The following is a 53296-nucleotide window of genomic DNA, read 5'->3' as shown; positions in this document are numbered from 1 at the left end:
GTTGTCTGACGGTGCTTCCATGACCCTGGTCATGAGCCTTGAGAAAGCGTTGGAGCTGGGCCTCAAGCCCAAGGCCTACTTCCGGGGTTTCACCGTTGCTGGATGTCAGCCTGATGAAATGGGTATCGGCCCGGTCTACTCGGTACCCAAGCTGCTCGAAGCCCGCGGTCTGAAGGTCGAGGACATTGATCTGTGGGAACTGAATGAAGCCTTTGCCTCACAGTGCCTGTATGCGCGTGATTATCTGGGTATCGACAACGAGAAGTACAACGTCAACGGTGGTTCAATCTCCATTGGTCACCCCTTCGGCATGACCGGTTCGCGTCAGGTCGGTCACCTGGTTCGTGAGCTCCAGCGTCGTAACCTGCGTTACGGTATCGTTACCATGTGCGTCGGCGGTGGCATGGGCGCTACCGGCCTGTTTGAAGTGTACAAGTAAGCCCCAAGGCCAGGCTCCGACTGCCCATGCAAGGGTAGCCGGTCAGAAGGGATGCAGCGTTACAGCGCTGCGTCCCTTTTTTTTGCCTGCGATCCGGTGCCCGATACCAGCGGCCAGGGGCTTGTGGCACAATGCGCCTTTGCATAACAGGGCTGAATCGGAACATGTGCAGGTCGCATGGCGATGGTGGGGCAAGGCATGGCAGTTGAGCTGCGAAGGGTAGCCTTCGTGCTGTGGCCAGGCACCCATCCGTCTGCCGTAATGCCGGCTCTGGCGGTATTGCGCTCAGCCAACAGAATGGCCGAAGCCGAACTGTATAGCGTTGAGTGCTTCACGCTGGACGATCAGCCGCTGATCAGTGACGAGGGCTGGCAACTGCCAGCCCGTCCCTGGAGCTGCGAGCATGCCACCCACGACCGTCTCTGGCTCGTGGCAGACGGCGTGGCCTTGCCCTCATCCTTGCCCGTTGGCCTGGCAAATCAATGTCGCAACCTGATTCGCGCGGGCCAGGTGATAGGTGCTCTGGAAGGGGGGGTTTATCCCCTGGCCATGAGCGGACTGCTGGATGATTGTCGCTGCGCGGTGCATTGGCGAATGATCGATGACTTTCGTGAACGTTTTCCGGCGGTTCTAGCTGGTAGCGAGCTTTTCGTCCAGGACCGCGGGCGGATGAGTAGCAGTGGGGGCCAGGCTACCCAAGACCTGTTTCTGGCCCTCCTGGCTGAAGAGCGCGACCCAGACCTTGCTGCTATGGTAGCTGAGGAGCTGGTGGTAGAGCGCCTGCGCGATGGTAGTGAGCGTCAGCGAGTCCCTTTGCGTAATCGCCTTGGCAGTACACATCCGAAGTTGACCCAGGCGGTGATCCTCATGGAGTCGAACATCGAAGAGCCTTTGACCACCGATGAAATTGCCCGACATGTGTGCGTGTCACGTAGGCAGCTTGAGCGTATTTTCAAGCAGTATCTCAATAGCGTACCGTCACAGTACTATCTTGAATTACGGCTCAACCGCGCCCGACAATTATTATTGCAGACCAGTAAATCGATTATCCAGATCGGACTGTCCTGCGGCTTCTCGTCGGGGCCACACTTTTCCAGCGCGTACCGTAATTGTTTCGGGATAACGCCGCGTGAGGATCGTAACCAGCGACGTGCGCAGCAGGCAATGGATGTGGCATCCAGGGCCTGAAGGGTAGTCAGGTGCAGGGTATAACAAGCAAAGCAGATCAGGATAATGGCCCTGAGGGGCAGAGGAGAGCAGTCGGATGTCAGATGTAATGCAGGTAGGCCGGGCGGATTTCGACCGGGTCATGGTCCCCAACTACGCTCCTATCGATATGATCCCGGTGCGCGGTGAGGGTTCGCGCCTGTGGGACCAGCAGGGTCGCGAGTATGTCGACCTGGCCGGGGGTATCGCTGTGAATGTACTGGGCCACGCCCATCCGCAACTGATCGACGCGCTCACCGAGCAAGCCGGCAAGCTCTGGCATGTGTCCAATGTGCTGACCAACGAGCCTGCGCTGCGTCTGGCCAGCAAACTGGTCGATGCCACCTTTGCAGACAAGGTGTTTTTCGCCAATTCCGGCGCCGAAGCCAACGAGGCCGCTTTCAAGCTGGCCCGGCGCTGGGCCCATGAAACCGTCGGCCCCGACAAGCATGAGATCATTGCCTGTACCAACAGTTTTCACGGACGCACTTTGTTTACCGTCAGTGTTGGCGGTCAGCCCAAGTACTCGCAGGGCTTCGGTCCGGCACTGGAGGGCATCAGTCACGTGCCCTACAACGACCTTGCTGCACTGGAGCGGCAGATATCATCACGTACCTGCGCGGTGGTTATCGAGCCGATTCAGGGTGAAGGCGGGGTAATACCCGCAGCGCCGGGGTATCTGCAGGCTGTCCGGGAACTATGTGATCGGCATGGCGCGTTGCTGATCTTCGACGAGGTGCAGAGCGGCATGGGGCGTACCGGCAAACTATATGCCTATATGCACAGTGATGTGACGCCGGACATTCTCACCAGCGCCAAGAGCCTGGGGGGCGGCTTCCCGATTGCTGCAATGCTGACCACCGACGCCATTGCTGCGCACTTTGCGGTCGGCACCCATGGCAGTACCTACGGTGGCAACCCCCTGGGGTGCGCGGTGGCCGAACGGGTGCTGGACATTATTAATACCGAGCAGGTTCTGGCCGGTGTTGATGCTCGTCACCGGCTGCTGGTCGACGGCATCATGACGGTAAACCGGGAGTTTTCCGTTTTTTCCCAGGTGCGCGGCCAGGGTTTGCTGCTGGGTGCGGTATTGGCCGATGCATGGCGCGGTCAGGCCAGGCAGATCCAGGAAGCCGCACAGCGGGAAGGGCTGCTGGTATTGCAAGCCGGCCCTGATGTGATGCGCATGGCCCCCAGCCTGGTTATCAGTGAAGCTGATATCACTGAAGCCATGCAGCGCCTGCACAAGGCCCTTGGCCACCTGGCTGAATAACCGCGGAGAGCGCCATGCTGGTTCAACGCCTGAGCAGAGTCTCGGATCTTCCCGAAATTCGCCGTCTGGCCGCATCCAGTCCGGCAGGCGTCACTGCGCTGCCGGATGATGAGGTTTTACTTGCGGAGATTCTCGAGGCGTCCGAGGCATCCATGACCGAGGAGATCAGCTTCAGTGGGGAGGAGCGCTATTTCTTTGTTATCGAGGATACGCTCAGTGGCGCACTGGCAGGCTGCAGTAGCGTGGTGGCCTCAGCGGGCTTCAGCGAACCTTTTTATGCCTTTCGCAACGAAATGTTTGTGCACGCTTCCAGGCAGCTCGGGCTGCATAACCGCATGCATGTGCTGTCGCTGTGTCATGACCTGACGGGGCACAGCCTGCTTTCCGGCTTTCATCTGGAGTCGGCTTTTCAGCATGCCGACGCAGTGACCCTGAATGCGCGGGGTCGGCTTCTGTTCATGGCCAGCCACCCCCAGCGTTTCGCTGAATCGACTTCGGTGGAAATCGTCGGTGTAAGCGATGAGCAGGGTAACGCCCCTTTCTGGGACGCGGTTGGGCGGCATTTTTTCGCGGTCACCTATAGTGAGGCCGAGCGTATCGGAAGTAGTCGCGGGCGCAGTTGTCTGGCCGAGCTGATGCCCGGTTATCCGATTTATGTCCCTATGCTTTCCGACGAGGCCCAGGAAGTAATAGGTCAGGTGCATCCGTCGGCCGAGCGTGTGTTTGATCTGCTGATGCAGGAAGGTTTCGAGACTGATAATTACGTGGATATATTCGATGGTGGACCGGTAGTGCATGCGCGGACCCGTGAATTGCATACGGTGCGCAATAGCCTAGTGGTTCCTGTGGAAGTGGGGCAGATGGCCACAAGTGGTGAAAGCTGGCTGGTTGCCAATGAGCGGATCAGCGATTTCCGAGCCTGCGTGATGCCGCTGGCTGTCCTGCCAGGCCAGCCGGTAGTGCTCGATCAGCGTATGGCAGATTTGCTGGGTGTGGTAACCGGGGATACATTGCGACTGGCGAGGGAGGTCTGACATGCTCGTACGTGCAGCCCGGGTCACTGATATTGGTAGTCTTCTGGAGCTCGCTGTCAACGCGGGGGCCGGACTGACAACGCTACCTGCGAGCGAAGAGCGTCTGTTGCGCCGCCTGCAGAATGTGGAGCAGAGTTTCCTTGGGCGGGTAGAGCGAGCCGACAGCGATTACCTTTTTGTGCTGGAAAATGAAATCGGTCAGGTAGTAGGCACCAGTGGGATGCTGGGCTCGGCGGGTATGCGCGAGCCGTGGTACAGCTACCGGATGGGGCTGACGGTGGCAGCCAGTCGCGAGTTGGATGTGTATCGTCAGCAACCGACCCTTTTTCTGGTCAACGATCTGACCGGTGCGACTGCATTGTGCTCACTGTATTTGCCGGAGCAGTATCGCCAAAGCGATATAGCGAGGCTGATTTCAAAAGCACGCTTCCTGTTCATGGCCGAGTTCATTGGCTCTTTCTCTCCCCGCGTCATTGTGGAAATGCGTGGGCGTTCCGACCGCGACGGCCGCTCCCCCTTCTGGGATAGTCTTGGCCAGCACTTTTTTCGCATGGATTTCGCGCGCGCGGACTATCTCACCGGTATGGGCAACAAGGCGTTCATTGCCGAAATGATGCCCAAGTTTCCCCTGTATGCCTGTTTTCTGAGCGAAGCGGCTCGAGAGGCGATTGGAAAGGTACATCCCGACTCCGAGGCCGGGTTGGCGATTGTTCAGGAAGAGGGTCTCAGCTACCAGGGTTACATCGATATATTTGATGGCGGCGCAACACTGGAGGCGCCGCTTGCCCAGGTCCGATCGGTCAGTGAGAGCCGGGTGCTGGTGCTGGCTATCGGCACGCCGGGGGATGATGCCGAGCCCTTTCTCATTCACAATCGCAGTCGCTACGATTGCCGCATGATCAGCGCCCCGGCGCGCATGGCTGCGGGGACTCTAGTGGTTTCCCGTGATAGCGCGGAAAGTCTCGGTCTGCGTTCTGGAAAGCCAGTCAGGGCGGTATCGCTGTGCGGCAACGAATCCAGAGTTCAGCCTTACGCCAGGTGACACAACGGCTTACATGAGTCTTCTTGGTCCGCTGCCGCCAGGTTCCTATACTCCGCTCTCTACCCACGCATCATGGAGCATTCCCCATGCGCCGCTTTGCCTCTACCTCGGTGCTATTGATCTGTGTCTTTGCCAGTCAGTCGGTCCTGGCTGATTGCGCCGCCATTCTGCAGCATGAAATGCCGGCATTGCGCTCCAAGGATACCGTCGACCTGTGCGAACGCTTCGCCGGCAAGCCCTTGTTGATTGTCAATACAGCCAGTTTTTGCGGCTTTACTCCACAGTTCAAGGGGCTGGAAGCCCTTTATCAACGTTACCGCGGGCAGGGCCTGGAAATTCTCGGTGTGCCCTCCAACGATTTCCGGCAAGAGGCTGCGGAGATCGAAAAGGTAGCCGATGTCTGCTACGTCAATTATGGCGTGACCTTTGCCATGACAGATCCCCAGACGATAACCGGTGCCGATGCCCACCCGTTGTACCGTCAGTTGACCGATGCCACCGGCCAGCCTCCAGGTTGGAATTTTCACAAGTACCTGATCGACAGGGACGGGCGGGTAGTCGGTGATTTTGCCAGCCAGGTGGCGCCCGATGCCCCCGCGCTCGTCAAGGCCATTGAATTGGCACTCTGACCCGCACTCTCTTTGTCATAATCGGCTTGAGGCATGATGCATGTGGGCGCCTGATGCTTATATAATGCGCGCCAGACCACGCCTGCGCCCGGAGCTCAGGCTGCACCCGATTCTGGTAGGGAATTTATGAAAAGCGCAGAGATTCGAGAAGCATTCCTCCAATTTTTCGAACATAAGGGCCACACACGTGTGGCGTCCAGTTCGTTGATACCGGAGAACGATCCGACCCTGCTATTCACCAACGCGGGGATGAACCAGTTCAAGGACTGTTTTCTGGGTCTGGAGACCCGCGCCTACACCCGCGCTGCCAGCAGCCAGAAATGCGTGCGCGCCGGCGGTAAACACAACGATCTGGAAAACGTTGGCTATACAGCTCGGCACCACACCTTTTTCGAGATGCTGGGCAACTTCAGCTTCGGGGACTATTTCAAGCGCGATGCGATTCTCTACGCTTGGGAATTCCTGACTTCGGACAAATGGCTGAACCTGCCCAAGGATAAGCTCTGGGTCACGGTGTACGCCACGGACGACGAAGCCTATGACATCTGGACCAGGGAAGTTGGCGTACCCGAAGCGCACATGGTGCGCATTGGTGACAACAAGGGCGCACCCTATGCTTCGGACAATTTCTGGGCGATGGGCGATACCGGTCCATGCGGTCCGTGCAGCGAAATATTCTACGATCATGGACCTGATATATGGGGCGGCCCCCCGGGTAGCCCCGAAGAGGACGGTGACCGCTACATTGAGATCTGGAACAACGTCTTCATGCAGTTCAATCGTACGGTAGAGGGCGAAATGCAGCCTCTACCTGCTCCCAGTGTCGATACCGGCATGGGCCTGGAGCGGATCAGTGCGGTAATGCAGCATGTGCACGCAAACTATGAAATAGATCTGTTCCAGAACCTGCTGCAGGCTTCGGCCAAGGCGATCGGCTGCGAGCATGACGATGCGGCGTCGCTGAAAGTGGTGGCTGACCATATCCGCTCTTGCAGCTTTCTGATCGCCGATGGCGTGGTGCCGTCCAACGAAGGCCGCGGTTATGTATTGCGCCGTATCATTCGCCGGGCCTGCCGACACGGCAACAAATTGGGCGCTCAGGGCGTGTTTTTCCACAAGATCGTTACGGCATTGGTCGCCGAGATGGGAGAAGCCTTTCCGGAGCTTAAAGCCCGTCAAGCGCACGTCGAGCGGATTCTCAAGACCGAGGAAGAGCAATTTGCCAAGACCCTCGAGCAGGGTCTGAAGATTCTCGAACAGGATCTGGCCAGTTTGAAGGGCACCGAGATCCCGGGTGACGTGGTCTTCAAGCTGTATGACACCTACGGTTTTCCGATGGATCTGACCGGAGACATTGCTCGCGAGCGTGGACTGACGCTGGATGAGGCAGGATTTGAAAGTGCTATGCAGGCCCAGCGTGAACGCGCCCGCTCTGCCAGTCAGTTCGGGATGGATTACAACAGCCTGGTCAAGATTGACCTGGAAACCGAGTTTCAGGGTTACGAAGGTACTCAGGGCGCGGGCGAGGTAGTTGCATTATTCCGTGAGGGGCAGGAGGTCGAGTGGCTGCGCGATGGTGAAAAAGGCGTGGTCATACTCGATACGACACCCTTCTATGCCGAGTCTGGCGGGCAAGTGGGGGATACCGGATATTTCGAGATAACCACAAGCGGCCTGCGTTTCGATGTGCGTGACACCACCAAGAATGGTGCGGCGCATCTGCATCATGGTGTCGTGGCCAGTGGTGAATTGCGCAAGGGTGACCAGGTAAAAGCGGTGGTTGACGGTGATATTCGCCAGGCGACCAAGCTTAATCACTCGGCTACCCATCTTCTGCACGCGGCGCTGCGTCAGGTGCTCGGGGACCATGTCCAGCAGAAGGGCTCCCTGGTTGACAGTCAAAGGTTGCGGTTTGATTTCAGTCACTTCGAGTCGATTAGTGCGCAGCAGCTGCGCGAGCTGGAAGACATGGTCAATGAGCAGATTCGCCTCAACACGGCTGTTGCGATCGAGGTGACCGATATTGAAACCGCAAAGAACAAGGGTGCAATGGCCCTGTTTGGTGAAAAGTACGGCGATCGGGTTCGCGTGCTGACTATGGGTGATGGCTTCTCGGTTGAGCTCTGTGGTGGTACCCATGTTAGCCGCACAGGTGATATCGGCCTGCTGAAAATCACCAGCGAAACCGGTATTGCTGCGGGCGTGCGGCGTATCGAGGCAGTGACGGGAGCAGGCGCGCTAGAGTTGACTCGCGAAGCTGACGACCAGTTGCGGCAAATCGGTCAGGCAGTCAAGGGTGGCCGGGAAAACCTGCTGGACAAGGTTGCGTCACTGGTGGAGCGAAGCCGACAGCTGGAGAAGGACGTAGAGCAGCTCAAGGCCAAGTTGACCAGTGCCGCAGGTAGTGACATGGCGTCCGAAGCTAAGGAAGTTGGCGGAATGCCAGTTCTGGTCAAACGGGTAGACGGTCAGGATGGCAAAGCGCTGCTGGGGCTGGTGGATCAGCTGAAAAACAAGCTTGGATCGGCCGTAGTGCTGCTGGCAGGTGAGTTCGATGGCAAGGTCGTGCTGGTTGCCGGTGTCACCAAGGATCTTGTTGGCCGCGTAAAGGCCGGTGATCTGATCCGCAATGCTGCTGCCGTGGTTGGCGGCAAGGGCGGAGGGCGTCCGGATATGGCTCAGGGTGGTGGTGTTGACGTGGCTGCGATCGACAGGGCGCTAACCGATGCTGCCAGTTGGCTGGGCGAGCAGTAGAGGCAGGTCAAACAAGGATCAGTTGCCTGAGGGTGGCTGACGAACCGTCGGGAAACCGATATTCACAGGGGGCTGGTGCAAACATAATGGCACTTATTGTCCAGAAGTTTGGTGGTACCTCGGTTGGCAGTGTCGAGCGCATTTGCCAGGTAGCCGAGAAGATCAAAGGGTTCAGATCTCGGGGTGTGGACCTGGTCGTCGTTGTGTCTGCAATGAGTGGCGAAACCAATAGGCTGATCGATCTGGCTAGGCAGGTTCAGAGTGAACCTGATCCGCGCGAAATGGACGTCATCCTGTCCACCGGTGAACAAGTCACCATTGGTCTGTTGGCCATGGCTCTCAAGGCGATCAATGTACCGGCAGTTTCCTACACCGGATCACAGGTTCGCATAGTGACTGACAATGCGCACAACAAGGCGCGTATTCAGCATATTGACGATGCCAATATCCGCGGTGAGCTCGCTGCGGGCAAAGTGGTTATCGTGGCTGGCTTTCAGGGCGTTGACGAGCAGGGCAACATCACCACCCTGGGGCGTGGCGGCTCGGACACAACTGGGGTGGCTCTTGCAGCTGCGCTCAAGGCAGATGAGTGCCAGATCTATACCGACGTGGATGGCGTCTATACTACAGACCCGCGGGTCGTGGAGAGTGCCAGGCGTCTCGAGCGCATCACATTTGAAGAGATGCTCGAAATGGCCAGCCTTGGCTCCAAGGTATTGCAGATAAGATCGGTGGAATTCGCCGGCAAATACAATGTGCCGTTGCGCGTTCTGCATAGTTTCAAGGAGGGTCCCGGGACCCTGATCACGTTCGAGGATGATGCTTCAATGGAACAACCCGTCATTTCCGGTATTGCCTTTAACCGCGACGAAGCCAAGCTGACTATTCGGGGCGTGCCGGATGTACCGGGCGTGGCCTTCAAGATACTCGGCCCGATCAGCGCTGCTAATATAGAAGTGGATATGATCGTGCAGAACGTTTCGAGCGATAACACCACCGATTTTACCTTCACCGTGCATCGCAACGATTTGCGCAAGGCTGAAGAGATCTTGCGTCAGGTAGCCGATAACCTGGGTGCGCGGGAAGTTGGGGGTGACAACAAGATTGCCAAGGTCTCGATTGTCGGTGTGGGTATGCGCTCACATGCGGGTGTGGCGAGCCAGATGTTTGAGGCCTTGTCCAATGACAGTATCAATATCCAGATGATATCCACCTCCGAAATCAAGATTTCGGTGGTGATTGACGAAAAGTATCTCGAGCTGGCGGTGCGCAGTCTGCACAGTGCCTTTGGCCTTGATGCCGATTCGGCTACCGAAGATCATCTGTAAAGGTTTGCGGTTGCGCGGTGAGCGTAATCGCGGGGGCGTGGTTTCTGGCTGTCGCGTCCCATCTGTCCTTCAGTTGCTGAGGTATGCGTCACAACGTCAAGGCGAACGAGTTGTTCTCTTGCGTTGTCATACGGTTACCGCAGCGGCAGGGTGACAGGCAACATGCCGGTTTTTTGCAGACTGCTGTGTCCTGATCATGAGCAAGGAGAAATGGAATGCTTATTTTGACTCGAAGGGTTGGTGAGACCCTGATGGTAGGTGATGAAGTCACTGTAACCGTACTGGGCGTAAAGGGTAATCAGGTACGAATTGGGGTTAATGCCCCCAAGGAAGTGGCCGTGCACCGCGAAGAAATCTATCAGCGCATCCAGAAAGAAAAGGATGACGAACCAAATAGTTAATTTCATTGAGTTTTTGTTTGCATTAAAGGCAGCGCGCAGTTACTATTTTGCGCGTGTTACGGAGAGGTGGCCGAGTGGCTGAAGGCGCTCCCCTGCTAAGGGAGTATACCTGTTAAAGGGTATCGCGGGTTCGAATCCCGCCCTCTCCGCCACTTATGTGGTATAGGGTTGGTCATACGTTAGTTTCTGAATCAGAAGGGAAAAAAGCGTTTGACAGCGAAAAAACAGTCCCTATAATACGCCCCACAATGCACTCGTAGCTCAGCTGGATAGAGTACTCGGCTACGAACCGAGCGGTCGGAGGTTCGAATCCTCCCGAGTGCACCAATTAAGAAACCCACTGGTTATCCGGTGGGTTTTTTTTTGCCTGAAATGAAAGCCTGCTAGGCTTTCAGTGCTTCTGGATGTTGGTCCCGGCTTGTTCGCTGATGAGCCTCCTGCTCGGTTGTTGTTGTTCGCCCACTGTGTCTTTCAGGGAAGTCACGCCATGCCTGTTCCCAATAGAAAATCCCCCGAAAGTCTCACGGATCGTCTGGATCAGGTGACGACTCTGCTGCGCAAGCATCGTCTGGTCGAGAACCTGGTGCATAAGCAGGAGGGCGCGCACCAGGATCTGGTTGAGCAGTTGGTGCACAAGCAGAATACGGTCGAGCTGCAGCGCAAGCTCGATGAGCTGCACCCGGCGGACGCCGCTTTCATACTTGAATCCTTGCCCCTTGAGGAGCGTCTGGCTGTCTGGCAGCTGGTCAGGTCAGATCGTGACGGCGAAATTCTTCTGGAGGTGTCAGACGCCGTTCGGGAGGCGTTGATCGCCGATATGGACGATCACGAGATCATAGCGGCCGCTACCAATCTGGACGCCGACGAGCTGGCGGATCTTGCCCCTGATCTACCCAGGGATGTGGTTCGCGAATTGATGGACACGCTGGACGCTCAGCAGCGTGAGAGACTCAAATCGGCCCTGTCGTTTGATGGCGATCAGGTTGGCGCCCTGATGGATTTCGATATGGTGACCATTCGTGATGATGTCACGCTGGAAGTCGTCAGTCGGTATCTGCGACGTTTCGAGACTCTGCCGGATCATACTGACAAGCTGTTTGTGGTCGACCTGGAAGGCGTGCTCAAGGGCGTGCTCTCGGTCAAGAAGCTGCTGGTGACGTCGGATGATCAGCTAGTAGCGGACGTAATGACCACCGACCCGGTTATTTTTGATCCCCATGATGATGCAGGGGAGGCTGTTCAGGCCTTCGAGCGCTACAACCTGGTGTCTGCGCCGGTGGTAGACCACAAGGGCAAGTTACAGGGTCGTCTGACCATTGAGCAGATGCTCGACTACATACGCGAGGAAAATGAGACCGATGCGTTGAATGCGGCTGGTCTGGTAGAGGAAGAGGATATTTTTGCCTCGGTATGGAAGTCGGTTCGCAATCGCTGGGCCTGGCTCGCAGTGAATTTGTGCACCGCACTTGTCGCCTCTCGGGTCATAGGCCTGTTCGAGAATTCGATAGAGCAACTGGTAGCCCTGGCGGCGCTGATGCCAATCGTCGCCGGAGTTGGGGGGAACTCCGGGAACCAGACCATCACCTTAATAGTCAGAGGGGTCGCAACTGGTCAGGTACAGCTGTCCCACGGTGAGCGGCTCTTGCGCAAGGAAGCGGGGGTGGCGCTGATCAACGGTCTGGTCTGGGGTGCCGTTCTGGGGGTAATCGCCTGGTTGCTGTATTTCAACATAGCTTTATCAGTAGTGCTGATGTCGGCAATGGTGCTGAACATGATGTTGGCAGCATTTATGGGTGTAGTGATTCCGTTGCTACGTGTGCGCATGGGAGGCGACCCGGCTCTGGGCTCAAGTGTCCTGATTACAGCGATCACTGATAGCGGTGGGTTTTTCATTTTTCTGGGGCTGGCCACTGTGTTTCTGCTGTAGTTCGATGTCGCCTGGTTTGCCAAAAATGTCACATCAGGCTACATTAGCCCGGTTTTGCGAGCAGAACGGATAGTTTGTTGCTAGCAGATTATCCATTCTGTACGGCTTGCGGTGTGACAACCCGGCCACTCGTGCCGAAGGGCGTCCCTGATGCACCGTACATAATGATGCAGGAGAGAAAATGAACTCGTCCGAACTGGTAATGGAAGGCTTGGAATTGATGCTGCTGGGCATGGGCTCGGTTTTCATATTCCTCATACTTCTTGTGGCGGTAACCACCGCCATGTCAGCAATTCTTACCCGCTTCTTTCCTGAAGCGTTGCCCGTGGCCAAGCCGCCGAAGAGAGCCCGTCCGGCTGCCGGCGCCGCGGTCGATCCCGAGGTTGTCGCAGTGATCGGGGCAGCAATCAAGCAACATCGCAGCCGTCGCGGCTGACACACCCATTTTGCGCGTTTTTCTACTTAAAACTACAAAGGCCATAACACTATGACCGATACCAAGCAGCAGCCCTTGGGCATAACGGATGTCATTCTGCGAGACGCCCATCAATCCATTCTGGCAACGCGCATGCGTCTTGATGACATGCTCCCGATCGCCGGCAAGCTAGACCAGGTTGGTTTCTGGTCGGTGGAGTCCTGGGGCGGTGCCACCTTTGATGCCTGTATCCGCTACCTGGGCGAAGATCCATGGGAGCGCATCCGCGAACTGAAAAAAGCCATGCCCAACACGCGCCAGCAGATGTTGTTGCGTGGTCAGAATCTGCTGGGCTACCGTCACTATGCCGATGACGTGGTCGAAAAGTTCGTTGAGCGAGCTGCAGTCAATGGTGTTGATGTCTTCCGCGTATTTGATGCGATGAATGATCCGCGCAACCTGGAAACTGCATTGAAAGCTGTGAAAGCTCAGGGCAAGCATGCTCAGGGCACGATTTCCTACACCACGAGCCCGGTTCATACCCTCGAGATGTGGGTGGATCTGGCCAAGAAAATCGAGGACATGGGCGCCGACTCCATCGCGATCAAGGATATGGCCGGTATTCTCAACCCGTACGTCGGCTTTGATCTGGTCTCGCGCCTGAAAGAAACCTTGAGCATTCCGGTGCACATGCAGTGCCACGCAACAGCTGGCCTTTCTACAGCAGCGATCCTCAAGGCAGCTGAAGCAGGTATCGACAACGTCGATACTGCCATCTCTTCCCTGTCCATGACCTACGGTCACTCGCCGACCGAGTCTGTGGTAGCGATTTTCCAGAATACGCCGCGTGATACCGGTCTCGACCTGCTGCTGCTGGAAGAATGTGCAGCCTACTTCCGTGAAGTACGTAAGAAGTACGCCAAGTTCGAGGGTAATCTCAAGGGCGTTGACTCGCGGATCCTGGTCGCACAGGTTCCCGGTGGCATGCTTACCAATATGGAAGGCCAGCTCAAGGAGCAGGGCGCCGGCGACAAGTTCGACGAAGTGCTGGCCGAAATCCCCCGCGTGCGCGAGGACCTGGGCTTTATCCCGCTGGTTACGCCCACGTCCCAGATTGTTGGCACCCAGGCGGTAATCAACGTACTGACCGGTGAGCGCTACAAGTCGATCACCAAGGAGACTGCGGGCATTCTCAAGGGCGAGTACGGCTCTGCGCCGGCACCGTTCAACAAGGAACTGCAGGCCCGTGTTCTTGATGGCGCCGAGCCGGTTACCTGTCGCCCGGCTGATCTGCTCGAACCCGAGATGGACAAGTTGACTGCTGAGCTCAAGGGCATCGCCCAGGAGAAGGGCATCAAGCTGGCCAGTGACGAGATCGATGACGTACTGACCTACGCCCTGTTCCCCCAGATCGGCCTCAAGTTCCTCGAGAACCGCGGTAATCCCGATGCCTTTGAGCCCGTGCCTACCGGCAAGGAAACCGTAGCGGCGAAGCCGGGTGAGCCCGAGGTATACACCGTCACTGTCAACGGCAAGGATTATGTCGTGCAGGTGGCAGATGGTGGCGACATTACTGGTATCAAGCCGATTGGTGGCGGGGATGCTTCAGCCTCTTCCGCACCGGCGCCGGCAGCCGGTGGCGGTGATCCACAGAAGGCGCCTCTGGCGGGTAATATCTTCAAGGTGCTGGTGGATGCCGGTGATCATGTGGAGGAGGGTGATGTGGTCATGATCCTCGAAGCCATGAAGATGGAGACCGAAGTGCAGGCCTTCAAGGCAGGCACCGTCGGCGATATCAACGTCAAGGTCGGTGATGCTGTGAGCGTCGGCGATACCTTGTTGACCATCGGCTGAGGAGAATTGAATGGATAATCTTCTTCAGCTCTGGGAAAGCACGGGTATCTTCAAACTGGAGTTTGGTCAGGTCGTCATGATTCTGGTCTGCCTGGGAATGATCTACCTGGCTATCCGCAAGGGCTTCGAACCGCTTCTGCTGATCCCCATCGGTTTCGGTGGCATTCTGGTCAACCTGCCCGTTGCGGCCATGGGCGATCCGGGTGGCCTGCTCTACATGATCTATGAAGTGGGCTTGCCTACCACGATCTTTCCGCTGTTGATCTTCATGGGCGTCGGGGCAATGACCGACTTTGGCCCCATGTTGGCAAATCCGCGGACTCTGCTGCTGGGTGCCGCTGCGCAGTTCGGTATTTTCGGTACCCTGTTGGGCGCCTTGGCATTGACTGCATGGGGTATCCCCGGTTTCGAGTTCTCACTCAAGGAAGCGGCGTCTATTGCGATCATTGGCGGGGCGGACGGTCCGACCTCGATCTTTGTTACCTCTCAGTTGGCCCCACAGTTGTTGGGTCCGATTGCAGTAGCGGCCTACGCCTACATGGCTCTGGTTCCGATGATTCAGCCGCCGATCATGCGTGCGCTGACCAACGAGAAAGAGCGGGCGATTGTGATGACGCAGCTGCGGGTCGTCAGCAAGGCCGAGAAGATCATCTTCCCGATCCTGCTGCTGCTGTTGGTTGCTCTGCTATTGCCCTCTGCTGCACCTCTGGTAGGCATGCTCTGCTTTGGCAACCTGATGCGTGAAAGCGGTGTGGTAGAGCGTTTGGCTGATACCACTCGCAATGCCTTGATCAACATAGTGACGCTGGGTCTGGGTCTGGCAGTTGGCTCCAAGCTGTCTGCTGATTCCTTCCTGCAGTTGACCACACTGGGCATTCTGGTGCTGGGTATGGCGGCGTTCTGTGTTGGTACGGCGTCGGGTGTACTGATGGCCAAACTGATGAATGCGGTCAGCAAACAGGCGATCAACCCGTTGATCGGTTCTGCCGGTGTATCTGCGGTGCCAATGGCTGCCCGGGTATCCAACAAGGTAGGTCTGGAGGCCAATCCGCAGAACTTCCTGCTGATGCACGCCATGGGCCCCAACGTGGCTGGTGTTATCGGTTCGGCGGTTGCTGCGGGTATTCTGCTCACCTTCGTCGGTTGATAAGGCAAAGCAAGCGCCCATAAAAAAACCGCTCTCTGTCGAGAGCGGTTTTTTTTGGTCTGTACTCTGATCCGCTGTCAAAAGCCCGATTGTATCTTCGGCAGCTTTGACGCGGGGATCAGGATGCCTGTTCTTCGCCAGGGAGCAGTGCCAGAAGGGCGTTCTGCTGACGCCGGCTCATTTCCCTGAAGCGCAGGAGCAGATCCCGCTCTGGATGACTCAGGTTATCGAGCTGGGTGTCATTGAGCATCTGTCTAATGGGCTGTTCGGGCAGAGTAGGCAGGTCGAGCAAACTGTGTTCGAGCCTGGCGATAATCTCGGAGTTCATGCTCCGGTGATGCTGCCGTGCGACCTCGGCGATATGTTCACGCATACCATCAGGTAAGCGAACAACAAATTTGTCGGCAGTGCGGCTGGTGTAATGTTGAGCTGCTGTTTTCATATGGGGCAACATTAATCGTCTGGGAGAATGAGCACTACTGGCGTAACCGCTGCGCCAGCCTGTCGAAGCCAGTATAGCGCGAATACGGCGCGTATGAGGTGCTGCTGAATTTACCACTCTATTTTCAAACTACTTTATACCCGCTTTCGACTGCTGCTGTCAGCCTATGCCAAAAAAATGCCTCTATTTTGTGACGTATTTCCGACAGATGGCTTTTTGCAAGTGCGGGCGGTGCTTTCGCGTCGCTGGCCAAGCCCCTGATAGATCAGGTAATATGCGCCGCGACTGGACTTTGATATTGTCACGTGTCCCGTCTAGCAACAATAACGCCCTTCAGTGCGCTTGTAGCTCAGCTGGATAGAGCGACCGCCTCCTAAGCGGTAGGTCCCCGGTTCGAATCCGGGCTCGCGCACCATACAAAACAAAGGCTTGCGAGGGTTCAACCCGGCAAGCCTTTTGTGTTTCTGGAATCTGGTCCCTGTTTTGGTCCCTGTTTCGCTCAGGCTGCTTTCTGGTCCTCGTTCTGGTCCCTGGTCTGTTCGGCCGGTGGCTTATATGTTCCAGTTGTGACCTGGCGCACACTGCCCAGCGGCCAGCGCGGTGAGCTGGGACCGATGTAGACCGCCGGCGGGTACCGCTTCTTCTTGATCCCCTCATACCAGGTCGACCGCGACACGCGCACCAGGGCGAGCACCTCGTCGACGCAGATCACAGAGCTGTCTGGCAGCTGGTCGAGGTAGCGATAGTCTGTCTTGTCGGCTCTCATGAGGCCCTCCGGTGCATTTGCTGCCTGATCTGTGAGCATCTCTGCTGCTTGCGGTGCTTGTGGGTGTTGCGGCGCTGGCCGCAGATGTCGCAAGTCACCTGAATGTAGGTGACGCCGGTCTGGTCTATCGGGCGGGGCTTGCCTGACTGGGTCATGCTGCACCTCCGAACATATCGGCCGTCCGCTCGCAGCGCTGGGGCGCTTCCTCTTCGGGCTCCAGTTCGTCAAGGTCATCGTCGTACAGGTCGTAGTTGAGCTCATCAAACCAGGCATCCATACAGGGTATGCAGCAGTAGTAGCTGCCCCAGTGGCTGCCATCCACGAATGCGCTTTCATGGCGCGCCATCTCTCCCGGCTGGATCTCGTGTTCTGGCTCTGGTCCGCCCATGCTCAGGTGGCACACGTGGGGCTTGCGGACTCTGACCAGCTTCACCTTCCTGCAGCGGATATCCACATCCATATCGCCTTCGAAGGGATCCCAGGTTAGGTACAGATCGGGTTCGTATTTCATGCCGTCTCCCTCTGAAAGCTCAGCGCTGGCAAAGGTGCAGATCCATTGACGGGCGTGTGCAATTGGACGCTCTCACCATCTTGCGCGCCGATCGCGGCCGCCATTGCCGCAAGCTTGTTGCCCTTGGTGGCGGATTTGGACTGGCGAGCTTCCTTGATTTCCTTCTTGTGGATCTCCTCCATGAATCGGGTATGCTTCTGGTCGTCCTCTTCCCGGAGAGGGGCGGCAAACTCGCGCACCTTTGCCTGTACAGCAGATACCCAGCCCTCACAGTACCCCTGCGAGAGCTTCTTTTTCTGTGCCGGGGTATAGGCGTTTGATACGCGCTCCTCGAGGAACCGCTTCCGTGCCTGCTTTATCTGACGCATCAGGACTGCCGCAGTGAAGGCAGCGATCTGCGCGTTCTCCGCCCGCCCGACAAAAGACGTGGTGTAGTAGCCGCTGAACACTGAGCACTGGAATGCGCGACCAACCAGTGTGAGCAACGCCTGCGTCCATAGGGGCTTTCTGGCATGCTCTGAGGCTATTCGCTCCAGACCGAGCGCAGACAGCTCTACGTGCTCTTCGCTCAAGCCGTGAATGTCCATTAGCTTCCGGGCCTGCCGCAGCGCGGCAGCTGCTTCGTGCTCGTTGGCGCTGCTGGCCAAGGCCATGCACTTGCGTACCTTGGCGAGGATCCGTTCGTTTTCGGTTTTCATTGCATGCCTCCCTGCAGCGCGAGCTGCTCCTGCATCGGCGATCGCGGGTGCGGCCGGTTGGGTACCGGGTAGCTGTACACGCCGGGCTCGCACTGGTAGCTGCCGCAGATCTCGGTGGCGAATACTTCCTGCTTGTGCTGGCTGCAGCGGCCGTAGGGGGTGCGCGTCTTGGGCTTGCCCCAATGAGTGAAGGGGCAGTGCTTGTCGTTGTCGAAGCCCTGCGGCGCGTATTGGGTGCAGCTGATGCAGGACTTGGGCATTTGCAGCTCGATCGGAGCGTTCGAGTTCATAGCTGCGCCCCCAGCAATACGTGCTGCACCACTTCCCACAGCCGCTGCTCCGACCATTGGAATCGGTCGAAGTCTGTGTCTGGTTCAACGCCGAAGCGGCAGGTGGAGTGCGATCCGTTAACGCCCTCGAAGGTTTTTCGAATGAGCGTGGCGACCTTGCCGTTACCCTGCGGCTCAGTGCGGTGATACTTGTATGCTTCCTGCCGGTAGGCTCGGCCCGCGGGAATCACGTCGTCATAAAGCGCGACCATGTCTGTGCGGCCGTTCGGCACCCAGGGTCGCCCGCCATTGGCTGTTCTGGCTCCTTCGTGCAGATAGAGAACGAACTCGCCATCATCTTTCCAGACGTCTCCGTACTCGATGTTTCTCTGGCTGCCGACCAGTACCTGCGAGATAAACGAAAAGCGATGATTGTGGATGGCCGAGTGCTCAAAGCATCTGCGGCGCGGCAGCTCCGGGTGCCAGACGTGCAGGCGCTGGTCTGCTTCGAGTTGCACCTGGATGAAGCCGAGGCCGTGCAGGGTGATGCGGTTGGTCATTTTGTCGGGGGTGATCATGGCTGCTCATCCTCCGGGTCCTGGTTGAATGCGCCGTCGATGTCGGAGATAACTCTGCTGTCCAGCCATTCGCACGCGGCTTTGATCTGCTCCCATTCTTCCAAGGCCAAGCCCATCTCGCTTACAAGCTCATCCGCGCTGTGGAGCAAGCCATAAGTGAATCCGGTTATCTGCTGTTTAGCTTGATCCAGCGCTAGGGCGGCCGAACCTTCCGCCGTCGGCGGATCGCAGATCATCCGTCGCAAGAAGTCTGCTGCTTGCCGATCGCGGGGGAACGTGAGGCGCACTTTCGTTTCATCCTGGCTGATGGTCAGGGTGGTGACCTCTTGGCCCTCTGGGTTGAGCATGGTGCCGGGCTGGGTCATTACCGAGTCATATCCACTGTCTATGTGGATGGTTGGGATATCGGACTTCGGCACCCGCTGGCAGACAAGTGCCTTCAACACATCTGATGCGTGGCTCTGCGTCGCAAAGGTGAGCGTGACTATCTGCTCCCCATCTGCATGGATCGTCAGGGCTGCGGCTTCGTCCTTCGCTCTAAATTCAAAGCGTGAATTGATGGTGACGTTCTCGCTTTGACCAAAGCGCACGACTGGAATACCGCTGCTCTTCTTGTCCTCCAGTTGCTGCCTGAGTCTCTCAATGCAGCTATGCCCGCCGTGCTGGCCGTGTGGCCAGGTGTATTGGCAATTAGGGCAGGTGTGGGTCTCAGGATTACTAGTCATGATCAGCCTCCAATTGCTCAACACGGCTGATCTCGTCTTCCATGCTCATCGCGGTGACTGTGATACCGGGTAGGGCCAAGCGCTCAGCGAACGCCCCTGTGAGCCTGTTTAGGAATGGCCAGGCTTGGTCTATGTCGTCGATCCGGAGTACGAACGTGCGGAACGCTGCGGGCGGGTGCTTATACCCCTCAACAAGCTGCGCGTGCGGCGCTTTGCTTGGTGGCTGGCAAGCGAGGTTAATGGCGGGCGTGGCGCACGCTTGTGGTGGGGTATGCGACCCCTCGGGGGCTGCTGGCTGGTTGATAATGCCTGCCCCTGCGGGGCAGAGGCTCTTTGTTGTCGGGTGAGCAGTGCCTGCGTTGGCACTGGCTTGCTCGCTGTGGTGGGTCATGCGGCCGCCCTCCCTGTGATGCGCTGAATCTGATCGTTGATCTCGGCAACCTGCTTGCGTAGCTGAGCGATCGTGGCTTCGGCCCGGGCGGCATCCTCTGGCAGGAATTTGCGTGGGGCGTTCTGGACTAGCGAAACATTAGCCAGATGCAGGCGGCGGGCTTGCTCAAGCTCTTTGAGTAGGGTCTGGCTCATGCGGCACCTGCCTGTGCTTTTGTTCGGTGGGTGGTGGCCAGCAGCTCCATCAGGTTCTGAAAGAACACGTGCTTGGCGTGCGGCTGGGAGAAGGGTTTGATGCGCCCTGGCAGCGGCTCGATGCCCTGCAGGCATTCCCATTGCTCGGGGTGCTTGGGCATTAGGTCGCGGCGCTCGGTGGCGAGCATGACCATGTCGGCGTGGTGAATGCAGGTGGGCAGGATCGGCTCCAGGTCGAAGCGTTCGCAGATGGCCAGCCAGATGCGGCGTTCGATCTCCTGGTAACCGGGCAGCATCTGTTTAAGCGGCCGCACCATGTCGCCCACGTAGGCCTCCGTTGCGTCATGCAACAGCGCTTCGAGCTGGCAGGCCTCGGGTACCAACTGCGCTACCCGCATGCTGTGCTCGGCTACCGAGTAGTGCATGGGGGTGTGGCCGTTGAAGCGGGGCAGGCGCGAGAGGCTGTGCGCTATGTCCTCGAGGTGCACCATCTCGGGCGTGGGGTTGACGAGGTCGAACTGCTGGCCGGTGGCGGTGAGTATCCAGCTCATGCTGCGTCCTCCAGACCGAGGTGCGGGGCGGTGTCGTTCGCTGCGGCGGGAGCTGGGTCCGGATCCATGGAGCTGGCGATTCTTATCAGCTCCTCGCTGAGTTGCTTTGCCGTTTGAGAGTGGGCGCTCTTCATCGCTCCAAACGTCTGGCTTGCCAGCGCAAGTTCCTTTGCCGCCATGCGGAGGGCGTATTTGGTGTGGGCGGTCCGGGGCATCTGATGGCGGAGCTGGGCAGCCAGCCACTTCGCTTCAGCTGCCTGGTTAATCACTGCCTGCTCTGCTTCGTGGGCGCGGCGTCGTTCGCTGAATATCAACTTGCGGAACCTCTCCAGTTTCTCGGCGCAGAGCTTGCTCTGTTGCATGCGGCCGGTGGTGATGCCGAACAGGTACGCGAGTACGCAGATGATCAGAGCAATGCCTATTACGATTTCTTGTAAGTACATGGTGGTGCCCTCGTGGTGTGTGCTGCCGGTGGTGGCGGTCAGCTGGGTTGGTCGCCCGGGTTGAGTCGGGAGGCCAGTTCCTGGTCTGCCAGATAGGCGCGCTGGTCGATGTACGCGGCCAAGTGACGGATGTTGATGTGCGGTATTGCCTTGTTGCTGACGTTCATTGTGCTGACCGGCAGCGGGATCTTCTCGGTACCGAGCGCGGCCTTGAACGTGTCGGCGTTCATGTTGCGGTAGTAGCGCTGGCGTACCTCTTCGGCCGGTATCATCTCGTCGCCAAATATGGCGAAGAGGCGTTCGACGGTCCCGGCCGAGGGGGCGAGCCCCAGCCGGATGGCTTTCTGGTTGGTGTCGGTCATGGTGTTGCCCGTTATTGTTTGTTGCCGCGCGGGTGGTTCCAGGCGATGCGTACGTGCGTCTTGATCAGTTCGCGCCACTCATCTGGTACCTCAGCCAGCGCTGCTTGCCGTTCGGCTATGGTGCGCAGGCTGAGGACGTGAGCGGCGTACTGTCTAGGCGACACGGCGGCGCTCCTCTGGCACCTTCGGCCGCTCCAGCCCCAGTTTGTCTGCCAGCCAGTTGATGCCGTACTGGGTGACCCTGGTGGACTCGCTGTACTGCATGCCGAGCTCGGGGTGGTACCACTGGCCGTGCTTGGTCTGCAGGTAGAACTTGTCGCGCATGGGGTGGGCGGGTAGGTTCTGGTCATTCAGCAGGCCGGCTTCGCGCATCTTGAAGATGAGCTGCTTGCGCTTGATGCCGAGGTGCTTGGCGGTTTGGGCGAGGTTACGCAGCATGGCGGGCCTCCTGGATGGGATCCGATATCGATCCGTCGACGTAGGCTTTCAGCTCGGTGGCTGCGCGTTCGAGGCAGGCGATTACTCCTGCTTCCGTTGACGGGTAGGTCCGGGATTCGGGATCTATCTCACCAATACGGGCCGTGCTACGGATATGCACCACGCCGGATATGTCGATGGAAAGTGCCTTGCCCTCATGCACGGTGCCGGCGCCATTGGATAGAACGCGGACCGATACGCGACCCAAGTTTTCCCAGTAGTTGAACTCGGCCAGGTGCTTGCCCTGGGTCTGTATCTGGATGCTCATGCGCAGCAGCATCATCAGGTAGGTGGCGATGGTGTCGGTCATGCGGCACCTTCCAGCCGGCCATTGGCGCAGTCTTCAATCCATTCCTTGATGCGGGCGGTCAGCTTGTCGGCTGGAATGGTTGGTAGGTTGAGCGTGTGGAAGTCCAGCCCGGCGCGCAGATGGCAGCGGACCTGATTGGCCTCTTGGTGGACCTGCAGCGTGGCGTTAGGGGGCTGATGGCCTGGAGCGTGTCGATGCCCTGCGAACTTGACGTGGAAGCTGCCAGTGCAGCGTACCTGAGCGGGCAGCAACAGCTGGCTGATCGGTGATAGACGGATCATCACGCAGCCCTCCCGCCATCGGGATCGATGGGTGCGGGCGGGCGGGTTACCAGCTTGGGCTTCTGGATGACGACCTTTGCGCCGGTGTCGCGGGCGGCCTGGCGCAGTGCGAACAGGCGGTCAATGTCGCATGAGGGTAGTACGTGGACCGTGGCGGATTGCATGGTGATACCTCAGCTCTGTGGTGGAGAGATGAGCTCGCGAAGTCAAAAGTGCAAGCAAGCTTGAACAAATGAAAGCATGAGGTGACTATAAATGCAAGCATGCTTGAATAAAAGTGAGAGGGTATGAAAAAGCCCGCACGCGGCGGGCTGGTTAGTGCCTCAAAGGCAGTTCAAGCAGATTTGTCCGCCCTTGCTTTTGAGGAGCCTTTTTTCCTAGTGGGTGGGGGCAAGGCAATGTAAAAAGGGAAATCTATGTTACCCGTTCCAAGGCTCTCTAGAATCGGCTTGGAGAACTGCCTGAGGTAGGGGAATAGCAGCGAGGCCGTTTCGTAAACCCCTGCTTCAGTCTTGATTTCTTTGACGATATGCTCATCCTCGATGATGAAATCACCAGCGACCTCGATTTCATACGAAGGCGTTTCTTCATCACCTATGATTGCCGCGAACCTGAGCCTTAGCTCAAACAGGTCTCCCTTGCTCAGACCTTCCAGATCAGACACGATTCTGGCGTTAAAAATCGCTTTAAGCTTTGCGGTTTCTGCTTCGTCGCTCTGCCCAAATGCAGTGCCAGTGATGTTTTCGATTCTTACCAGATCAAGCCTGACGTCGGAAGCTTTCATTCAAAAGCCCCTTGAATTTGGAGATCGAGATCAAATGGCCGGCGCTTGCGTGAGGACGCATCATGAAAAAGATATTCGGCTGTATAGTCAGCGGGGGGTTGGTAATGGTGGTGGATCTCTTGATGCCTGCCGTTAACATGGCAGTCCAGAGCTTCACGGACGAACTCATTGACCGACTTGTCTTCTCTAGCCGCGGTTTTAGCTACGGCCATGTGCAGAGGCGCGCCGATTCGGACGTTGAACGTGCCTGAAAAAGGCTTGTCGGGTTTCTTTCCTATCGCCTCACAGGTTTCAAGATAATCATCGACAGCTTCCTCGAAAGCCTTCACAAGCTCCGGAACGCTATCGGCGTCGTAAGTAATCATGTCTGCTATGTGCAGAATCTTTCCGTGGACGATGCCATCTTCTATTGAGAAGTCGACAGACCCTTGAAATCCCTTGTGTTCAAGAACCTTTTTAGTGCTCATTTTACCTGTCCTTCATCTCTGAGTTTGGCTAGCACACACTCAATCTGATATTCCAGGAGCGTGCTGTCTGGATGCCGTTTGTGAAGAGATATGACTTGCTTTGTATTCTGGTGAACAAATTTGACTCTAGACCCCGCACCCTGCAGAGGGTGGTAGCCAAAATGTTCTAGTACCCGAGTGATCTCCTTCCATGTGAAGTCCTTAGGTGATGGCTTACGCTGCAGCTTTTCCAAGAGCTTGGCTATTCTGCTCATTGGACAGCGCCTTCTGCAGCAGGGTTGCAACTATATGTTAGTTGCATGCATATATGCAATGTAGCCCATTCGCTGAATACGTCCATTCGTCCAGTTTTTCGACTCATCCGTGTCACATGGAGTTCCTTATCTGTTTCTATTTGATTCGCAGGCGTTACCAATTCATAGAGGCTTAAGGTTGGTTGTGTTTCCGCCGTGAACCTTGTTTCAGAGGCCTGTCTGTCAGCGATTAGCTCTTAAAGCCTCTTTGCATTCCATGCGAGCAGCACGCGCCCCAGGACCTGGAATTGCTCCAGTTCACCGTTGCGGATCTCGTAGGGTTTATACTTCTCGTTATCCGAGAGCATCAGCAACACGCCGTCTGGCCGTCGTTGCAGGCGCTTGATGTACAGCTCCCCTTTCAGGGATAGCACGTAAACCGCATCGATCTTGATCTCTGTGATCCCTCGGTCGACCAACAACAGATCGCCATCGTTAAATGTACCGGCCATGGAATCACCATAGCCAGTGATGACGGCTAGGTTTGCAGGGCTGCTTGCGTTGACGTTTCGGCGAAGCCAGCCTGAACTGACCCGCATCCGCTCGATCACATCTACATAATCTTCTGGCTGGACGAGACCCGGGCCCATGGACCCGGCTAGGCTCAAGCGTGGAATATCAACCATGTCTTGCCCACGGCCTGAAAAGTCGGCAGAAATCACATTGCTCTCCTTTGCTGTACTTCCTTGATCTCTTGTCATCTCACCTTTCCCGGTGAGCAGCCAATCGACAGTGCTCCCGTATGTTTCTGCTATCGCGGCTAGGTTCTCGTTTTTGATGTTACCTGTTTCGCCGCTGAACCACTGGCTCACCGCCTGATAGCTTATGCCGCAAGTTTTTGCTAAAGACCTGCGCATGCTCCGGGGCTTCACGTTCCGGTGGAGTAGGAGCTTTTCGATTCGTTCGACGATATTCATGTGAAAAACATACAAGCAATCTTGACAAGCATGCTTGCTTTATTAAGTTCAAGCATGCTTGAATATCGGCAACTGAGTGGAGGTACTCTCATGAAGCGCTCCGAAGCAATTACATATTTCAAAGGTATCCCGGCTCTGGCGAAGGCGTTAGGCATTAGCTACGAGGCGGTAAGGCAGTGGCCCGAAGAAGGGATCCCGCTGTTGCGGCAGTACCAGTTGAACCAGCTATCTGGGGGTGCGCTGCTTGTCGATGAAGTCTCTGCGACGGGCACCTCGGATTACTCCTCATCGAAAGCCGCTTAGGCGAAGTAACCGCCGGGCTATGCCCGGCTATCACTCGCCCTGACGTAAGTCAGGACTTGCCGGCTTCTCCACCACAGAGCGCCGGCCGTTGATGCAGCGAGGTGTGACCACCAAAGTCTGGCCTCGCTGCTAGCGCAACAGGCGGCACCACAAGGTACTACCGCCCGTTGCACGTTCGTCCCGGCACGGATGCCGGGGCTTGCCAGCCTCTCCACCACAGAGCAACTGGCCATTTTGGGGGCAGGGCGCATGCAAGCGCTCTGCTCCCGGTGCAGGGCCTTTCCGCTAAGAGCGGCCCTACTTGTGACCACCACGTGTGCTCACGGAACTGACTGTAGCAAAACAGTCCGCCCGTGGCACTGGCATAGTTTTGGAGTTACTGCCATGAGCCGAGAAGCAAAGAGTTGTCTGGAGCGGGCCAAGCGGGAGATTCTGCCGCTGGGTTTAGCGCTCTACCACGCCTGCCGGGACTTTCGCCCTGGTGGTGCTGCCGGGATCGCGGCGCTGTATGGCCGCAGTGCATCCACCCTGCAGCATAAAGTCAGCCCCACCCAGCACAGCCATACCGCAAACCCTGAAGACATTGAAGAGATCATCACTGCCACCCGAGACCCGCGCATTCTGGATTCCATCATCGAGTCATTCGGCGATGCGGCGTGGGTGGATCTGCGCGGGGTGCTGCCTGCTGTTGATACGGCGGCAGCGATGACCTCTGTGATTCAGGCAGTGGGTGACGTGCTCAAGAAGAAGTCTGCGCTGATGCAGGGTGTGGCGGAGGGTCTGGCCGATGATTCTCACATAGACCGGGAGGAGCTGGCGGCGTGCCGAAAGCTGATCCGCCAGGCGCAGGGCGCACTCATCGCGCTTGATCGTGTGCTCGAGCATGACGCGGAGGGCTCCGGACATGACTGACACTATCGATCGCGCCGGCGATTACGTGGATGAGTGGAATGAGGCCATGATCAACGCAGCCCGTACCGCTGCACCGGCCGGCCCTTCACTGACCATCTGCATTGACTGCGACGAAGAGATACCCGAGGCGCGGCGCGCAGCTGCTCCGGGGTGCAAGCGCTGTATGCCATGCGAATCTGATCACCAGCAGAGGACGCGGCAGCATGGATAGGGTGTTTGACGATGTGCTGGCCCAGTTCACGGACTACGGCCTGCAGGTGGATCTGCCTCTGACCTTCGGCAAGATAGTCAGGGTGAAAGCGGAAGGCGACAAGGGTCGGGAAAAGACCGGCTGGTACGCGGCGTATGACCACCGTACTGAGAAGGGCGACACGCTGATCTTCGGTTCATTCGGTAACTGGCGGATGGGCGAGAAGCAGAACATCAAGATGAAGGGCGTGAAGCTGAGCGATGAGGATCGCGAGCTGATGCGCGCCCGGCAGGATGAGGCGAAGCGCAAACAGCAGGAGAAGCAGGAGAGAGCGGCCGCCCGGGCCGCAAAGCGTGCTGCGGGGGTGTGGGCCCAGCTGCCGACCAAGGGCAGCAGTGATTACCTGGCCCGCAAGCAGATTGTAGGCTTTGGGGTGCGTTATGCACCTCGGTCGGGTGCCTTCCTGGTGCCAATGAAGAACGCTCGCAGCAAGATCGTCGGCCTCCAGGCGATCTACCCCGCGGTGCAGGAATCGATGGGTCGGGACAAGACCTATTGGCCCTATGGGGTGGCGAAGGAAGGGGCGTATCACTTGATTGGCCCGCACCCTGAGCCGGGTGAACCGATCCTGATTGCCGAGGGCTATGCCACTGGTGCCAGCTTGCACATGGCTACCGGGCTGGCCGTGGCTATGGCGTTTGATGCGGGCAACCTTCTGCCGGTCGGTAAGGTGCTGCGAGAGATCTTCCCGGCACGGCCGTTGATCTTCTGTTGTGATGATGACTGGAAAACCACTGACGCCAAGGGCGATCCATATAACCCTGGGTTCGAGAAGGCGAAGAGCGCCGCGGGAATCCTCGGGGGCGAGGTGGTAACGCCCGTATGGATAGGCGAGCGGGGCGAAAAAGAGACCGACTTTAACGATCTGCACGTGTCGGCCGGGCTTGAGGAAGTGCGCCGGCAGGTGATGCAGGTGGTGAAGCCCCCTGCTGCCGGCGGCTGGCTGGATAAGCTGCAGCGATCGGACAGCGGGGCATTGCACCCGCATATGCATAACATCAGTTTGATCCTGGGCAATGATAAGCGTTGGAAAGAGGTTATCGCCTTCAACGAATTCAGCAGCAAGATCCTCAAGCGGCGCACGCCTCCCTATGGCGGACAGGCCGGGGAGTGGTCCGATCTGGACGATGTGCGTGTCACCAGCTGGCTCGCCGAGCAGTACAACCTGCGGGTGAAGTCCAGCTCAGTAGTTGAGGCAGTGCTGCTGGTGGCTGCGAACAATGCCTGGCACCCGGTACGCGAATACCTGACGGACCTGGAATGGGACGGCAAAACCCGGCTCGATTTCTGGCTGCATGCTGCGATGGGGGTTGAGAACAGCGTCTACTCGATGAAGGTGGCGGCGCGCTGGATGATCAGTGCCGTGGCTCGGGTGATGAATCCCGGCTGTAAGGCCGACAGCGTTTTGATTCTCGAAGGCGGGCAGGGCAAGGGTAAGTCAACGGCGCTGTCTGTGCTGGGCGGGCCGTGGTTCATGGATTCGCCTATCAACCTCGGCGACAAGGATGCATTTCAAGCGATCCGGGGTAAGTGGATCGTGGAGCTGGGCGAGCTGGATAGCTTCAACAAATCCGAGTCCACCCGGGCCAAGCAGTTCTTCTCCGCATACATCGATACATACCGTGAGAGCTACGGCCGCAGAACAGTGGACGTGCCACGGCAGTGTGTTTTCGCGGGTACCACCAACCAGGAGGAGTACCTGAAGGATACAACGGGCAACCGCCGCTATTGGCCGGTGCTGTGCCACGACATTGACCTGGCGCTGCTGCGAGAGACGCGGGACCAGCTATGGGCTGAGGCCGTGGCGCGATATGAGGCGGGTGAGCGCTGGTGGGTCGAGAGCCATGAGGCCGGCGACTTTGCCGAGCAGCAGGACGCGAGGTACATGGTCGACGCCTGGGAGCACCCGATCCGTGAGTGGCTGGAGCAGCCAGACCGCCTTGAGGTGATCACGGGTGACCAGATCTTCGCCAGTGCCTTGAAGCTGGATCTGGGGCATTGGGGCAAGCCTGAGCAGATGCGAGTTGGCCACATCATGCACCGGCTGGGCTGGACACGTAAGCGTCTGTCCGCTGCCGGTCGTAGCGGGATCCGGCCTTGGGGTTACGAGAAGCCGGCCAGCTGGAAAGCCGCCGGCGCTGCGGCCGATGCCGAAGAAGCTGAAAAAAAGAAGGAGGAGCCGTTTTGATCAAGCCAATCGATGATCTGCTGGTGGCCTGGGCTGAGGTTCACCGGATGCTGATGAGGGGCGAGCCTGTGGGGCCGCTGGGAGTGAAGTGCAGCCTGGCGGCAGCGATTGATTCTAAGGGCGTTGTGATACCGGCGACCACGCGGGGAGGTTACCAGGGGGATCCTCACTTCCCGATCACTGAACTGGCTGTGACCCAGTTGCGCTATGACCTGCAGCGCGTCGTGTATGAGCACTACCTACTGCACCCTGGTGAGTACGCAAGCAACGCTAGATCGCTGGGCTATGGCTGCACCCGGTCGTATTACAACGCACTGGACACAGCTCATCAGCATATCCGTCACGCGCTTAGTGAGCGCCTAGCAGCATGACTCTGTCTCGCCTGGCTTACCGTCCCGCTTCTGTCCAGCTTGGGTTTTGCCCTGCTGGACAGCGGAGCGGCATAGCCTGCGCGGGTTTGTCCTGCCGTCCCACCTTAAAGCGAGTTTGCTCACACACATACACATGCGCCCATATAGGCGCCCACGCGCCCGCGAGCCCCTCCGCGCACAATATATCTATATTAGTGAGACAGTCAGACAATTATATAAATATCAGTAAGTTACCGAGACTCTCAGCGTTTTCTGCTAGAGGGACAGTAGGACAGCCGTTAAGAGCGGGCGAGGTGATTCAGACTTATTTACCGACATTCTCAGGATGTTTGCAGGTTATTGACCGGACATTAGCCGATGGCATTAAATCCCACTTGCTGCCACTGCAATGGAAGGGTACAAAGTAAGCACGCTGTATAGGTGCGTCCGAATAGACCACCAACTGATCAACCTGAAACCCGGCCCTCGCGCCGGGTTTTCTGTTTCTGGCGTCCGGCTTGTCACAAGGCCACGGAACGACGCCACCTTCCATCGGAGCACTGCTCCTTTCCCTGCCCTGGTGGTGGGGTTTTTTATTGCTAACCGACAACAGGCGCTTGCCGGGGATGACTATGAGGATCAGAGATATGAGTGAGCCGGTATCCAGCGGGCTGGCAGGTGTTGGCCTGGTCAAGATCGCCGGCTTTCTGTTCGGTGCCACGTTCGCCTCTATCGTGGTGATGGCGATGACTCAGCCCAAGTCAACGCGGGAATGGGTGGTCGCGCTGATCTGTACCGTGATCGCTTCCATCTGTGGCGGGGCGTTCGTCGTCCAGTGGTTCGAGCTGCACCGCTGGGCTGAGGTGTGGGAAGGATCGGTAGCGCTGGCCGGGCTGCACTTCGTATGCGGTCTGCCTGCCTGGGTGTTCGTGCGGGCTTGGTTCGTGTACGCAGAGAAGCGGCAGACGATGAGCCTCACCGACATGATCCGTGAGTTGCGAGAGGCATTGCGCGGCTGATGCCCTCCGCATCCAAGTCAGTGTGCACCCAGCCTAGCTGCACCCGTGTTGCCCCCTTGGGTCAAACTCGTTGCACGCAACATCAAGAGGAGTGGGCCGCTCGCCGTCAGGTTCAGGTAGCCAAGGCGCACAAGCAGTACAACGAGCGCCGGCCGGAATCTGACAGCTTCTACCGCACCGAAAGGTGGAAGAAGAGGAGCCAGCAGTTCAGGAGGCTTCACCCGCTATGCGCTGAGTGTGAGCTGATCGGGCTGGTTGTTCCCTCGAAAATGGTCGACCACATCAAGCCATATCGCGAAAGACCGGACTTAGCCCTCGATGATGATAACCTTCGGGCGCTTTGCTGGCCGTGTCACAACCGCGTAGGCGCGAAGGTACGCGAACCCGGTACCTCACCCCGAGTCGAGCCGCGCGTCACCACGGCGACGAGCAGAGGCAGGGGGTAGGGGGTGCAAATCCTTTAGACCGAAATGCTCCCGAACGACGGGGGGATCCATGTTTCGCCGCACGGCGGAAATTCAAACAGGGGGGGGGTTAACCAGACCCCGGACTATGAGCGACTTACCTATTGAAGTCCAGGCGGCGGGCAGTGAGCACGCGGTCGCGGCGACCTCAAACGAGGTTCAGTCGCCGGATTGCCCGATTGATTTCTCGCCCGATGAACTGAGGGTCTGGGATTACATCTGTGACCAGCTGCGCAAGGCTGGGCTGTTGCACATGACCGCCGGACTGGCGATCTCTGTGATTGTGAAAAAGTACCGGCGCTGGCTGACGGCGATCGAGCTGCTGGACAAGTACCTGGAGGAGAACGACGGAAACTTTCAGGTGAAAACACCGAACGGCTATGAGCAACCACACCAGCTGGTGCACTACGTCGATAGACAGGAAAGGGAGCTGCTGCGATGGCTACCGTCTTGTTGCCTGACGATACCGACCTTCGCGAAGGTCAAGGCGCTGGAAAAAGGCGCAGAGCAAGGCGACCTGTTCTTAGACGAGATCCGAAGCTTTATGCAGGGGCGACCAAGCTAATCCCCAAAGAGCTGCACCCCTGGGATGAGTACGGGGTCGCGGTTCTGCGGGGCAAGATACTGGTTGGCCGGCTGACGTTCCTGTCGGTCAAGCGCCACTACCAGGACCTGAAGAAGGGCGCCAAGCGGGGCCTGTGGTTCGACCCGTCCCGTGCCGAGTACATCATTGAGTTCTTCCCGAAGTTCCTGCGGCATATCCGCGGCGAACACACGGGCAAGCCGATTGATTTGGAATGCTGGCAGCAGTTCTGGCTGGCTGTGCAGTTCGGCTGGCGGCGGACCGATGGTACCCGCCGCTTCCGCCAGTGGTATGAAGAGGTTGCCCGCAAGAACGGCAAAAGCACCAAGCTGTCTGGCATCGGCCTGCACCTCTCGGCGTTCGATGGCGAGCCAGGTGCGAAGGTGTATACCGCCGCGACCAAGCTGGAGCAGGCGAAGATCACCCACGGCGACGCAGAGCTGATGGTGCAGTTTGCGCCTGGCTTGAAGCGCCTGTTCCGTAGCTATCGCAATCGGCTGTTTGTACCCGGTACCGCCAATGAGTTTGTGCCGCTGGGTGCCGACGCCAAGACACTAGACGGCCTGGATCCGCACGGCGCGCTGTTGGACGAGCTGCACGCGCACCGCACCCGCGAGATGTGGGACGTGATCATCTCGGCGATGGGTGCTCGGCGAGAGCCGATGCTGACTGCGATCACCACCGCTGGTTTTAACCAGAACGGGATCTGCTATGAGCAGCACCAGCTGCTGATCGACATCCTGGAAGGCCGGATCGTCAACGACAGCGTTGGCGGCGTGATCTACACCCTGGACGAGGGCGACGACTGGACCGACGAGCGGCTGTGGTGCAAGGCCAATCCGAACCTGGGCGTATCGATCCGGCTGAGCTACTTGCGGGAGCAGGTGACTCTGGCCCAGCAGATCATCGGCCAGCAGGTCAACGTACTAACCAAGAACCTGAACATCTGGTGCCAGCAGGATGATCGCTGGCTGGATGTGAAGGGCGTGTGGGATCCCTGCGGTGAAGCATTCGATATCGAGATGCTCACTGGCCGCAAGTGCTACGGCGGGCTGGACCTCTCGACCGAGACTGACCTTACCGCGTACGTGCTGGTGTTTGAGCCGATCCCTGAGGATCCGCTGATCTACGTGCTGACCTGGTTCTTTGTGCCCGAAGCCAACATGGATCGGCGTGCGAAGGCTGACCGCGTGGCCTACCCGCTATGGGCAGCCAGCGGGGCGCTGGAGGCCACCCCCGGAAACGTGGTGGATTACGAGCGCGTGCGCCACGTGATCAACGAAAGTGCCGAGCGCTTCGATGTGCAGGAGATCGGCTATGACCCATGGAACGCCACGCACCTGGTATCGCAGCTGATCAACGACGGCCGCGAGATGGTCAAGCTTGCTCAGAACTTCGGCAACCTCAGCGCGCCCACCAAGCGTCTTGAGGGCCTGCTGCTGGGCAAGACACTACGCCATGGCGGCCATCCGGTGCTGCGCTGGAACGCTGAGAACGTGGCCTTGCTGCGTGACAGCAACGGCAACTACCGCCCACACAAAGGCAAGAGCACGGAGCGAATCGATGGGATAGCAGCACTGCTCAACGCATTGAACAGGTTGATGGCTGCGATCGAAGAGCTTGACGACGTGAACTCCGCTTACGAATCCAGAGGCATCAGAACAACGTGAGCATGCTCAAACGACTTAACCCGTTCCGGCGTAAAAGCACGGACACGATGACCTCCCGCGATCTGCTGGACATGATCGCCGCCGGCAGCATGGCTTTATCTGGCGTGCATGTGAATGCTGAAACAGCCTTGCGGTATGCGGTGTTCTTCGCCTGCATCAAGGTGCTGTCCGAGGATGTTGGCAAGCTGCCGTGCAAGCTGCACAAGCAGCGCCCTGGACGCGGCTCTGACGTGGCCAGCGGGCACAAGGTGCACCGACTGATCAGCCGGCGCCCCAACGACTACATGACCGCCCAGGAGTTCTGGGAGATGTGCACCGCGCACCAGGTGATGCGCGGCAATTTCTACGCCTGGAAGAACATGGTGGGTGGCGAGGTGGTTGAGCTGCTACCGCTCAACCCTGGCTCGGTAGTGCCGAAGCTGCGCGAGGATTGGTCGCTGGTGTATCAGGTGACCTTCGCCAACGGCAAGACGGACGTGTTCACCCAGGACGAGATATTCCACGTTCGTGCCTTGACGCTGGATGGCTACAAGGGCGTGGGCGCTCTGGAGTACGCCAGGGAGACGATAGGACTCGGCGTGGCAGCGGAGCGCCACGGGGCCAAGCTGTTCGTCAATGGTGCTAAGCCAGGCGGCGTGCTTGAGACCGAGCAGGTGCTGAAGGATGACACCTTCAAGCGCATCAAGGACAGCTGGAACGAGATGCACCAGGGCACAGATAACGCCCACAAGGTGGCGATCCTGGAGGGTGGCATCAAGTGGGCCTCCATCACCATGAACAACTCCGACGCCCAATGGTTAGAGGGGCGCAAGTACACCGACACTCAGCTCTGCGGGCTGATGCGGGTACCGCCGCACAAGATCGCCAACCTGGAGCGCTCGACCAATAACAACATCGAGCACCAGGCGTTGGAGTACGTGACCGATGCGCTAATGCCGATCGTGACGCGCATCGAGCACAAGATCCGCGTGAGCCTGCTCAACGAGCAGGACGAGGAAGACCATTTCGCCAAGTTCAACATGAACGCTCTGGTGCGTGGCGACATGAAAGCGCGTGCGCAGTTCTACAAGGACATGGTCTACATCGGCGCATTCAGCCCCAACGACGTACTGGAGCTGGAGGACCGCAACCCGCGGGAGGGTGGGGATATCTACCTCACACCCACCAACATGAACATCAATGGAAGCACCGCCAATGAATCGCAAAACAGCGACCGCTAGCAAGCACCTGGCCACGCCATTCAAGCTCAAGAGCATCAACGATGACGGCACCTTTGCCGGCTACGGCTCTGTGTTTGACGTGGTCGACAGCTACTCAGACGTGGTGCACAAGGGCGCTTTTCAGGGCTCGCTTGATGCCTGGAAGGAGCGCGGTGGCCAGCCGGCCATGCTATGGCAGCACAAGTTCGATGAGCCCATTGGTATCTACACCAAAATGGAAGAGGACGATGTGGGCCTCTACGTAGAAGGCCGGCTGCTGATTGATGACGACCCGCTGGCCAAACGCGCCTATGCGCACCTGAAGGCGCGCAGTATCACTGGCCTGTCGATCGGCTACGACATTCCCCCCGGCGGTGCCGAGTGGGATAACAAGGCCGGCGTGTTCCGGCTCAAGAATATCAACTTGTGGGAAGTGTCACTGGTGACATTCCCCGCCAACGACGCAGCCCGAGTAGAGACGGTGAAGCACGCTCTGCAAGGGCCACGTCAATTCGAGAAGTTCCTGCGTGACGCCGGACTTTCCCGAACCGAAGCCAAGGCCCTCATGGCTGACGGCTACAAGGCGCTCAATCTGCGTGATGCAGGCGGTGATGACCTACTCAGCGATATTCAGAAACTTACATCACAGTTAAGAGGTTGAACCCTATGCAAACCCCAAACCCCTTGGCCCGCTCCGTTGGCGTGGCCCACCTCGGTGGCATGCGCCGCCGTGAAGCCGGTGGCGATAGCCATGGCGAACTGCGTACCGCGCTGACTGAACTGGGCGCCGCCTTCCAGGAATTCAAGAAGTCGAACGACGAACGGCTGGAGAAGCTCTCGAAGGGCGCGCCGGACCCCCTGATGGAAGGCAAGGTGGATGCGCTGAACGCCAAGCTCACCGAGCTGGAAGCGTTCAAGAAAGCCACCGAAGACAACCTGAAGAAAAAGAACCGCCCCGGTACCTCGGGTGCGGATACCGAGACGACTGCTGAACATCGCAAGGCGTTCGAGGGCTACGTGCGCAAGGGCCGCGACGACGGCTTGCGCGAGCTCGAGCAGAAAGCCATCAATCTCGGCACCAACGAGGACGGCGGCTTCGCAGTACCCGAAGAGCTGGATCGCAACATCACACAGCTTGAGCGCGATGCCAGCACCATGCGCATGCTGGCCAACGTCATCACCGTGGGTACTGAAGAGTACAAGAAGCTGGTGAACATCGGTGGCGCTGGCTCCGGCTGGGTCGGCGAGACAGATGCGCGCCCTGAGACCACCTCACCGAAGCTCGCACAGATCGCCCCGTTCTTTGGTGAGATTTATGCCAACCCGGCGGTCACCCAGAAGTCGCTGGATGACATTTTCTTCAACGTCGAAGGATGGCTCTCTGAGGAGCTTTCGATCGAGTTCGCTGAGCAGGAAGGCGAGGCATACGTGACCGGTGACGGCGTGAAGAAGCCCAAGGGCATTCTGGCTTACCCCAGCGCGGCGACTACCGACAAAGCGGGTACTCGCCCGTTCGGCACCATCCAGTTCGTCACCTCCGGTGCAGCTGCTGCGCTGAGCGATCCGGATCGCCTGATTGACCTGGTGCACAGCCTCAAGCGCGGCTACCGTCGCAACGCGGTATGGCTGGGCAACGGCCTGACGCTGGCTGCGCTGCGCAAGCTGAAGGACACCGAAGGCAACTACCTGTGGCGCCCCGGCCTGGAAGCAGGAGAGCCGGGCATCCTGCTGGGCTATCGCTACGAGGAAGACGAGAACATGCCCGATGTTGCGGCTGACTCGCTGCCTCTGGCCTTCGGCGACATCCGCCGGGCGTACACCATCGCGGACGTGCAAGGCACCCGCGTGTTGCGCGACCCCTTCACCAACAAGCCTTACGTGCACTTCTACACCACCAAGCGTGTGGGTGGCGGCCTGATGGACAGCACTGCCATCAAGCTGATGAAGGTCGCGATCTAAGGTCCAGCAACCGTAAGCAGAAAGGCCCTAATCGGGGCCTTTCTCATTTGAGGTCCGATCATGAAAAAGACACTCGTAGTGCTGCTGGCCGCGTTCAAGTATTCCCCCGATGGAATGAAGGTGATCGAGCTTGAGCCGGGCGAGCATGAACTGCCTGAACGGGCAGCGCAGGTTGCCCGGGAGATGGGGATTGTTGATGACTCTGAGGCGAAGCGCCAAGCCGAGGAGGAAGCAGCCACCGCCAAGGCGGCGGCCGAAGCCGAGCAGAAGCGTCAGGCCGAGGAGGAAGCAGCCAATGCAAACGCCCCAAGCAAAGCCACTGAGCCCCCCATTCAACCAAGCAAAGCGCCCGCCAAAAACAAAGCGCCCGCCAAGGCTGATGCCGGAGCCAAGTGATGCTGAACATCAACGCGGTGAAGGCGCACCTGCGGGTAAGGCATGACCAGGAAGACGAATACATCGCGGCCCTGGTTGAGGCCGCTGTGCAGGCGTTTGACGATCAGACCAACCGCAAGTTGGTTGCCACGGCAGAGGAGCTGCCCGACCCCGTGACGAATGAGGTCGTGCTTAACAAGGCGATCGAGCAGGGTGCGCTGCTGCTGATTGGGCAGTGGTACAGCAACCGCGAGGCTGTGGTGCTTGGCACGATTGTGGCTGTGATGCCGCAGGCAACCAACGCCCTTTGGGGCCCTTACCGCTGGGTGAATATTGGATGAGAGCCGGAAACCTCAACACCCCCGCCAACCTCCTCGAGCTGAACCCCGACCTGCAGCCCGTTACCATTGACTGGCTGTGGGTGGGGATACGGGCGAAGGAGGGTGCTACCCCGGCGCCGGTGGGTTTGCGCAGTAGTGCGCAGGTGACCGTGCGGGCGTGGTGGGATGAGCGGTTGCTGCAGGGGCGGTACCTGGAGGCGGGTGGGCGTTTGCTGCACATCGATAACGTGCGCGATGTGATGGGCGATGGGGTGGAGGTGCAGATCGCTGCCACCGAGCTGATTGGCGAGCCCGCGCAGCTGATGTCGGACAGCAGCGGGATCCGCTGTTGCCGGGTTTTCCTGCAGCATGAGGCCCCGGTACTGGACACCATGCAGCAGGTAGTGGGCTACAAGACACGCGCCGAGCTGGCCCTGATCGAGACGGGCCGCGCTGAGCCGGGTGACGGATTGGAGGTGGGCTCGGTGAGTTATCGGGTGGTTGACTACGACGACCGCAGCGATGACGGCGTGGTGCGCGGGGTGTGGCTGGAGCGTGTGACGTGAAGGTGACCCTCACCACTCGGAATGTGCAGCAGGCGCGGGAGGATCTGGGCAAGCTGAACCGCCGCATTGATCCAGTGGTGCGCGGCACCTGCAACACTACTGTGACGACGGTGCGTAAGACCGAACTGCTGCCTGACCTGTCTCGCATTATTGGTGGCGGCCGTCGCAACATTAACCGCAGGCTGATCATTAAGCGGGCCGGTAGCAAGCGTACCAACGCCCGCATTATTCCATCCTCCTCTGGCGTGCTGGTGGAGCAGTACAAGAAGTGGGGCTTCAACGCGGTGGACCCTACGCGGGCCATTGTGTGGGTGCAGGGCATTACCGGCCGCAAGATCGCGGCGGGCTTTGTTAACCCCAAGGGCAGCAAGCGTAAGCCGCTGCGTACCGAGAGCCGCCGCACGGCCAGTGTAGGTAAGCTGGGCGGTGCGCAGCGCACATATCGGTATGGCACCGCCAAGCCGGAGCCGGCGCTGGGGCCATCGGTGGCGTACTGGTTTCATCTGATGATGACCGGGGCGCGGCTGAGTAAGATCCAGACGATCCTGGTAAACGAGTTTGACCGGCGGCTGCAGGCTGAGATAGCCAAGGGGATCCGCACTCCGACCAGACGGAAGTGACTGGGTTCTTCGTGCGGGCTATAGTCTTCCTCAGTTGACTAGGGAGAAATGACTATGGAATGTCCGAAGTGCCGTTATGAACCCACTATGGCCGAGCAGGCCGAAAGCCCAGGCATCTGCCCTAAATGCGGTGTGGTATATGCCAAAGTTCAGGCGCAGAGAAACGGTAAAGGAGGAGTCACGCAAGGCCCTTCAATCGCTTCGCAAATGGCGGCGACTGCAAGGCCTTCGCCCCCGCGTGCTGTAAGCAACGACAATGAGCTTGTTGCGATCGACGGGGAAGTTGTTGTGACGGGTGTGCAAATACCGTTCTTTAGCTTGATATGGCTGATGACCAAGATCATCTTGGCAGCTCTACCAGCGATGATGCTTGCGGCATTCATCGTCTTCCTGCTCGTTACGTTTTTTGGAAGCGCTATCTCCAGCTTCAACCAGTACTCCGGCGCAAGCGCAACGCCGCCTTCCGCCATCTCTGCTGAGGCATTGCGATCCCGTGCCGCTGCGACTGCCCGGTCTGGTGGTGCTGAATCCTGCGAGATCATGCAGGAGCTGGGCGGGGCCATCATGACTGGCCACCAGGGTGGAATGCCGATGGCTAATGCTATTTCCGCCGTGAAAGGGAATGGTGAGCACAGCGATGAGATATTGAGCACGCTTGTCACCTCGGCTTACAAACGCCCTAGGCACCCCACGTCTCTTGAGCGACAAGAGCAGATCGATACGTTCAAGCGAGAGACTTATGACTGGTGCGTTGAGAACAGCTTTTACTAGCCCGAGCGCAGCACGATAAACCCCAAACCCGCCCCGGCGGGTTTTTTATTGCCTGGAGTTCCCATGACCAAAGCCACGGAGCTGGACAACGCTCTGAGCGATCGGCTGGCCGGCATCTCGCAGGCGGCTGGTTACTTCACTGACATCCGCCAGATATATGGCCCGCTGGACCGCCCCAGTGATCGTGCTGAAACGCCGTACATCCAGTACCGCATGCTGCGCGACACCCGCGAAGACACTGCAGGCCGGCAGGCATTGCGCCGCCGGGCCTATGCGATCGAGGTCACGTTTTCAAAAGCTGCACCCACCTCTGACATGGACCGCGTACACCTGGATGTGATGCGCGCCATGGGCTTTAACGAGGTGGATGTAGACAAGCGCTTCCCTGGCCTGGACGACGGTGAGGATGAAGCAGAACCGCAGTACCCCGTTGATGGCGTGACGACGATGCGCCTGATCATCACCCTCGCTGTGCTGTACAGCGAAACCTACCGATAGGCCGCAGGCCAGGAGAAACACATGGACCAACTCTACACACAGCTTTTCCGCGGCCATACCAGTGTGGCGCCGTACCCCAGCTGGGGGCTTGAGGAGATATTCAAGCTGCAGAACGTGAGCGCCGAGGGTGAGACCACGGAGATCAACGTACCCAACCCGACCCGCATCGGCCTGCCGGAGCTTGACGGGGTGACCTCTACCTCTGCCATCAACATCACTGGCGAGGCGGTTGACTTCAGCCCGCGCGCGGCTGCCATTGCACTGTACGGCTCGGTTGAGCGGGTGCCCAGCGGCAACGTGGTAGACGAAGAGCAGGACGCCTACGTGGGCGGCGATATTGTACTGGATCACATTCCGCTGGCGGTTACCGACGTGACCAGCGCAGATGGTATTACAGAGTACACCCGCGGGGTGGATTACTCCGTGATGCCGGGCGGCTTGCGCATTCTGGCTGGCGGGACGCTGGCCACGGCGATTGCTGCCGAGGTGGCTGGCACCGATGGCCGCAAGAAGCTGCCGATTCTGGTTACCTACAGCTACCCCACTGTGGATCTGATCAAGCCATTCACCCAGGGCCGCAAGTTCTACCGGGTGATGTTCGGCCAGGTGAACGAGGGCGGTGCGAACGAGAAGCGCCGCATCAAGTGCTTCTATGCGCGCATCAACCTGAACGGCGGTATGCCCATCACCCAGGGCGCGGAGTTTGGTGTGATCCCGGTGAGCATCCGCTTGCTGCCTGACCCGAACATTTTTGAAGCAGGCGATGCAGCGTTCTACACCATCGAGCATGAGGTGGTTGAGGCATGAGCGAGTTGAGTGTGTTGTTCCCCAAACCTGTGACGGTGCCCATGGGCGCCACGCAGGTGACGGTGAGGCCGGTAACGCTCGAGCACTTTGAGGCGTTCGGCAAGGCAGCCGGGGAGCTGCTGAGCATGCTGCAGAACGCGACCCCGGCGCAGATCTACGCCTACGCCCGGCAGTCCGGCGCGCTGGATGTTGTGCTGGGCAGCTGCACAAGCCTGGGCCGCTGGCGGCGCAGGCGCTTGCCTGCCGCTGCAGCCGTGAGCCTGATGTTTGCGGTGATACAGGTGAACTCCTCTTTTTTCGACCAAGCCCTGGTTCAGGCGGCAAGCCAGTTGGCTGGCTCTACGTTGTCCAGCAGCTGATCGAGCGTGGCCACCCACTCGCGGAAGTGAAGGGGTACACGCTAGACCAGCTTGAAGGATTCCAGAAAGCCATCGCCAGCCACGACCGCCACCGCCGGCATGACGCCATCCTGGTGGCCGCGTCGGCCAGGGCCAAACCAAGCCGCCTCAAGAACACACTGCAGGAACTCCTCAAATGAGCAAAAAGGCCCGCGTGCAGCTGGTGGTGGACGGTAAGAACACCGCCGGCCCCGCGTTCAAACAGGCAGACAGCCAGCTGGACCGGTTCAGTTCCAAGGCCAAGAAAGCAGGCCTTTCGCTGCTGGCTGCATTCTCGGTGGGCGCTGTGTCTTTATTCGTCAAGCAGAACGCTCTGGCGACCGGCCAGATGGTGCGACTGGCGGAGCTGTCGGGCACTACTGCGGAGAAGTTTCAGGGCTGGGCGTTTGCTTCTAAAGGTCTGCGCATCGAGGCGGACAAGCTGGGCGACATCTTCAAGGATGTGCGCGACAAGGTAGGCGACTTTCTGCAGACCGGTGGCGGGCCGCTGGCTGACTTCTTCGAGAGCATCGCGCCGCAGGTGGGTGTGACGGCTGACCAGTTCCGCGATCTGAGCGGCCCGGATGCGCTGCAGCTGTATGTATCCAGCCTGGAGAAGGCCAACGTCTCGCAGAACGAGATGACGTTCTACATGGAGGCGATCGCCAGTGATGCGGCGTTGCTGCTGCCCCTGCTGCGCGACAACGGCAAAGAGTATGAGCGCCTGGCACAGCAGGCCAGAGAGCTTGGCCTGGTGATGAGTGAGGACGTGGTGCAGGGCGCCAAGGCGTTCGAGCGTTCCGCTAATACGGCGAGCGCTGTGTCTGAAGGCTTGGGGCAGCAACTGACCGCAGAGCTGGGCCCTGCGATGAACATGTTTACCGGGGTTTTGGTTGACACATCGCGCGAGGGAAAGATCGCCACCCGGGTTGCCGCGCTGCTTGGCGCGGTAATCAAGGTTTTGGGTACCGCTGTACTCATCGCTGGTGATGGCTTCGGCGCCCTGGGGCGATTCATTGGTGGTACGGCAGCAGCCGCGGTATCCGCAGCAAAAGGGGACTTTACCGAAGCTGCGGACATCATGCGGCAGATCGGGGAAGACAACGCCCAGGCCACTGGCGAGATGATGGGCAAGATTGCCAAGCTGTGGGACGGCACCTATGAACAGGTTGGCGAGACGGCGTCCAGCGTAGCCGACCAGCTCGAGCAGAGCGAGAGGCGCTCCACGGCTGCGGTGGTTGGTGGCACCGAGGCAAAGAAGAAAGCCTATACCGACATGGTCGAGCTGGCCAAGGGCAAGATCAAAGAGCTGACCGATGCTGAGCGCGATGCCAACAAGGACGTGGAGAAGTACCGCGACGAGCGCCTGGATATTGAGAAGCGCTATGCCGAGGCGCTGAACCAGCTCGCCGGTGGCGGGGCGGGTGAGGCCAGCTATGGCAATGCCCAGAAGCTGAAGGTGAACGCCCGCAACGCCCTGCAGGCCGGGGACTATGAGGACGCCCAACGGCAAGCGCAGGCCGCACTCAAGATGCTGTTGGAGCTGCAGCAGGCCGGGGAGAACACTTACGGCTTTGCCGGGTTTGCGAAGGAGCTGCAGGACATTGAGCTGAGCGCAAACAAGTTTCAGCAGACCGATGCTGACGAGAAGCTGAAGGCGATCAAGGCCGAGCTGCAAGAGTTGAAGGATCTGACCGATCTGGAGATCAAGCCGTATATGTCTCCGGAGGCGATCAAGACCCTGGAAGACCAACTGAGCAAGCTGGGCAAGCTGCTGGGTGATGCATTCGTTATTACCCCCACGCTGGCGGTGCCTGAGTCTTCTACGTGGAATCTCACGCCTGATCGCACCACCAACCCCAAGGGCTATGCCACTGGCACCCCCAGCGCTCCGCCCGGTCTTGCCTGGGTGGGTGAGCGCGGGCCGGAGCTGGTGGCCTTTGGCGGTGGCGAGCGGGTGTTCACGGCTGATGCCAGCCAGCGCTTGGCCAGCGTGCTGAAAGGGCTGCGTGCCACGCAGGATGACATGGGCCTGACCTCCGCCGCGATGGATGCCGCCGAGAACGACTTCTCCGCCGGCGCGGCTATATACCTGCCGGACGGTCGGCAGGTGAATGCGCGGTTTCAGCAGGGCGGCCTGGACGAACTGGCCACCTATGTGCGGCTCGCGAAACTGAGAAAGGGGTGAGCATGTACCACTTGATGCTGGGCGGTGTGCGAATAGCTCACCAGAGCGGCTGGCCAAACGTGACCTATGAGCCAGAGGGCGGTACCTCCAGCGTGCGCCTGAGCGAGGGCAAGCTGGTGGAGATGTCGCACTGGGAAAAGATGCGCATCTCGATCAGTGGTAGCGGGCTGATGGGTGCGGGGCTTGAGGGTGTGGACTTCCGCTCTGACCTGGACCTGTGGAGCATCAAGGCCATGCGCCTGAACACGGCCAGCCTGACAGCTACGCTGACCACCGAGGTGAGGCCCGATGCGCCGGTGTGGTGCGATGCCCTGCTGGAGGATGGCCGCGAGCAGCGCACGCCGGTCACCATGGATGGTCGCGTGGCAACCATCACGCCTGTGGCGGATGCCGTGCAGTACAGCATTGGCTGGCTGCCTCGCTTTACCGTGCGCTGCCGCCGCCCGACTGAAAGCAGTGAAACCCGAACCAATGACTGGCAACTGATCTGCCTTGAGGTGTAACGCATGCTGAACAGCCTCCCGCTCAACAGCGCGCCGCTCAATTCTGTTGCCGTAAGCGATAGCCAAACCATAACCATCCAACCAGGTGGCAGCTTTACCTGGCGCTGGGCCGCCACGCTGGCGGGCGTTGATGTATCGGCCACCCTGGCCGGGCCAATGCGGATCGAGGCCGTAGAGGATGGCGACCGGGTAGCCACGTTTGATCTGTGGCTTGGCCCGGACCCTGTGACTATTGCGGATTACGCCGGCATGGCCGTGACGCTGGACTTTGTGGTGATGGGCGATCCGGTGTTGGCTGTGCGGCTTTTCACTGGCTCACTGGTGCAGCCCGAGTTCGATGTGCTCACCCGCGTGCTCAGCTGCACGGCCACCACGCGCCTGGCTGACACCATCGAGGCCATGCCGATTGAGCTGATCGACGCGCTGGTAGCGGGCCAATGGTCCGTGGATGTATTTGAAGAAACCGCCGGACGTTCGCGCTGGGAGTACGCGCAGGAGCGACTGAGCACCCGCACCGCCAGCCTGTGCGCTGGGCGGGACGGGCAGCCGCGCATTGTGGAGTGGTACCCGGCGGGCACTGCCTATGAGTTCGCCCCCGGCAGCACGGCATACCAGAGCCTGGATATATCGCTGGCCAGCCTGAGCGACACCACCAACGTGGTCGAGCTGGAGATGGACTACCGGTATTCCCGGTACCGAGAGCGCGGGCAGAGCTATAGCTGGCTGAACCCCGCGACGGGCGGCAATACCAGCATCACCGGCTTTAACGCATGGCGTGCCGACAGTACAGAGCTGCCTGACATTCAAATGGTGACGGACGCGGTCGAGAGCGCAGGGTGGTTTATTACCGCGTCAGATTGGTACCGCTTGCCCGGTGACCTGCCAGAGCTGCCGCAGCCCTGGTACAACAAAAATATTGATCTGCTGTTGGGGGCTGACTTCACCACGGCGTTCCGCTGGAGCCAGCGCGCCGTCGAGGCTTACCGGTTCCGGTTGGAGGTTGCGGCCGCCGTGGCGGCGGTGGGAGAGGTCATCACCCGTGACCGCGTGGTGCTGGATACCGACACGGATGCGGACGCGCTGTGGGAGTCCAGCCGCACTAATCCTGCCGCGGTAACAGGCGACGAGCCTATCGATCAGCTGCCGCGCCGCGATCAGCCCCGGCTTGATGTGGCAATCAACACCGCGCTGGCTCGCGCCAGGTCGCAGCTGCTGCAGGCTCAACGGGGTAACCGCGTGAGCTGGCAAGTGCCACTAGGCCATGCGCTGGACGTGGATATCGGCCAAGGCATCAGGTTGGCTGACCGCGCCACTGCGACGGGCGTTGTGGTGGGGCTAACCGCTGAAGGCGACCAGGAGACCGGCTCAGCCATGCTGACCATCACCCTGGCTGTGAGCCGCGGTGAGGCGGAAGCGGTGGCTGATGTGCTGGCCCCGCCAGATCCTCCGGAGTTTGTGGACGTGGTAGCGCCTATCATCAACCCGGTGCTGCCCACGCAACTGATCAAGGATTCGTCCAGCCCGCCCTATAACGAGGAGATGCCCGGGTTTGCCGGCAGCTACTCGATTGGCACCTGGCCTCCGGAGAATCGCTACCCCCGCCGCTTTGCGATTGACGCACCGGAAATACCTGAGCAATGGCGGGACGAAATCACCGCGGAGCGCGCCGTAGTTATCCGCGTTGCGCCCCCTGTTGATGTGCTGGAGATATAAATGGCTACCCCTACTGAACGATCCACGGGCATTCGTGAGCGCCTCAGCGCGCGTTCCAACGGCCTGAGCAGTCGCACCAATGCGCGGGCGGACGGCATACAGGAACGACTTGATGCTCGCCATCAGCGCAAGGCGGGCGAGCTGGTACAGAACCTGCTCGACATGGCCAACCCTGGCAAGCCGCTCCCCACACTCAAGCGCGAAGAGCCCCGCGGCGGCATCCCCCAGCGTCGCGGTTACAGCGAGGTGAACCAACAGCCCGGCACAGGCGGGCAGGGAGGCATTGCCGGCCCCCTGCAGGAACTGGACATCGACCAGCGCGAATACTACGCCCCGCTACTGAGCAGTGACGGCCTGTTTGCGCTGCCGCAGATCAAAATGCTGCAGATGACAGACGGCGGCGGCAATCCGTTCCAGGTGCAGCTGGCTGATCCGCACCCGCCAGAGCCTACGCCATGAGGCGGGCGTTGATGTGGCCCTGGCATGGCCCCGTCGCGAATGGCGCCATCACCCTTACTGATGAAAGCACACGACCTTACCCGCAACCCATCGACACCGTAGGCCCCGACATTTACGCCGGCCCCGGCGATACCCATCTGATCACCGTGCCGGGTATTGACCCCATCACACCGGAAGAAGAGGCTGTTGCGCCCCCTGGCGGCGAGTGGTGGGCCGGGCAGGCGCTGATTACCGGTGCCAGCTTGTACGGCCAGGCGCTGCGAGGCTGGATCTACCAGGCCGAGGACGGCAGCCGCTGGCGTGTTCATATCCGCAATGCGGTGGTGAGTGCCTCGGACACGGTGGGCGAGTTTGTTACCCGGCGCTTTGGCGAGTGGCATGTAGAGCCGCAGGAGAAGGTGCAGGGGTTTGCGTTGGGCTATGGTCGTGCAACAGGGGCAGATGCGGCCAAGGTGTTTGCTGACCTGCGCTCATCCGCCAACGGTGTATTGCGCCTGCATAGCGTCAGCTCCACTGGCCGGCATGCCGTGTTGGCCCTGGCAGCGTATCAAAGCGCCAACGTCTCACCTCTGGACAAGAAGCCGCGGCCCTACCGTTTCTACCTGTGCAGCGTGACGGGTACCGGCGCCGATCTGTTGGTGAACGTCAGCCTGCTTTATGACATCGCGGACATTCGGCCAGCCAGCATATTCACCGAGCCGCCCATTGATAACCGTATCCTGGGTTATGTGCTGGGCCCTGAAGTGGCGCGCTCCCCGGCGACGGAAGACGGGGTGTATGTGGGCGACCGCGTGACCTATGATTTTGCAACCGAGGTGCTGACCGGGCCCGGTGGCGGCACGGACGTACCCCGCGCCGGCGAGTACACCGAGCATTACCGCTGGATGTGGGCTGTGCGCTTTGCTGATGAAACCCCGGTGCCGGTTTACTTCCACCTCGGGCTGGTCAGTCAGGTTACGAACAACGGCCTTCAGTGGGAGACCGCCACCCAGCGCGTGCAGGTTGAGCGCACAGACGGCACCACTCAGATAGAGGTATTGGGCCTGGCTCAGTTGGCTGGTACCAGGGTGGCCAACACGGATGCGGTATTTGAAACAGAGGGCGCTGCGCAGAACTGGATTCAGCCGCTGCCCTGCAGCGTGACCAGTACCGTGTCTGGCGATGTGGTCAGCAATGTGTATCTGGTGGGCAGCGAGACAGCAACGGTCGGCGGCCAGGATCTGGAGAATCTAGGCAGGCCGCCTGGGGCGCTGTTGACCGGCGACAACCTCAGCCGTCGCCCGATCGCGCAGGTATTCGCTGGCCCGAAAGACTCGCAGCTGGGCTCTGAAATCAACGTGCAGTACCTGCTCGACCTGTTCAGCAACAACTGCATGGGCCTCAGCACGCGCAGCACCAGCACCGCCGGCAGCTATGTCGGCGCCCTGACGCCAGACGGACTCAAAACCAGCACCGGCACCTGGTCCGAAACCAACCTGTTGCAGTACGGCAGCTACAACCCCAAAACCGGGCAGATCATCATCGCCGCCCCCACGCCCGTCAACTGGATATAACCATGCAGAAATTCGCGAACAACTGGGCGACTGTGCTGAGCGCGCCCCTGGCCAGCACAGACAACACCCTGACCGTGCCCACCGCCCAGGCGGACAAGCTGACGTTTGCCTCTGGCGATTACTACGACCTGACGATTGACCCGAACGGTGACGCCCCTGAGATCCTGCGCATCACCGGCAAGAGTGGCGGGGTGCTGACGATTGGCTCACGCGCTCGCGAGGGCACTGTCACGCCTGGCAGCTGGGCGGCGGATACCGTAATTGCTTGCACTGTGACGGCGGCATTTGCTGAGCTGATACAGCAGGGCGGCGCCTCCGCAGGATCGCCTGCGATTTTGGTAGACGAGGAGGCCGGTACTTTTGCCGTGCCCGCGGGCGCTGCCAACGTATGCGTATTTATGGGCCTGGGTGATGTTGTTTTGGATCTGCCTGTCCCGTCTGCGGGGCAGGGTCATTCGTTCGATCTGTATGTGTCGGGCGGCGCCGAAGCTGGGGATCTTCGATTGCGACTAACCGGGGGGCCGATTTCTATTCTGGGTGGGCCGGCATTTCAAAGCGGTAACGACCTGAACGGGGACTTGGTCATCACTCCCAGCAGCGATTATTTCTATGGCCGAGTTGTATTGAGTAGCGCCTCTACCGAGGTGTCGTTCGGCCTGTTCCTACTGACCTCGGACTCTGCGTGGTTTGCCCTGACGCCCCCGGACCCGCAACCCAACTGAGCAACAACCCGCCTACAGTAACGGAGACACCCATGCAGCCTACCCAGCTCGCACTTGTGATTCATAAGGGCGCGACCTTCCGTGCCCTTCTGCGCGTCATGCAGCCGACGCCCGAATACCGCGATATCACCACCATCAGCCCCACCGCCCCGTTGCGCCTGACCGTAGACCACGGACTGCCGACCGACTGGCCGATCTGGATCGAGCTGGTCCGCCAGTTGCCAGCCCTGAACCGTGCGCTGCCTCAGGAGAGGCCGCACTTCGCGCGGATGGTGGATGCCGAAACGCTGGAGATCAGCACCATCAATGCCACTGGCAGCAAGGCCTCTGGCGGCCAGATCGTGTACTACCCACCCCTGCCGCTGACCGGTGCCACTGCAGAGCTGACCCTGTATGAGAAGGGCGCGGCTGTGGGCACCTTGCCGGTGACCGTGGATGCGGGTGGCTGGGTAGATGTGGTGCTGACCGATGAGCAGACCGAGGCGCTGGAGTGGAGCGCGCTCGAGTACACGCTCGACGTGCAGCTGGGATCGACTGACGTGCTGCGGGTTTATGCGGGCAAGGTGACTGCCATTGCGGCAGGAACTGCTCCGGCCACCTGTCAGGGCTTTGCTGTGATTGGTGGGGACCGTGGGCCTGCCGGGCCAGCAGGCGAACCCGGCCCGGCCTTCCAGGTCGACGCCACTGGGCTGCTCGCTGATCGCTCCGCACACGACGGCGAGGATCTGAACTTCTCGTACCTGGCAACGGACAACGGGATGCTGTACTTCCGGATCGCTGGTGGCGGATGGTCAGACGGCACACCGTTTCAAGGTCCGCCCGGCGAAGCCGGACCAGCAGGCCCGATGGGTCCGGCTGGGGCCCAGGGCCCGGCGGGTGCTGATGGTGCGCAGGGCGCGCCAGGACCACAGGGTCTGCCGGGCCCGGAAGGACCAGTTGGGCCAGCAGGCCCGCCAGGTGCTCAGGGTTTGCAGGGTGAAGCCGGCCCCCCAGGTCCGGAGGGGCCGATTGGCCCGCAAGGTCCGCAAGGTGAAACCGGTGCGGGCCTCGCAATACTGGGTAGTTTGGATTCGATCGCCGAGCTACCCGGCACAGGCATCCAAGGCGATGCCTATATCATCAATGGCGACCTTTGGGTGTGGGCGACTGCGTCTTCTGACTGGGTCAATGCTGGAAACATTCAGGGCCCGCAAGGTATACAGGGCGAAGACGGTGAATCAGGCCCGCAAGGGCCAGCCGGGCCGCAGGGCATCCAGGGCGAAGTGGGGCCGACCGGGCCGACCGGGCCCGAGGGCCCGCAGGGTGTTCAAGGTGTTCAAGGCCCAGCAGGCTCCGCAGGTCCTGCCGGAGAGGATGGACGAGAAGTCGAGCTTCGCAACGACGGGACCCACCTCCAGTGGCGTTACTTGGGGGATGTAACATGGATAAACCTGGCGGCGCTATCGGATCTGGGTAGCGGCGGTGGCGGCGGTGGTTTTACTGCGGTTTATGGTAAAGCGACCAACTCGGCAAACGTAAGTGTTCCAAGCGGAACATTCACTGAGGTCACGCTAAACACCACAGTGCATGAAGCCGGTGGTGAGATACATAATCCAGCGTCAAATCCCGGACGCCTTACGGTCCCGGCAGGCCAGGGCGGAGCATATATCATCGGTGCGGGTGTCTTTTTGTCGGCTAGCAGTTCAGGACGTCGAGTGCTCCGGGTTCAGAAGAACGGCAGCTCTGACATAGTGCGGCAAGATATTTCACCTGTAACTGTACCCACTGCTCCTACTGGGCTTGTTTGTAGTTCTGTCGTTACTTTAGCGGCTGGAGACTACATCACATGCCAGGCATTCCAAGATTCCGGCAGTACCTTACAGGTTATGGTATTGGATTTTTCTCCGATGCTCTGGATGGCGAGGGTAGGATAATGATGGCGAGCATCGTACTGACCGATATTGACCACTGTTCAGGTATAGCCGTATTAGCAGGCCAGCCAGATATTGAAAAATACTGGTTGTCAGGAAATGTTCTGTTTGTGGCTGATGTGCCCCAAGAATCTCTTGAACAGGCTCAAGCACAGTACAGCCCATTTCAGTCGATGAAGACGCAAACGATAGAAAAAAATAACTCACTTTTTGAGCAGGCCATGCTGGCCTTGACCGCAGACTACCCGCCAAGCGAAATCAGCAGCTGGGAGCGGCAGCGGGCCGAGGCACTGGCATGGCAGGCGGACCATGCCGCACCTACGCCATGGATCGACATTGCTGCCCAGGTGCGCGGAGTGCCGCGCGCGGAGTACCTGCAGCGCACTGTCGCCAAAGTACAGTTGTTCGCCCAGGCCAGTGCATTTCTGGTTGGGCGGCGGCAGGCGATTGATGACGCGATAAGGCGGGCCACTACCATGGCAGAGCTTGAAGCGATCCGGATCGACTACACGCTGCCGGGGGCCGCGTAAGTTCTTCGGCGTTGCTCTGTTCGGGCCATGGACCCATAACGCGCTGTGCCGGATCAAGATGGCACGCATCCAGCTGGAGCTGCAGGCGTACAAGGTTCACGTCAAGATCGGCGTAGGGCCGGGGCTGCCGTATCGGGACCGTGAGTTCGCGATCAATGCGATGGTAGGGCATGGAATGGATGCGAAGGATGCGCGGCGGGCGCTGGGGTAGGCCTAAAAACCGGGACTGCTTAACCCGGCACAACAAGGATGCCGCCTTTGAACACGGCACAGGGATAGTAGCGTAAGCGGGTAGGGCGGGGAGTGACGGGGTTCACGTCTCTGACTTGGGGGAAATTTGGTGCGATAGATTCCCCCAGAATCCCCTAAGCACGCTATAGCATCATCAGGATAGATGCGGTTCTAGGGCCTTGCAGCATATCGCAGTCCCGCAGAATAGGGGGTGCAAACGGATTCGAAATCCGTCCCCCAGAGATTCATTCCCATCAAATCAAATCGTAGACAAAAAAGGATGTTGCTGAAACAGGACCGAGGTCATGCATTGCCATTTGTGTGGGCAGGGAACTGGTCGGGTTTGGTCTCGGCTTTTTTGGCTACATGGGTGTTGAGCTCTGTAAAGTACTCGTAATGGGAAATAGAGGCTTCTTGCAATAGCGCGATTAAGTCCAGTGTAATGCACGTCGCCATGCCTATCTCAGCCATTATCTTTTCTCGCATGGCTCCATAGAACCAAAGCCTCAAGGGGTCTTCTGTCGTTTTGAAAAAGGCAAAGCAGTTGTAGGTAGCGATCCATAGAGTTGTTAGTTCCGTCTGAGCTTTGCCGTAGCTGTATCCTGAGGTTAATTCCTCGGTTATATCTGAGTCAGAGAATGTCTGGTACGCCCCTATAACATCCTTGCTGTCTTGCTCGCTTAGACGTCTCAGCAGGGTTTGAAGAACATTGTCTAGCCTTTCGCGTGACGTGTTTTGTACGTGCTGCTCATGCAGGAACGATTGCTGCTCCCGTTGCAGGGTGTGTTGAGCTTTAAGGGTTTGGTGTTGCTGCCAAAGGATCCCAAGGGTAAGTAAGCCTAGCAGTGGTGCGTAAATCCCTGCCATAGCAGAACCCATCTCTGCCCACTGCCCATGGTCTGATGTGATCCTCCAGCCAAAGTGCCAGATGTAGATGGCGATCGGCGCGAGCAGTGCGGCACCGGCGGCAAGAATGGCTAGGGCGAGCTTGAAACGTTTCATGCGGGGCTTCCATGCGGTGGCAGAGTTGCAAGCCTAGCATGCAGGGCTGTGGACAGGTTGTCCCCAAGCAGTTGAGGTCAGATGAGGTTTAATTGCATCCTGCAGCGGCTGGTTTGCGCTGAAGCTCGCCACTACCCATACTCGTTGGATATTAAACGGGTGGACGAATCATGCTAAAAGCAGCAAGGGCAGAGCTGAGAGCGGCGAAAAATGCGCTCGAGCACATGAGTAATGCGGAAAGTTTTGAAGAGTATGAAGACTATTGGAGACAGCTTTTGAACTGTCTTGAGAAGTGTTGGAACAAAGCTGAAAGAGGTTGTCAGCATGTTCGGGATCAGTTTCAGCCATGGCAAGGCAGAACCCAAAACCTACGGAAAAAAGACATGCTGCTTCGCTATCTGAAGCAGGCGCGGGATGCGGATAATCACTCTATTCAAGAGCTTGCGGAGCACAGGCCGGGCGGAACAGGGCTCGGATTTCCGAACGGCTCAGGCCATATTAAAAGGCTGGAAATAGTGAACGGTGAGATTGTCCATTACGAGGGCGATCCTGTAACCCTCACGCACTATCCTTCCAGGCTTCTGGTAAAAAGCGTCGTTAATTCCGGCAAGTGGTATAACCCGCCAACTAGCCATCTGGAAAAGCCTTTGAACTCGGCTGACCCTCGGATTCTAGGGAAGCTTGGGATCGAGTTTTACGAGCGATTCATAGATGAGGCTGAAACGAAATTTTTCTAACTGACTAGCAGATTGACCGGGGTCAAGGCATGACCGTGGTCAAATCTTGCCTTTTGCCTGAGTAATCGGCTGGTCCTGGTTCGGCGATGCGGACGAATCGTCATAGATTATTAGCTCTTCCCGCAATACAAGGATCTCCCTAGGGGCGTCGATACCAATGCGAGCGCACTGGCCATCGGTGTCGAGTATCTCAAGTATCACGTTGTCGCCTATATAAATGCGCTCGCCGATCCGGCGGGTGAGTGCAAACATGGTCTGAATTCCTTTTCAAAAAGCATGAGCATGCCATCGGCCGGCTCGGTTGTCTGCGAACGGGATCTCATTCTGGCCGGCACAGCCAGCTTTGAGCATAAGCCGCCCCGTCGACGAGCTCAATGCCGGAGATTACAAAAGCGTTGGGCGCCATGGATTGCGCGCTCGCGTCCAGTAGGTCAGGTATCTGCGGTTCATTCAGCGGCATCGCGCCCTTCAGCATGGCGATGATGGAAGCGCGGCCGAGTGCACAGCTCTCGTGGTTGATGCGCACGTCACCGCGGATCTCTTCTGCTTTTCGTAGTTGGTCGGGGGTGAGCGGTACGCCCTGGGCTCGCATGCGCCTAACGAGAAAGATCATAGTGTTGGTCAATATGCTGTATGGATGTACAGCATATTGAATGAGGCAGGAAAATCAATCTGTTTGATTCTGGGCAGCCCGGCTGCGTAGGCGGTCTGCAGCCGGGCCTGTTCGGCTGGGCTTATCCTCCGTATTCGTGATGGATGACCTGATCTTTCTCGACATCCTGCAGGCTGTCCCACTCGCAGTCTTGGGGTTCTGCTGAGGCGTCGAGTGGCGGGTAATAGCCGCTGACTCGCCCGGCCCAGGTGGCTCCTGATTGTGATTTGAGTGTTATCTGGATTTGCCCTTGGTGCTCGTCTGACTCCACGAAGACGCGGTCTCCAGACTGAAGGCCGCGGTCAATTTTTGCGTCTTGATCCATTCCAGTCGACATCGTAGTGGCTTTCTTAAAGATCATGCTGAGTGCTCCTGCGTTTAGAGGGAGCAGGTGACGCTATGTGACTGAATGAGGGGTGCAATGGTTAATAAGTGCTTTGCAAGCTCGATGAGGCTGGTGAGGAGCCTGGTCAGGAGGATCAGCCTTTTGAGTGTGTGTTCGTTCATAAGTACCTCAGATTGGCGAGAGCGGGATGCTTTCTTCCGGCTAGGGTGACTTTTTATTTCCGGCTGCTGATCGGTCGGAACCCGACTCAATATGTGCCCGCTTCGGCGGGCTTTTTTATGCCTGCAATTCAGGAGCAACCCATGCAAACGAGAACACTCTTCATCAGCGCCGGCCACTCCGACGCTGACCCTGGTGCTGTGGGGAATGGCTATACCGAGGCCGATATCGTGCTGGAGTTTCGGGACCTGCTCGCCGGCGCGCTGCGCGCCCGGGGTGTTGAGTTCAGCAAGGATGGTGAGCCCGGCCAGAACCTGCCGCTGTCCAAGGCATGGCGGCTGGCGGCCACGCAAGATATTGCCCTGGAGTTCCACTGCAACGCATTCCGCGCGGCAACGGCCACGGGCGTGGAGACACTGAGCTGGCCAGGCCAGATGGATCTCGGCGGGCGC

68 protein-coding genes and 3 tRNA genes (1 of these 71 cut by a window edge) are annotated in these 53296 nt (G+C 58.9%); 47 read left to right on the top strand and 24 right to left on the bottom strand.

The features are described 5' to 3' along the window. From FZF01_RS07630 to FZF01_RS07560, 15 genes are all read left to right on the top strand, one after another. Positions 1 to 439 carry the end of a thiolase family protein gene (locus tag FZF01_RS07630; protein WP_150277564.1) on the top strand. It extends 746 nt beyond the left edge of the window, so the window shows 439 of its 1185 coding nt (coding positions 747-1185); the start codon falls outside the window, past its left edge; it ends in the stop codon at positions 437 to 439. 198 nt (positions 440 to 637) lie between these two features. Then, complete coding sequence (locus FZF01_RS07625) at positions 638 to 1627, top strand: GlxA family transcriptional regulator (RefSeq protein WP_150277563.1); 990 nt, start codon at positions 638 to 640, stop codon at positions 1625 to 1627. Between the two features lie 76 nt (positions 1628 to 1703). After that, the gene (locus FZF01_RS07620) at positions 1704 to 2918 is read left to right on the top strand and encodes an aspartate aminotransferase family protein (RefSeq protein WP_150277562.1); all 1215 of its coding nucleotides are present in this window, start codon (positions 1704 to 1706) and stop codon (positions 2916 to 2918) included. A 14-nt stretch (positions 2919 to 2932) separates the two neighbouring features. Next, complete coding sequence (locus FZF01_RS07615) at positions 2933 to 3952, top strand: arginine N-succinyltransferase (RefSeq protein ID WP_150277561.1); 1020 nt, start codon at positions 2933 to 2935, stop codon at positions 3950 to 3952. A 1-nt stretch (position 3953) separates the two neighbouring features. Then, positions 3954 to 4994, top strand: coding sequence for an arginine N-succinyltransferase (astA, locus tag FZF01_RS07610; RefSeq protein WP_150277560.1), 1041 nt, complete (start codon positions 3954 to 3956; stop codon positions 4992 to 4994). 86 nt (positions 4995 to 5080) lie between these two features. Next, the gene (locus FZF01_RS07605) at positions 5081 to 5623 is read left to right on the top strand and encodes a glutathione peroxidase (protein WP_150277559.1); all 543 of its coding nucleotides are present in this window, start codon (positions 5081 to 5083) and stop codon (positions 5621 to 5623) included. 126 nt (positions 5624 to 5749) lie between these two features. Next, positions 5750 to 8377, top strand: a complete 2628-nt coding sequence (gene alaS / locus FZF01_RS07600; RefSeq protein ID WP_150277558.1) for an alanine--tRNA ligase — start codon at positions 5750 to 5752, stop codon at positions 8375 to 8377. 86 nt (positions 8378 to 8463) lie between these two features. Next, positions 8464 to 9705 carry an aspartate kinase gene (locus tag FZF01_RS07595; protein WP_150277557.1) on the top strand — a complete coding sequence of 414 codons (1242 nt, stop codon included), beginning with the start codon at positions 8464 to 8466 and terminating at the stop codon, positions 9703 to 9705. A 215-nt stretch (positions 9706 to 9920) separates the two neighbouring features. Beyond that, entirely contained in the window at positions 9921 to 10106 is a 186-nt protein-coding gene (gene csrA / locus FZF01_RS07590; RefSeq protein ID WP_092386879.1) for a carbon storage regulator CsrA, read from the top strand. A 60-nt stretch (positions 10107 to 10166) separates the two neighbouring features. After that, positions 10167 to 10258, top strand: a tRNA-Ser gene (locus FZF01_RS07585). 98 nt (positions 10259 to 10356) lie between these two features. Then, positions 10357 to 10433, top strand: a tRNA-Arg gene (locus FZF01_RS07580). Positions 10434 to 10593: 160 nt separating this feature from the next. Then, entirely contained in the window at positions 10594 to 12033 is a 1440-nt protein-coding gene (mgtE, locus tag FZF01_RS07575; protein WP_150277556.1) for a magnesium transporter, read from the top strand. A 181-nt stretch (positions 12034 to 12214) separates the two neighbouring features. Then, on the top strand, positions 12215 to 12469 hold the full coding sequence (locus FZF01_RS07570; protein ID WP_150277555.1) for an OadG family protein: 255 nt from the start codon (positions 12215 to 12217) through the stop codon (positions 12467 to 12469). A 51-nt stretch (positions 12470 to 12520) separates the two neighbouring features. Then, on the top strand, positions 12521 to 14302 hold the full coding sequence (gene oadA, locus FZF01_RS07565; protein WP_150277554.1) for a sodium-extruding oxaloacetate decarboxylase subunit alpha: 1782 nt from the start codon (positions 12521 to 12523) through the stop codon (positions 14300 to 14302). A gap of 10 nt (positions 14303 to 14312) precedes the next feature. Next, entirely contained in the window at positions 14313 to 15449 is a 1137-nt protein-coding gene (locus FZF01_RS07560) for a sodium ion-translocating decarboxylase subunit beta (RefSeq protein WP_150277553.1), read from the top strand. 118 nt (positions 15450 to 15567) lie between these two features. Here FZF01_RS07560 and FZF01_RS07555 read toward each other — a convergent pair whose 3' ends face one another. Then, complete coding sequence (locus tag FZF01_RS07555; RefSeq protein WP_373286411.1) at positions 15568 to 15891, bottom strand: Arc family DNA-binding protein; 324 nt, start codon at positions 15889 to 15891, stop codon at positions 15568 to 15570. 338 nt (positions 15892 to 16229) lie between these two features. Between FZF01_RS07555 and FZF01_RS07550 the strand changes: the two genes are divergently transcribed. Beyond that, a tRNA-Arg gene (locus FZF01_RS07550) sits at positions 16230 to 16306 on the top strand. An 84-nt stretch (positions 16307 to 16390) separates the two neighbouring features. On the opposite strand, the gene FZF01_RS07545 is transcribed toward FZF01_RS07550, so the two are convergent. From FZF01_RS07545 to FZF01_RS07460, 19 genes are all read right to left on the bottom strand, one after another. After that, positions 16391 to 16657: a helix-turn-helix transcriptional regulator gene (locus FZF01_RS07545; protein WP_150277551.1), complete on the bottom strand. Its 267-nt coding sequence runs from the start codon at positions 16655 to 16657 to the stop codon at positions 16391 to 16393. A 151-nt stretch (positions 16658 to 16808) separates the two neighbouring features. After that, complete coding sequence (locus FZF01_RS07540) at positions 16809 to 17168, bottom strand: hypothetical protein (protein WP_150277550.1); 360 nt, start codon at positions 17166 to 17168, stop codon at positions 16809 to 16811. Continuing rightward, positions 17165 to 17866, bottom strand: coding sequence for a DUF2786 domain-containing protein (locus tag FZF01_RS07535; RefSeq protein WP_150277549.1), 702 nt, complete (start codon positions 17864 to 17866; stop codon positions 17165 to 17167). Before FZF01_RS07535 ends, FZF01_RS07540 begins: the two co-directional genes overlap by 4 nt. Then, entirely contained in the window at positions 17863 to 18156 is a 294-nt protein-coding gene (locus FZF01_RS07530) for a hypothetical protein (RefSeq protein WP_150277548.1), read from the bottom strand. Before FZF01_RS07530 ends, FZF01_RS07535 begins: the two co-directional genes overlap by 4 nt. Further along, on the bottom strand, positions 18153 to 18713 hold the full coding sequence (locus FZF01_RS07525) for a hypothetical protein (RefSeq protein ID WP_150277547.1): 561 nt from the start codon (positions 18711 to 18713) through the stop codon (positions 18153 to 18155). Before FZF01_RS07525 ends, FZF01_RS07530 begins: the two co-directional genes overlap by 4 nt. After that, positions 18710 to 19438 carry a hypothetical protein gene (locus FZF01_RS07520; RefSeq protein ID WP_150277546.1) on the bottom strand — a complete coding sequence of 243 codons (729 nt, stop codon included), beginning with the start codon at positions 19436 to 19438 and terminating at the stop codon, positions 18710 to 18712. The genes FZF01_RS07525 and FZF01_RS07520 overlap by 4 nt, the downstream gene beginning before the upstream one ends. 387 nt (positions 19439 to 19825) lie before the next feature. Then, entirely contained in the window at positions 19826 to 20023 is a 198-nt protein-coding gene (locus tag FZF01_RS07510) for a hypothetical protein (protein WP_150277544.1), read from the bottom strand. Then, positions 20020 to 20574 carry an HD domain-containing protein gene (locus tag FZF01_RS07505; protein WP_150277543.1) on the bottom strand — a complete coding sequence of 185 codons (555 nt, stop codon included), beginning with the start codon at positions 20572 to 20574 and terminating at the stop codon, positions 20020 to 20022. Before FZF01_RS07505 ends, FZF01_RS07510 begins: the two co-directional genes overlap by 4 nt. After that, positions 20571 to 21017: a hypothetical protein gene (locus FZF01_RS07500; protein WP_150277542.1), complete on the bottom strand. Its 447-nt coding sequence runs from the start codon at positions 21015 to 21017 to the stop codon at positions 20571 to 20573. Before FZF01_RS07500 ends, FZF01_RS07505 begins: the two co-directional genes overlap by 4 nt. A 38-nt stretch (positions 21018 to 21055) precedes the next feature. Further along, positions 21056 to 21379, bottom strand: a complete 324-nt coding sequence (locus FZF01_RS07495) for a pyocin activator PrtN family protein (RefSeq protein ID WP_150277541.1) — start codon at positions 21377 to 21379, stop codon at positions 21056 to 21058. A gap of 11 nt (positions 21380 to 21390) precedes the next feature. Beyond that, positions 21391 to 21543 carry a hypothetical protein gene (locus FZF01_RS19405; RefSeq protein WP_188434285.1) on the bottom strand — a complete coding sequence of 51 codons (153 nt, stop codon included), beginning with the start codon at positions 21541 to 21543 and terminating at the stop codon, positions 21391 to 21393. Beyond that, entirely contained in the window at positions 21533 to 21817 is a 285-nt protein-coding gene (locus FZF01_RS07490; protein WP_150277540.1) for a phage antirepressor KilAC domain-containing protein, read from the bottom strand. The genes FZF01_RS19405 and FZF01_RS07490 overlap by 11 nt, the downstream gene beginning before the upstream one ends. Continuing rightward, entirely contained in the window at positions 21807 to 22166 is a 360-nt protein-coding gene (locus tag FZF01_RS07485; RefSeq protein WP_150277539.1) for a hypothetical protein, read from the bottom strand. Before FZF01_RS07485 ends, FZF01_RS07490 begins: the two co-directional genes overlap by 11 nt. After that, entirely contained in the window at positions 22163 to 22447 is a 285-nt protein-coding gene (locus FZF01_RS07480; protein ID WP_150277538.1) for a hypothetical protein, read from the bottom strand. The genes FZF01_RS07485 and FZF01_RS07480 overlap by 4 nt, the downstream gene beginning before the upstream one ends. Then, a complete protein-coding gene (locus FZF01_RS19400; protein ID WP_188434286.1) occupies positions 22447 to 22611 on the bottom strand; it encodes a hypothetical protein in 165 nt (54 codons plus the stop codon). Before FZF01_RS19400 ends, FZF01_RS07480 begins: the two co-directional genes overlap by 1 nt. A 170-nt stretch (positions 22612 to 22781) precedes the next feature. Then, a complete protein-coding gene (locus tag FZF01_RS07475) occupies positions 22782 to 23231 on the bottom strand; it encodes a hypothetical protein (protein WP_150277537.1) in 450 nt (149 codons plus the stop codon). Beyond that, positions 23228 to 23698: a type II toxin-antitoxin system HicB family antitoxin gene (locus tag FZF01_RS07470; RefSeq protein WP_150277536.1), complete on the bottom strand. Its 471-nt coding sequence runs from the start codon at positions 23696 to 23698 to the stop codon at positions 23228 to 23230. Before FZF01_RS07470 ends, FZF01_RS07475 begins: the two co-directional genes overlap by 4 nt. Beyond that, the gene (locus FZF01_RS19780) at positions 23695 to 23952 is read right to left on the bottom strand and encodes a type II toxin-antitoxin system HicA family toxin (protein WP_150277535.1); all 258 of its coding nucleotides are present in this window, start codon (positions 23950 to 23952) and stop codon (positions 23695 to 23697) included. Before FZF01_RS19780 ends, FZF01_RS07470 begins: the two co-directional genes overlap by 4 nt. A gap of 236 nt (positions 23953 to 24188) precedes the next feature. Then, a complete protein-coding gene (locus tag FZF01_RS07460; RefSeq protein ID WP_150277534.1) occupies positions 24189 to 24908 on the bottom strand; it encodes an XRE family transcriptional regulator in 720 nt (239 codons plus the stop codon). A 90-nt stretch (positions 24909 to 24998) separates the two neighbouring features. Here FZF01_RS07460 and FZF01_RS07455 point away from each other — a divergent pair, with 90 nt between their 5' ends. The 29 genes from FZF01_RS07455 (at position 24999) to FZF01_RS07315 (ending at position 49928) form a co-directional block, all read left to right on the top strand. Beyond that, positions 24999 to 25211, top strand: coding sequence for a Cro/CI family transcriptional regulator (locus FZF01_RS07455; protein WP_150277533.1), 213 nt, complete (start codon positions 24999 to 25001; stop codon positions 25209 to 25211). 384 nt (positions 25212 to 25595) lie between these two features. Continuing rightward, positions 25596 to 26123 carry a phage regulatory CII family protein gene (locus tag FZF01_RS07450; protein WP_150277532.1) on the top strand — a complete coding sequence of 176 codons (528 nt, stop codon included), beginning with the start codon at positions 25596 to 25598 and terminating at the stop codon, positions 26121 to 26123. Continuing rightward, on the top strand, positions 26116 to 26334 hold the full coding sequence (locus tag FZF01_RS07445; protein WP_150277531.1) for a TraR/DksA family transcriptional regulator: 219 nt from the start codon (positions 26116 to 26118) through the stop codon (positions 26332 to 26334). Before FZF01_RS07450 ends, FZF01_RS07445 begins: the two co-directional genes overlap by 8 nt. A gap of 1 nt (position 26335) precedes the next feature. Further along, positions 26336 to 28561 carry a VapE domain-containing protein gene (locus FZF01_RS07440; protein ID WP_150277874.1) on the top strand — a complete coding sequence of 742 codons (2226 nt, stop codon included), beginning with the start codon at positions 26336 to 26338 and terminating at the stop codon, positions 28559 to 28561. Further along, entirely contained in the window at positions 28558 to 28932 is a 375-nt protein-coding gene (locus FZF01_RS07435; RefSeq protein WP_150277530.1) for a hypothetical protein, read from the top strand. The genes FZF01_RS07440 and FZF01_RS07435 overlap by 4 nt, the downstream gene beginning before the upstream one ends. 611 nt (positions 28933 to 29543) lie before the next feature. Continuing rightward, positions 29544 to 29930, top strand: coding sequence for a DUF1275 family protein (locus tag FZF01_RS07430; RefSeq protein ID WP_188434287.1), 387 nt, complete (start codon positions 29544 to 29546; stop codon positions 29928 to 29930). Continuing rightward, the gene (locus FZF01_RS19775) at positions 29930 to 30376 is read left to right on the top strand and encodes an HNH endonuclease signature motif containing protein (RefSeq protein ID WP_150277529.1); all 447 of its coding nucleotides are present in this window, start codon (positions 29930 to 29932) and stop codon (positions 30374 to 30376) included. Before FZF01_RS07430 ends, FZF01_RS19775 begins: the two co-directional genes overlap by 1 nt. Positions 30377 to 30482: 106 nt before the next feature. After that, positions 30483 to 30959: a P27 family phage terminase small subunit gene (locus FZF01_RS07420; RefSeq protein ID WP_150277528.1), complete on the top strand. Its 477-nt coding sequence runs from the start codon at positions 30483 to 30485 to the stop codon at positions 30957 to 30959. After that, positions 30845 to 32647 (top strand): terminase large subunit, encoded by a 1803-nt coding sequence (locus FZF01_RS19560; RefSeq protein ID WP_223825455.1) that lies wholly within the window; start codon positions 30845 to 30847, stop codon positions 32645 to 32647. Before FZF01_RS07420 ends, FZF01_RS19560 begins: the two co-directional genes overlap by 115 nt. A 47-nt stretch (positions 32648 to 32694) precedes the next feature. Then, a complete protein-coding gene (locus FZF01_RS07410) occupies positions 32695 to 33867 on the top strand; it encodes a phage portal protein (RefSeq protein WP_188434289.1) in 1173 nt (390 codons plus the stop codon). Next, positions 33842 to 34507: an HK97 family phage prohead protease gene (locus tag FZF01_RS07405; RefSeq protein WP_150277525.1), complete on the top strand. Its 666-nt coding sequence runs from the start codon at positions 33842 to 33844 to the stop codon at positions 34505 to 34507. The genes FZF01_RS07410 and FZF01_RS07405 overlap by 26 nt, the downstream gene beginning before the upstream one ends. Before the next feature lie 5 nt (positions 34508 to 34512). Beyond that, complete coding sequence (locus tag FZF01_RS07400; RefSeq protein ID WP_223825437.1) at positions 34513 to 35805, top strand: phage major capsid protein; 1293 nt, start codon at positions 34513 to 34515, stop codon at positions 35803 to 35805. A 60-nt stretch (positions 35806 to 35865) separates the two neighbouring features. After that, positions 35866 to 36201, top strand: a complete 336-nt coding sequence (locus FZF01_RS07395; protein ID WP_150277524.1) for a hypothetical protein — start codon at positions 35866 to 35868, stop codon at positions 36199 to 36201. After that, on the top strand, positions 36201 to 36521 hold the full coding sequence (locus FZF01_RS07390; RefSeq protein ID WP_150277523.1) for a head-tail connector protein: 321 nt from the start codon (positions 36201 to 36203) through the stop codon (positions 36519 to 36521). Before FZF01_RS07395 ends, FZF01_RS07390 begins: the two co-directional genes overlap by 1 nt. Beyond that, the gene (locus tag FZF01_RS07385) at positions 36518 to 37066 is read left to right on the top strand and encodes a hypothetical protein (RefSeq protein WP_150277522.1); all 549 of its coding nucleotides are present in this window, start codon (positions 36518 to 36520) and stop codon (positions 37064 to 37066) included. The genes FZF01_RS07390 and FZF01_RS07385 overlap by 4 nt, the downstream gene beginning before the upstream one ends. Beyond that, on the top strand, positions 37063 to 37686 hold the full coding sequence (locus FZF01_RS07380; protein WP_150277521.1) for a hypothetical protein: 624 nt from the start codon (positions 37063 to 37065) through the stop codon (positions 37684 to 37686). Before FZF01_RS07385 ends, FZF01_RS07380 begins: the two co-directional genes overlap by 4 nt. A 54-nt stretch (positions 37687 to 37740) precedes the next feature. After that, positions 37741 to 38457, top strand: coding sequence for a hypothetical protein (locus FZF01_RS07375; protein ID WP_150277520.1), 717 nt, complete (start codon positions 37741 to 37743; stop codon positions 38455 to 38457). A gap of 63 nt (positions 38458 to 38520) precedes the next feature. Continuing rightward, positions 38521 to 38955, top strand: coding sequence for a hypothetical protein (locus FZF01_RS07370; RefSeq protein WP_150277519.1), 435 nt, complete (start codon positions 38521 to 38523; stop codon positions 38953 to 38955). Between the two features lie 21 nt (positions 38956 to 38976). Then, entirely contained in the window at positions 38977 to 39762 is a 786-nt protein-coding gene (locus tag FZF01_RS07365; RefSeq protein ID WP_150277518.1) for a hypothetical protein, read from the top strand. Then, complete coding sequence (locus tag FZF01_RS07360; RefSeq protein WP_150277517.1) at positions 39759 to 40121, top strand: hypothetical protein; 363 nt, start codon at positions 39759 to 39761, stop codon at positions 40119 to 40121. Before FZF01_RS07365 ends, FZF01_RS07360 begins: the two co-directional genes overlap by 4 nt. Before the next feature lie 175 nt (positions 40122 to 40296). Then, entirely contained in the window at positions 40297 to 42327 is a 2031-nt protein-coding gene (locus FZF01_RS07355; protein ID WP_150277516.1) for a BAR domain-containing protein, read from the top strand. Between the two features lie 2 nt (positions 42328 to 42329). Next, the gene (locus FZF01_RS07350; protein ID WP_150277515.1) at positions 42330 to 42830 is read left to right on the top strand and encodes a hypothetical protein; all 501 of its coding nucleotides are present in this window, start codon (positions 42330 to 42332) and stop codon (positions 42828 to 42830) included. A gap of 3 nt (positions 42831 to 42833) precedes the next feature. Further along, on the top strand, positions 42834 to 44543 hold the full coding sequence (locus FZF01_RS07345) for a hypothetical protein (RefSeq protein ID WP_150277514.1): 1710 nt from the start codon (positions 42834 to 42836) through the stop codon (positions 44541 to 44543). Next, positions 44544 to 45002 (top strand): hypothetical protein, encoded by a 459-nt coding sequence (locus FZF01_RS07340; RefSeq protein ID WP_150277513.1) that lies wholly within the window; start codon positions 44544 to 44546, stop codon positions 45000 to 45002. It begins immediately after the preceding gene. An 11-nt stretch (positions 45003 to 45013) separates the two neighbouring features. Further along, the gene (locus FZF01_RS07335) at positions 45014 to 46555 is read left to right on the top strand and encodes a hypothetical protein (protein WP_150277512.1); all 1542 of its coding nucleotides are present in this window, start codon (positions 45014 to 45016) and stop codon (positions 46553 to 46555) included. A gap of 2 nt (positions 46556 to 46557) precedes the next feature. After that, positions 46558 to 47277: a hypothetical protein gene (locus FZF01_RS07330; protein ID WP_150277511.1), complete on the top strand. Its 720-nt coding sequence runs from the start codon at positions 46558 to 46560 to the stop codon at positions 47275 to 47277. A gap of 32 nt (positions 47278 to 47309) precedes the next feature. Next, a complete protein-coding gene (locus FZF01_RS07325) occupies positions 47310 to 49190 on the top strand; it encodes a collagen-like domain-containing protein (RefSeq protein ID WP_150277510.1) in 1881 nt (626 codons plus the stop codon). After that, a complete protein-coding gene (locus tag FZF01_RS07320; RefSeq protein ID WP_150277509.1) occupies positions 49103 to 49717 on the top strand; it encodes a hypothetical protein in 615 nt (204 codons plus the stop codon). Before FZF01_RS07325 ends, FZF01_RS07320 begins: the two co-directional genes overlap by 88 nt. Beyond that, positions 49674 to 49928, top strand: coding sequence for a hypothetical protein (locus FZF01_RS07315; RefSeq protein ID WP_150277508.1), 255 nt, complete (start codon positions 49674 to 49676; stop codon positions 49926 to 49928). The genes FZF01_RS07320 and FZF01_RS07315 overlap by 44 nt, the downstream gene beginning before the upstream one ends. 323 nt (positions 49929 to 50251) lie before the next feature. On the opposite strand, the gene FZF01_RS07310 is transcribed toward FZF01_RS07315, so the two are convergent. After that, entirely contained in the window at positions 50252 to 50950 is a 699-nt protein-coding gene (locus FZF01_RS07310; RefSeq protein WP_150277507.1) for a hypothetical protein, read from the bottom strand. Between the two features lie 170 nt (positions 50951 to 51120). Between FZF01_RS07310 and FZF01_RS07305 the strand changes: the two genes are divergently transcribed. Continuing rightward, entirely contained in the window at positions 51121 to 51687 is a 567-nt protein-coding gene (locus FZF01_RS07305; RefSeq protein ID WP_150277506.1) for a hypothetical protein, read from the top strand. A 39-nt stretch (positions 51688 to 51726) separates the two neighbouring features. Here FZF01_RS07305 and FZF01_RS07300 read toward each other — a convergent pair whose 3' ends face one another. The 3 genes from FZF01_RS07300 to FZF01_RS07290 all read right to left on the bottom strand — a co-directional run bounded on the left by FZF01_RS07300 (position 51727) and on the right by FZF01_RS07290 (position 52700). Next, positions 51727 to 51939 carry a carbon storage regulator gene (locus tag FZF01_RS07300; RefSeq protein ID WP_150277505.1) on the bottom strand — a complete coding sequence of 71 codons (213 nt, stop codon included), beginning with the start codon at positions 51937 to 51939 and terminating at the stop codon, positions 51727 to 51729. Between the two features lie 67 nt (positions 51940 to 52006). Beyond that, positions 52007 to 52300: a hypothetical protein gene (locus FZF01_RS07295; protein ID WP_150277504.1), complete on the bottom strand. Its 294-nt coding sequence runs from the start codon at positions 52298 to 52300 to the stop codon at positions 52007 to 52009. A gap of 121 nt (positions 52301 to 52421) precedes the next feature. Further along, complete coding sequence (locus FZF01_RS07290) at positions 52422 to 52700, bottom strand: hypothetical protein (protein ID WP_150277503.1); 279 nt, start codon at positions 52698 to 52700, stop codon at positions 52422 to 52424. Positions 52701 to 52987: 287 nt separating this feature from the next. On the opposite strand from FZF01_RS07290, the gene FZF01_RS07285 reads away from it, so the two are divergent. Continuing rightward, a partial coding sequence (locus FZF01_RS07285) for an N-acetylmuramoyl-L-alanine amidase (RefSeq protein WP_190325445.1) occupies positions 52988 to 53296 on the top strand: 309 nt, incomplete at its 3' end.

The organism is Halopseudomonas salina, from assembly GCF_008641105.1.
Note: the sequence above shows the minus strand (reverse complement) of the source record. Positions and strands in the feature narration are given on the sequence as shown.

Excerpts from the sequence above, each read along its gene's own strand:
- FZF01_RS07625 (WP_150277563.1), top strand. The coding sequence starts at position 638 with ATGGCAGTTGAGCTGCGAAGGGTAGCCTTCGTGCTGTGGCCAGGCACC.
- FZF01_RS07460 (WP_150277534.1), bottom strand. The coding sequence starts at position 24,908 with ATGAATATCGTCGAACGAATCGAAAAGCTCCTACTCCACCGGAACGTG.
- FZF01_RS07350 (WP_150277515.1), top strand. The coding sequence starts at position 42,330 with ATGTACCACTTGATGCTGGGCGGTGTGCGAATAGCTCACCAGAGCGGC.
- FZF01_RS07295 (WP_150277504.1), bottom strand. The coding sequence starts at position 52,300 with ATGATCTTTCTCGTTAGGCGCATGCGAGCCCAGGGCGTACCGCTCACC.
- FZF01_RS07290 (WP_150277503.1), bottom strand. The coding sequence starts at position 52,700 with ATGATCTTTAAGAAAGCCACTACGATGTCGACTGGAATGGATCAAGAC.
- FZF01_RS07305 (WP_150277506.1), top strand. The coding sequence starts at position 51,121 with ATGCTAAAAGCAGCAAGGGCAGAGCTGAGAGCGGCGAAAAATGCGCTC.
- FZF01_RS07405 (WP_150277525.1), top strand. The coding sequence starts at position 33,842 with ATGAATCGCAAAACAGCGACCGCTAGCAAGCACCTGGCCACGCCATTC.
- FZF01_RS07325 (WP_150277510.1), top strand. The coding sequence starts at position 47,310 with ATGCAGCCTACCCAGCTCGCACTTGTGATTCATAAGGGCGCGACCTTC.
- mgtE (WP_150277556.1), top strand. The coding sequence starts at position 10,594 with ATGCCTGTTCCCAATAGAAAATCCCCCGAAAGTCTCACGGATCGTCTG.
- alaS (WP_150277558.1), top strand. The coding sequence starts at position 5,750 with ATGAAAAGCGCAGAGATTCGAGAAGCATTCCTCCAATTTTTCGAACAT.
- FZF01_RS07545 (WP_150277551.1), bottom strand. The coding sequence starts at position 16,657 with ATGAGAGCCGACAAGACAGACTATCGCTACCTCGACCAGCTGCCAGAC.
- FZF01_RS07395 (WP_150277524.1), top strand. The coding sequence starts at position 35,866 with ATGAAAAAGACACTCGTAGTGCTGCTGGCCGCGTTCAAGTATTCCCCC.
- FZF01_RS07475 (WP_150277537.1), bottom strand. The coding sequence starts at position 23,231 with ATGAAAGCTTCCGACGTCAGGCTTGATCTGGTAAGAATCGAAAACATC.
- FZF01_RS07445 (WP_150277531.1), top strand. The coding sequence starts at position 26,116 with ATGACTGACACTATCGATCGCGCCGGCGATTACGTGGATGAGTGGAAT.
- FZF01_RS07605 (WP_150277559.1), top strand. The coding sequence starts at position 5,081 with ATGCGCCGCTTTGCCTCTACCTCGGTGCTATTGATCTGTGTCTTTGCC.
- FZF01_RS07540 (WP_150277550.1), bottom strand. The coding sequence starts at position 17,168 with ATGAAATACGAACCCGATCTGTACCTAACCTGGGATCCCTTCGAAGGC.
- FZF01_RS07520 (WP_150277546.1), bottom strand. The coding sequence starts at position 19,438 with ATGACTAGTAATCCTGAGACCCACACCTGCCCTAATTGCCAATACACC.
- FZF01_RS07495 (WP_150277541.1), bottom strand. The coding sequence starts at position 21,379 with ATGACCGACACCAACCAGAAAGCCATCCGGCTGGGGCTCGCCCCCTCG.
- FZF01_RS07365 (WP_150277518.1), top strand. The coding sequence starts at position 38,977 with ATGGACCAACTCTACACACAGCTTTTCCGCGGCCATACCAGTGTGGCG.
- FZF01_RS07615 (WP_150277561.1), top strand. The coding sequence starts at position 2,933 with ATGCTGGTTCAACGCCTGAGCAGAGTCTCGGATCTTCCCGAAATTCGC.
- FZF01_RS07320 (WP_150277509.1), top strand. The coding sequence starts at position 49,103 with ATGCCAGGCATTCCAAGATTCCGGCAGTACCTTACAGGTTATGGTATT.
- csrA (WP_092386879.1), top strand. The coding sequence starts at position 9,921 with ATGCTTATTTTGACTCGAAGGGTTGGTGAGACCCTGATGGTAGGTGAT.
- FZF01_RS07430 (WP_188434287.1), top strand. The coding sequence starts at position 29,544 with ATGAGGATCAGAGATATGAGTGAGCCGGTATCCAGCGGGCTGGCAGGT.
- FZF01_RS07530 (WP_150277548.1), bottom strand. The coding sequence starts at position 18,156 with ATGAACTCGAACGCTCCGATCGAGCTGCAAATGCCCAAGTCCTGCATC.
- FZF01_RS07595 (WP_150277557.1), top strand. The coding sequence starts at position 8,464 with ATGGCACTTATTGTCCAGAAGTTTGGTGGTACCTCGGTTGGCAGTGTC.
- FZF01_RS07420 (WP_150277528.1), top strand. The coding sequence starts at position 30,483 with ATGAGCGACTTACCTATTGAAGTCCAGGCGGCGGGCAGTGAGCACGCG.
- FZF01_RS07455 (WP_150277533.1), top strand. The coding sequence starts at position 24,999 with ATGAAGCGCTCCGAAGCAATTACATATTTCAAAGGTATCCCGGCTCTG.
- oadA (WP_150277554.1), top strand. The coding sequence starts at position 12,521 with ATGACCGATACCAAGCAGCAGCCCTTGGGCATAACGGATGTCATTCTG.
- FZF01_RS07490 (WP_150277540.1), bottom strand. The coding sequence starts at position 21,817 with ATGCTGCGTAACCTCGCCCAAACCGCCAAGCACCTCGGCATCAAGCGC.
- FZF01_RS07355 (WP_150277516.1), top strand. The coding sequence starts at position 40,297 with ATGAGCAAAAAGGCCCGCGTGCAGCTGGTGGTGGACGGTAAGAACACC.
- FZF01_RS07470 (WP_150277536.1), bottom strand. The coding sequence starts at position 23,698 with ATGAGCACTAAAAAGGTTCTTGAACACAAGGGATTTCAAGGGTCTGTC.
- FZF01_RS07375 (WP_150277520.1), top strand. The coding sequence starts at position 37,741 with ATGGAATGTCCGAAGTGCCGTTATGAACCCACTATGGCCGAGCAGGCC.
- FZF01_RS07500 (WP_150277542.1), bottom strand. The coding sequence starts at position 21,017 with ATGTACTTACAAGAAATCGTAATAGGCATTGCTCTGATCATCTGCGTA.
- FZF01_RS07370 (WP_150277519.1), top strand. The coding sequence starts at position 38,521 with ATGACCAAAGCCACGGAGCTGGACAACGCTCTGAGCGATCGGCTGGCC.
- FZF01_RS07485 (WP_150277539.1), bottom strand. The coding sequence starts at position 22,166 with ATGACCGACACCATCGCCACCTACCTGATGATGCTGCTGCGCATGAGC.
- FZF01_RS07300 (WP_150277505.1), bottom strand. The coding sequence starts at position 51,939 with ATGTTTGCACTCACCCGCCGGATCGGCGAGCGCATTTATATAGGCGAC.
- FZF01_RS19400 (WP_188434286.1), bottom strand. The coding sequence starts at position 22,611 with ATGCAATCCGCCACGGTCCACGTACTACCCTCATGCGACATTGACCGC.
- FZF01_RS07410 (WP_188434289.1), top strand. The coding sequence starts at position 32,695 with ATGACCTCCCGCGATCTGCTGGACATGATCGCCGCCGGCAGCATGGCT.
- FZF01_RS07340 (WP_150277513.1), top strand. The coding sequence starts at position 44,544 with ATGGCTACCCCTACTGAACGATCCACGGGCATTCGTGAGCGCCTCAGC.
- FZF01_RS07385 (WP_150277522.1), top strand. The coding sequence starts at position 36,518 with ATGAGAGCCGGAAACCTCAACACCCCCGCCAACCTCCTCGAGCTGAAC.
- FZF01_RS07560 (WP_150277553.1), top strand. The coding sequence starts at position 14,313 with ATGGATAATCTTCTTCAGCTCTGGGAAAGCACGGGTATCTTCAAACTG.
- FZF01_RS07570 (WP_150277555.1), top strand. The coding sequence starts at position 12,215 with ATGAACTCGTCCGAACTGGTAATGGAAGGCTTGGAATTGATGCTGCTG.
- FZF01_RS07555 (WP_373286411.1), bottom strand. The coding sequence starts at position 15,891 with ATGAAAACAGCAGCTCAACATTACACCAGCCGCACTGCCGACAAATTT.
- astA (WP_150277560.1), top strand. The coding sequence starts at position 3,954 with ATGCTCGTACGTGCAGCCCGGGTCACTGATATTGGTAGTCTTCTGGAG.
- FZF01_RS07345 (WP_150277514.1), top strand. The coding sequence starts at position 42,834 with ATGCTGAACAGCCTCCCGCTCAACAGCGCGCCGCTCAATTCTGTTGCC.
- FZF01_RS07510 (WP_150277544.1), bottom strand. The coding sequence starts at position 20,023 with ATGAGCCAGACCCTACTCAAAGAGCTTGAGCAAGCCCGCCGCCTGCAT.
- FZF01_RS07400 (WP_223825437.1), top strand. The coding sequence starts at position 34,513 with ATGCAAACCCCAAACCCCTTGGCCCGCTCCGTTGGCGTGGCCCACCTC.
- FZF01_RS19780 (WP_150277535.1), bottom strand. The coding sequence starts at position 23,952 with ATGAGCAGAATAGCCAAGCTCTTGGAAAAGCTGCAGCGTAAGCCATCA.
- FZF01_RS07450 (WP_150277532.1), top strand. The coding sequence starts at position 25,596 with ATGAGCCGAGAAGCAAAGAGTTGTCTGGAGCGGGCCAAGCGGGAGATT.
- FZF01_RS07310 (WP_150277507.1), bottom strand. The coding sequence starts at position 50,950 with ATGAAACGTTTCAAGCTCGCCCTAGCCATTCTTGCCGCCGGTGCCGCA.
- FZF01_RS07505 (WP_150277543.1), bottom strand. The coding sequence starts at position 20,574 with ATGAGCTGGATACTCACCGCCACCGGCCAGCAGTTCGACCTCGTCAAC.
- FZF01_RS07620 (WP_150277562.1), top strand. The coding sequence starts at position 1,704 with ATGTCAGATGTAATGCAGGTAGGCCGGGCGGATTTCGACCGGGTCATG.
- FZF01_RS07390 (WP_150277523.1), top strand. The coding sequence starts at position 36,201 with ATGCTGAACATCAACGCGGTGAAGGCGCACCTGCGGGTAAGGCATGAC.
- FZF01_RS07335 (WP_150277512.1), top strand. The coding sequence starts at position 45,014 with ATGTGGCCCTGGCATGGCCCCGTCGCGAATGGCGCCATCACCCTTACT.
- FZF01_RS19775 (WP_150277529.1), top strand. The coding sequence starts at position 29,930 with ATGCCCTCCGCATCCAAGTCAGTGTGCACCCAGCCTAGCTGCACCCGT.
- FZF01_RS07330 (WP_150277511.1), top strand. The coding sequence starts at position 46,558 with ATGCAGAAATTCGCGAACAACTGGGCGACTGTGCTGAGCGCGCCCCTG.
- FZF01_RS07480 (WP_150277538.1), bottom strand. The coding sequence starts at position 22,447 with ATGATCCGTCTATCACCGATCAGCCAGCTGTTGCTGCCCGCTCAGGTA.
- FZF01_RS07525 (WP_150277547.1), bottom strand. The coding sequence starts at position 18,713 with ATGATCACCCCCGACAAAATGACCAACCGCATCACCCTGCACGGCCTC.
- FZF01_RS07535 (WP_150277549.1), bottom strand. The coding sequence starts at position 17,866 with ATGAAAACCGAAAACGAACGGATCCTCGCCAAGGTACGCAAGTGCATG.
- FZF01_RS07360 (WP_150277517.1), top strand. The coding sequence starts at position 39,759 with ATGAGCGAGTTGAGTGTGTTGTTCCCCAAACCTGTGACGGTGCCCATG.